The following is a 57135-nucleotide window of genomic DNA, read 5'->3' as shown; positions in this document are numbered from 1 at the left end:
CAACCCCGTAGACCGCCTTCTGACAGAGCTCCGATCGCAGTCCTCCGAACTGGAACGCTTGCATGCCATCTACGCGGAACTGGAAACCAGGAACGGCCTCCTGCACAACGAGGTCCTGCGCCTGAAGCGAGCCCAGCGAACGAACGTCCAAGACCTCGCCCGTGTGGCAGCCGTTTTGCTACAAATTTCGCGCGCTAAAGGTATTGCCCTCGACCCAGTGACACTCGACATTCTGCGACGGCGCGGCTGGCTCCCATCGAGAAACCGCACGGGAACGCGGCCATGACTATGTCGATCGCCAGGCTCTCCGTACGATCAGGGCTCAAATACCTGATCAAGTCCACGATGCTGGACGACTTCTCCCCTACTCCCCCTGACACCATCAGCTATTACATGAAGACCGGAACACCACAGGGTCGGTGGCTGGGCAGCGGACTACGCGGCATTGCCCGCACATCAGGAGACAAAGTCACTGAATCCGATGCACGTTCGATTTTCCAAAATGCGACCCACCCCGACAGCGAGGAACCGCTGGGAAGGCCCCACGGGCAGCCGCCGATCAGCCCAGAGGCCAGCAATCAGAAAGCGACGAAGCATGCCGTCGCCGGCTTCGACCTCACCTTCAGCGTCCCGAAGTCCGTTTCCGCGCTCTGGGCACTCAGTCCTCGGCACCTCCAGGAGCAGATCATGCAGATCCACCACGAAGCCGTCGAAGCAACGCTGGGGTGGATGGAAGAGCATGTCATCAACCCGAGGACCGGCCGAAACGGAGTGGCACACGTCGGCACCAGAGGAGTGATCGCCGCAGCCTTCGACCATTGGGAGTCCCGCGCCGGCGACCCTCAGCTTCACACCCACGTTGTCGTCGCGAACCGGGTCCAGCGGATCACGGACGGCGCCTGGGTCACCTTGGATTCTCGATCCCTATACAAAGCCGTCGTCGCCGCCAGCGAACACTACAACGGGCTTCTTTTTGACGCCCTGCACACTGCCCTCGGCACGAACACCGACATTCGAGCCCCAGCGCAAAACACTCATAACCCAAGCCAGCAACTCACTGGCATATCTGAAGCCCTTGTCCGCGAGTTCTCCAACCGCTCTAGGCTCATCGATATCGAGACTGATCGCCTGGTCAAACAGTGGACTAGCGAGCACGGAGCTCGCCCGACCGCTACCACCACAGTGAAGCTGCGCCAACAGGCCACCCTCTCGACTCGCACTCCCAAGAATGCCGCGCCGTCACCTTTACGGCAGCTGTCCGCGCAGTGGTGCGCCAGAGCAATGGCTAAGGGTTTTGAGCCCGAATCCGTCGTGGCTTCCACCATTAGGCGCTCCCGCTCACGTCCGCTCAGCATTGGCGACTTCGCCCCGGACTGGATGGCCGCCGTCGGGCTTGTCACCCGGCAGCGTGTAGCAGCCAAGCGCTCAACCTGGAACCGTTGGAACCTGATCGCCGAAGGTGAGCGTGTGTGCGCTGAGATCCGTTGCGCCTCCCCCGCTGACCGCAACGCGCTGATCGATGCCGTGGCCACCGCGGCAGAGCGTCAGTCCGCGCCGCTCAACCAATATCGGTACGGCGTCCCCGCGGATGCCGCTGATGATCTTCGATTCGACGGGCGCAGCGTCTTCGACTATCACGGGTCGCGCCTCTACACGGATGAGTCGACGCTCGCCTACGAGGACGAAATCCTTGCGGCGAAGAACGACGACGGCGGCCCGGCCGTGCCGGTCAATCTCGCCTTCCAGACTCTCACCGTCGAAGGATCACCCCTGCACGATGACCAGCTGACGGCCGCGGCGGATGTCCTGCTGAGCTGCAGCCGGCTCGACGCCATCGTCGGTCCCGCAGTGACCGGTAAGACGACGACCCTTGGCGCGGTCAAAGCAGGATGGGAATCGGGATATGGGGTGGGCAGCGTTGTCGGTCTGGCGCCGGCTGCTGCGAGCGCCGAGGTTCTCGGCTCGGAGCTGCGCATGGTTACCGAGAACGTCACTAAGTGGCTGCATGAATCCGTGGGGTCTGGTGCAGCCGAGCGTACTGATCGATTCTTCCAGGCGGACGATCGACTGCTGAGAGCATCCGTTGCCCGCAGCCCAATCGTCAGTCGACTTCAACAAGAGGTCGCCCGGCTGGCGGCCGAGCAGTCAGTTTGGCAGTTTCATCCCAATCAGCTGGTGATAGTAGATGAGGCCTCCATGGTCTCAACATTTCAGCTGGCAGCCCTGGTCCACCAGACGACGGCAACCGGCGCCAAAATCCTTTTGGTTGGCGATCCGGCCCAGCTCGATTCCATCGATGCCGGCGGTGTGCTTGGTTGGCTTGATCGACAAGGGAAAGCCGCACGCTTGAGCACAATCTGGCGCTTCAAGCATCCGTGGGAACGGTCAGCATCCCTTGGGCTGCGTGAAGGATGCCCGTCTGTGCTCACAGAGTATGAAAACCACGGTCGCATCAGACATGGCCACTACTCGGACATAGGGCCGCAGTGGCCTAGCCGAGCAATGGACGAAGAATGCCGAGCCACAGTTGCAGCTGGGTCGCCGAACAGCCCCTGTCCTTATGAGGTTTTCCGAGTGAACACAGTTCGCAGGTGGCGACATTTCAACCGTGGTTCGTACCGCGCTGTTGCGGCCGCGCGTACCTCTCGATTTGCGAGAAGTTGAAGAGATGCACAGCGAGGGGTTCCAAAGTTGAGAACGCAGCACCTCTTCCGCCCTTCGAAGACCGTTTTTCGTCGTTGTTTCGTGCTTTGATGAAGCGGTGAAGCTAGTGGAAGTAGGCCGCCCAAGAACGTCCGCTGACGGGTGCCGCCGATACCTGTCATACGCCGTTACCTTCGACACGCGGGCCCGAGTGCTCACTGACGAGATCGATCCTGAATGGGAAACCGACGTTATCGCACTCCATGAGGAAAACCGGCGGAACGTTCGAATGGGACTCATTCATCAGTTTGGGAATGAGCACCATGAGCAAAAAATCACTGACTACAGCGCACTGGGGGCGGCGCCTTGGTCTGTGGTAGATCGACACAACCTGTTCATGCAGCAGATTAGAGACTCATTCGCTTTCGGGGCCTACTATCCAGCTTTAGTGGGTGCCTGCGCTTTGGGCGAACGAATCCTGAACGAACTAGTGATCCGCTTGCGAAGTGCGTACGGATCTCATCCTGCGACAGCAGATGTTGCCACCCAGGGGTCCTTCTCCAATTGGAGTTTGTGCATTGGAGCGCTGTTTAAGTGGGGCGTCCTAGACGATCCACTAGCCACGCAGTTCAACGACCTCCGGAAGCTCCGGAACAGGAGCGTTCATTACGGCACACATCTCACCGACTCGAACGGCCGCCTCGATGCACTGCACGCGGTACTGCTAATTCAGCAAACCGTAGAGGCTCTCTTCAAGCCTCATGGTGGGCCTCCGCGGTTCATACCCGGAACAACGGGCCATACGTTCTACAGCTTGAGGGCGGAGAGCGACCCTTTCACGAGCGAGTTCATGTTACCGGCATCAATTCTGGTCAGTCCGAATTTTGAGATGACGTACAACGCGGAAAGAGGCCAGTTCGATGTATTCGACGATGACACCTATCACGAGGAGTTCCCGGAACTGACCGACGAGGAGTTCGCCGATCACCGTAGACTTCCACGACGGAGCATGCATGGCCGTCTTGGAGAGGGGACATAACCGTGGGATCAGGACCACTGCAGACTAGTTATTTGCAAACAAGATTCTGGTCCGAGCCAAATTTTTGTCCACATATCCTTTGATGATGGACTTTACCTCTATCCACCGTGCCGTTGGTGCCGCACCCGCACCTCTGACAGATGACCTTCTAGACAGCGCTGTGGCGGCGGGAGCAGGCGAGACACATGATCTCGACTGGAAATCTCAGCTGCCGCAGATGAAGGCTCTGCCGCAAAGCGAATTCCCAAAAGATGTGGCTGCTATGGCAAACAACGGCGGGGGGCTCATCGTTTATGGTGTGACCGAGGTACAGAAGGCCGCGACAGGTCGTGTTGACGTAGGTGAGCTCCATGAGGGTTACGAAAGAGCGCTCCGTAGCGCGGCCATCACTGCAATAACACCACCCGTGTTCGGGCTCAAGATTCATCGGCTGGGAACGGAGTCCGCGCAAAACCGTGCGGTCATCGTGGAAATTGGCCCAAGCGTTGACGGGCCCCATCTCATCTACAAGAACGAACTCTTTGGCGCACCTATCCGCAATGACGCCGACACGGTTTGGATGAAGGAGCGACAGATCGAGGCTATGTACCGGGCTCGTTTCGACGAAAGAAAGCATGCCGCAGACGCCTTGAGCGCTATGTTCAGTGAAACTTCGGCGGGACGGAGCACTTTTGAAAGGGCATGGCTGATTGGAGTCGCACGGCCCCGCGTCCCACGGTTGCTAGGCCGCATGGACCGCGACGATGCCCGCCACATCCTTAAGAAGGCTGTGCCGCTCGCCTTAAGCTATGCGACCAGCTCCGGAATTCACCCTTTGGAAAATGTGGATGCCCTAAACCCCAGACCTGGACTTCGCCGCTGGGTGGCAGTGAACGCGGCCACCGGCGAACGGCAGTTGTGGAAAGAGGCCTGGACTGGAATTCTCCACGACGGATCCGTAACCCTGGCGGCCGCTGTTGGGGGGCACCGGATGACCAGAGATGAATACTTCGAAGGTCACCAGATTGAAGGGCGCGCCATCGAGTGCGCCATTGCCGATCTTATGGCCCTCTTGAGGAAGACCGCGGAAGCAACAGGAAATGATGAATATGAGGTCCAGGTAGGAATCGAATGGTCCGGAGGAGAGCCTTTGCAAATCCTCACAGTGGACGGCCACGGCCTAGTCTATGAAGGCGTGTCTACTCCGCTTCACCGTTTCGCGCCCGTGGAGGTTTCGATTGCTGCGCGCGGATCGGATAAGGACTTCCACCGGCATACGTATGAACTCGCCCGCGATTGCGTCAACCAAGGTGGCCTCTCGAACCTGCAACTGATCCAGAACCCCATGTCGACTAATCATGCTGAGTAGCCTCGGTTTCCCGTCATTTCAGTGACTAGCGCTATTTTCAACATGGCCTCTGTGGTTCAGGGTTTCGTCACATCGAGTGATTCCGTTCCGCCTTGCGCCGACGATAGCATTTGTCTGGCTGCGCAGCCGGAACAAATGACGTTGCTCAGCCTGGGAAAACATACCGCGAAACTGAACCGTCGCATCAAGCAGTGGGCCTTACCGACGCCTCTGCATTACCCAATAGCAGTTCCAATTCATTAAGGACAGCTTTGACGTCGACAGATGTGAGTCCATCGATGAAGAAAATCTTGTTTCCGATCTTGTTGAGCGACGTTCCCAGAATGACACCGCGAGTTCGATCAGCGATCCAGAATCGATCGTGGAATTCTCCGGAGTGTGTAGTAGTGATGTTTAGGTTTGGCACTGCTCCCCTGAGCGCTGCAGTAACTTCACCTTGCACAACAGATGCGCTGACCCTCTGGTCAATCACGAAATGTAGCGACGATCCTTCCTCAAGTATCGGCGCAATGATTCTCCTTACCGACTCCGCGTAGGTCTTGGCGTCCTTCGTTCTGAGCGATGTGAAAATGTACGGGTCCGTGATGATCAACTCCCCAGCCGGTGCCAAACGACACAGTCGTTGAATGACGAAATCTTCGGCACGCGGCGTCGGCGCCACCGGAGAGACATCCTCGTAGATTTGGACGCGTCGAAGGAATGCGCCGGGGCCTTCCTCACGCAGTTCTTGCTGAACTTCCAGGAGTGTGTACCCCAAATCCAGGGTCATCAGTCGATAGCCGAGCTCTCCAGCCCGTTCGGATAGACGGAGGGCATCGTCATGTAGAGGTTCTGGGTCAAAGCGAAACGCATTTAGCGAACCGGTGTATCGGTACTCGAAGTCTTCCATGAGTACAGCATCTCCCACTGGGCCCCAAGAACACCGGATCACGAGACTCTATACATGGACGTCGATTCAAGCGCTCCCCTGACAAGACCGTCCTTGTGTCCACGCAGCTCGTCATGTTCCAGCGAATTCTTACGGCAATGAACAGTCGCGAATAACCAACGACGAGGTTTGACATGGATTTGGAATTTTTCGAACCCGCAGAAGCTGCGACCCTCATGCGGTGCAGCGAAGGGTGGCTGCGTGACGGCGCTGCTGCGGGACGCTTTCCTCATGCATGCTGGGGCAAGGGCAAGATAGTCTTCACGTCTGAGCACATTGCGGAGATAGCAAGGCTCAGCGAGATACTGCCCGGCACCCACCAGGTGTCCAACGCCCGGGAGAGCAACAACACCAGTACCCGGCTGATCGGCACCAGGGCCCGCAATCGGATGGCGTCCTAACTACAGCCAGGAAGCAACAGCCTCACCGCATGAAAGCGGACACCGAGCGCTCCGTGGCATCCGCCCCAGCCTGCAAGGCTTCCGGCATGAGGTGCCCATAGACACCCTCTGTGGTGCGGGTTGAGGCATGCCCCAGCCGACGCGAGATCGTAAACATGGGGACACCGTCCTGAATCAACCACGAGGCATGGGTGTGCCGAAGATCGTGAATCCGTGGATTCTTCCGCAGGCCGCGATCCTGGGCCGCCTTGACCGCCGGAATCCAGTAGTGGTGCCAGTACAGCTTGTGCACGATCCGTTCACCCTTTGGCGTTGTGAACAGCAGGTCGCCACCAAGGCGGCCGGCCACCAACGGTATGAGCAAGTCCACCAGTGCAGGATTCAACCCGATGGTCCTCTTGCCCGCACCGGTCTTCGTCGGGCCGATGTAGAACTGGTTCTGCCCATCCCGCTTCCACGCCTTGTTAATGCGGGCCGTCGCCGGCTTGCCCAGGAGATCAATGTCCGCGACGGTCAGTGCCGTGGCTTCCCCAAAGCGCGTCCCAGTCATGACCAGGAAGTTGGTGAAATCGCGGTACCGCTCCCCCATCCCGTCCATAATCAGTCCGAACTCCGCATGGGTGAGGAACATCATTTCATCCTCGGCCTTCTCGACGCTCGGCAGTTGCACTCCGCGGCAAGGATTGCGCGTGATGTACCCGAGCATCTCCGCGGTGTTCATCGACGCAGAGATCAGGCCGTGCACATTCTTGATCGTCTTGGGCGACCGCCCCTTGGCCATCATCGACTTCACCCAGTAGGCGATCATCCGGTAGTCGAGCTTGTCGACTGGGACGTGACCGATGACCTTCTGCACGTGGAGGTCCAGCATGGTCTGATACGTCTTGACCGTCCCGCTCGAGGGCCGGATCAGGAGGTCGATGTACTCCTGAATGACTTCCCCAACCGTGGGTATCTTCGCCCTATTGTCCAGAAGTGCCTGCTGGGCGATCTCAAAGGATTGACCGTTCGCATCGAGCAACCGCTTGAGCGTTTCAGCCTCATGCGCGGAGTCGACAGTAATGCCMTGTTGCTTCCGGATCTTGGGGTCGCGCCAGACCACCATGAAGGACGAAGAGCCGTCCCTTTTGACGCGTTTCCGGATACTAGCCACATAAAAATGCTAGTTCCGCGTCAACAGATTTGGGGGTTTTGTCAACAGTCAGGGGCCATATAGGCCCCTGACCTGCGACATTACAGTGCCCGAGGTGGGACTCGAACCCACACACCTTTCGATACCGCATTTTGAGTGCGGCGCGTCTGCCAATTCCGCCACTCGGGCCCGGAATACTGGGAGTTCAGCTGCTCTCATTCCTGTGAGCAACGCGATCCTTTCCCAGCACGCGAAACTACTCTACATGCAGATAGGCTGATTCAAAGAACCGGACGCGCTGATGCAACAAAACCTGCCATCAAAGAGTCCACACTAAGATGGACATGAACCCGCCGAACCTTTTCAAGGAGATCCCGTGACCGAACAGACGGAGTCCACGTCTACAGCCCAGCCGGCCCGACGCGTTGTCGTAGCCGAGGATGAAACCCTCATCCGCTTGGACATTATCGAGATCCTGAAGGGCGAAGGGTATGACGTCGTAGGCGAGGCGGACAACGGCGAGAAGGCCGTGCAGCTGGCTGAGGAACTCAAGCCCGACCTTGTCCTCATGGATGTGAAGATGCCCGTCATGGATGGCATCTCGGCAGCCGAGAAGATCGTCAAGGCCCGCATTGCTCCCGTCGTCCTGCTGACCGCGTTCAGCCAGAAGGAATTGGTGGAGCGCGCCCGCGACGCCGGTGCCATGGCTTACGTCGTCAAGCCGTTCTCCCCCGCGGACCTGATCCCGGCCATTGAGATCGCCCTCTCGCGCCACGAGGAAATCAAGGCCCTGGAAAACGAGGTGTCCGACCTCCAGGAGCAGTTCGCCACGCGCAAGCTTGTAGAGCGCGCCAAGAGCCTCCTGACCACCAAGATGGGCCTGACGGAACCGGAAGCTTTCCGTTGGATCCAGAAGACCTCCATGGACCGCCGCCTCAGCATGCGTGAGGTTGCCGAGACCATCATCAACCAGGTCAACTAACTAAACGCAACGCACGACGCCGGCCGCGTACCTCGCATGGGGTGCGCGGCCGCCGTCGTACTCACCACGAATTAAGAAACCCAAGACAAAACACAGCCGGCCCCCCCAAAAGGCGGGGCCGGCTGTGTCAAAGCTGAGGCTTAGTTCTTGGCCTTGGACTTCTTTTCGGGCCAAGGACCAACAGGTTCCTTACGCGAACCGTCGTCGGTCTTGGAGGTGTCGGCGAGGTCGCCTACCTTGTGGACCTTCAGCGAGTTCGTGGAACCGGCCTGTCCTGGAGGGGAACCGGCTGCGATGACAACCAGGTCGCCTTCGTCCACGAGATCCATTTCCAACAGGCTCTTGTCCACCTGTGCGGTCATCTCGTCGGTGTGGCCCACGGAGGGAACCAGTACCGGCTGGATGCCCCAGGTGAGGGCCAGCTGGTTCCAGACGTGCTCCACCGGCGTGAACGCGAAGACCGGCTTGACCGGGCGGAGGCGCGAAAGGCGGCGTGCCGAGTCACCGGACTGGGTGAAAGTACAGATGTACTTTGCATCCAGCTGGTCGGCGATTTCGACGGCGGCACGGGTGATGGCGCCACCGCGGGTCTTGGGCTTGGTACCCAGCGGGGGTACGCGCTCAAGACCGTGGACTTCGGTGGACTCGATGATCCGTGCCATGACCTTGACGGTCTCGATGGGGTACTGGCCCACGGAGGTTTCGCCGGAGAGCATGACTGCGTCGGCGCCGTCGAGGACTGCGTTGGCGCAGTCGGAGGCTTCGGCGCGGGTCGGGCGCGGGTTGTCGATCATGGATTCGAGGACCTGGGTGGCCACGATGACCGGCTTGGCCCAGCGGCGTGCCAGTTCGATGGCACGCTTCTGGACGATCGGCACCTCTTCGAGCGGAAGTTCGACGCCGAGGTCGCCACGGGCAACCATGATCGCGTCGAACGCGTCGATGATTTCGTGGAGCTGCTCCACGGCCTGCGGCTTTTCGATCTTGGCGATTACCGGCACGCGACGGCCTTCTTCGTCCATGATCTCGTGGACGCGCTTGATGTCGGAGGCATCACGCACGAACGAGAGGGCGATCAGGTCAGCACCGCGCTTGAGGGCCCAGCGGAGGTCGTCCTCGTCCTTTTCGCTCAACGCGGGAACGTTGACGGCAACACCGGGAAGGTTGATGCCCTTGTTGTTGGACACCTTGCCGCCGACGGTGACCGTGGCGACAACCTTGACGTCGTCAACTTCGATGGCGCGCAGCGCCACCTTGCCGTCGTCGATCAACAGTGCGTCGCCGACGTTGACGTCCTCGGTGAGGCTCTTGAGCGTGGTGGAGCAGATGTCCTTGGTGCCGGGAACGTCTTCAGTGGTGATGGTGAAGGTGTCGCCGACAGCCAGCTCGTGCGGGCCGTCAACAAAACGTCCAAGGCGGATCTTGGGTCCCTGGAGGTCGGCCATGATGGCCACGGGCTTGCCCAACTGGGCCGCAGCCTTGCGGACGTTCTCGTAGGTGTTGTCGTGCACGGAGTAGTCGCCGTGGCTCATGTTCATGCGAGCAACGTCGACGCCGGCCTCCAGCACCGCGAGGGTGTTGTCGAAGCTGGAGATAGCCGGGCCGAAAGTTGCCACAATTTTCGCGCGTCTCATATACCTACCCTAAGTAGTTCATGCTGATTGAGTAAAAGATCAGTTCCTGCCGGCGCTATAAGACCGCTATCGCCCGGTCGGTGGGGGCGACCGGTGCCGGGAGAATGGTGCTTCCCATCAGGAACCTGTCCACTGCGGCCGCGCACGCACGGCCTTCCGCAATGGCCCACACAATCAGTGACTGGCCACGTCCGGCATCGCCGGCAACAAACACTCCCTCGGTATTTGTCATGTAGTAGCCGTCGCGGGCTACGTTGCCCCGACCGTCGAATTCTGCGCTGACCTGCTCGGTGATACCTGCCGGCTCAGCGCCGGTAAAGCCGAGGCTCAGGAACACCAGGTCAGCCGGAATAATCCGCTCCGTGCCTGCCTTGGGCAGTCGCTTGCCGTCCACGAACTCAGTTTCGGCAACCTTGACGCCGGTGAGCTTGCCATTTTCACCAACGAACTCAACGGTGGACGCAAGGTACGTACGCTCGCCGCCTTCTTCGTGGGCGCTGGCCATCTCGAACAAGGTGGGGAACGTCGGCCACGGCTGGTGGGCTGCGCGTTCCGACGGCGGCTGCTTGCCGATCGCCAGCGTCGTCACCGACGCTGCCTGGTGGCGGTGGGCGGTTCCGATGCAGTCAGCACCGGTATCGCCACCACCGAGGATGACAACGTGCTTGCCGCGGGCGTCGATGTGGTTCTCCGGGGTCTCCCCCGCCACTACGCGGTTAGCTGGCACGAGGTAATCCATGGCGAAGTGCACGCCTTCAAGGTCGCGGCCCGGGATCGGCAGGTCGCGCGGGACGGTAGCCCCGGTGGCGACAACGACGGCGTCGTAACGGCGGCGCAGCTGCTCCCAGGTGACATCCGTTCCGACGGCGACGCCGGTCCGGAAGCGTGTGCCTTCGGCCTTCATCTGCTCGAGGCGGCGGTCGACCTGTTCCTTTTCCATTTTGAAGTCGGGGATGCCGTACCGGAGCAGGCCACCGATCTTGTCGTCGCGTTCGTACACGGCAACGGTGTGGCCAACACGCGTCAGCTGCTGCGCCACGGCCAGGCCGGCGGGGCCGGAACCAACGACGGCGACCGTCTTGCCGGTGAGGCGCGTCGGCGGAAGGGGCTGGACCCAGTCGTTGTCGAACGCCTGGTCGATGATGGAAACCTCAACCTGCTTGATGGTCACGGCAGGCTGGTTGATGCCCAGCACACAGGACGCTTCACAGGGTGCAGGACACAGCCGGCCGGTGAACTCCGGGAAGTTGTTCGTGGCGTGAAGGCGCTCAATCGCTTCCTCACCCTTGTCCCGCCAAACGAGGTCGTTCCATTCCGGAATCAGGTTGCCCAGCGGGCAGCCCTGGTGGCAGAAGGGAACACCGCAGTCCATGCAGCGCCCGGCCTGGCTCTTCAGGACGCCCTTCTCCTGGGCTTCGTACACTTCTTTCCAGTCCATGATGCGGACGGGAACGGGACGGCGTGGCTGCGTCTCGCGCTGCCGGACTTTCAGAAATCCGCGTGGATCAGCCACCGGTTACCTCCAGGATTCGAGACCATACTTCTTCGCCATCAGGGTCCAGGCCCTCTTCGATGGCGTCGAGACGGGTTTGCAGGACTGCGGCGTAATCGCGCGGCAGTACTTTGGTGATGCGGGCGGCAGTGTCGTCGAAGTTTTCGAGCAGACGGCCGGCCAGGACGGATTCGGTTTCCTCAACGTGCTTGGTGAGCAGGCCGTGGACAATGTCACGATCCTCAGCGTCGAGCTCCAGGAGCTGGAGTTCACCCGTATCCAGGGCAAGCTTGTTGACGCGCTCAGGCTGCAGGTCCAGCACGTAGGCGGTACCACCGGACATGCCGGCGCCGAAGTTGCGGCCGGTACGGCCGATGATCAGCGTCTGGCCACCGGTCATGTATTCACAACCGTGGTCGCCAATGCCTTCGACGACGGCGGTGGCACCGGAGTTGCGGACCAGGAACCGTTCGCCGACCTGGCCACGCAGGAACATCTCGCCGCTGGTCGCACCGTAGCCGATGACGTTGCCGGCGATGACGTTGCGTTCCGCCTGGAAGACGTTGGTACGGTCCGGGCGGACAATGATGCGCCCACCGGAAAGTCCCTTGCCCACGTAGTCGTTGGAGTCTCCGAACATGCGCAGCGTGATGCCGGCAGGCAGGAAAGCACCCAGTGACTGGCCGGCGGTGCCATTGAGCGTGATGTCGATGGTGTCCGTCGCCAGTACATCGGTACCGAACGTCTTGGTCACCACGTGGCCGAGCATCGTGCCCACGGAACGGTCCGTGTTGATGACGTCCAAGGTGATCTTGACAGGCATGCGGTCGCTGAGTGCTTCCTGGGCCATGGTGATCAGGCGCTGGTCGAAGTGCTTGTCCAGCTCGTGGTTCTGGCCGGTCATGTTGCGCAGCGGCACGTCGTCGTCGAACTCGAGACCGTGCAGGATCGGATCCAGGTCCAGGCCTTCGGCCTTCCAGTGGTCGATGGCCTCGCGGGTGTCCAGCATCTCGGCGTGGCCAATGGCCTCTTCGAGGCTGCGGAAGCCAAGCCCGGCAAGGATTTCACGGACTTCTTCAGCGAGGAACTCAAAGAAGTTGACCACGAACTCGGGCTTGCCATTGAACCGGGACCGAAGTTCAGGGTTCTGCGTGGCAACACCCACCGGGCAGGTGTCCAGGTGGCAGACACGCATCATGATGCAGCCGGAAACCACCAGCGGAGCAGTCGCGAAACCATACTCCTCGCCACCCAGCAGGGCAGCAATGACGACGTCGCGGCCGGTCTTGAGCTGACCGTCCACCTGAACCACCACGCGGTCGCGGAGGCCGTTAAGCATGAGGGTCTGCTGGGTCTCGGCCAGTCCGAGTTCCCACGGCACGCCCGCGTGCTTAAGCGAGTTAAGCGGCGAGGCGCCGGTACCGCCGTCGTGACCTGAAACAAGCACGACGTCGGCCTTGGCCTTCGTGACGCCGGACGCCACAGTACCGATCCCGACTTCCGAAACCAGCTTCACGTGCACCCGGGCCGAAGGGTTGGCGCGCTTGGCATCGTAGATGAGCTGCGCGAGGTCTTCGATCGAGTAGATGTCGTGGTGCGGGGGCGGGGAAATCAGCCCGACGCCGGGAGTGGAGTGACGGGTCCGGGCTACCCAGGGGTAGACCTTCTGCGCCATCAACTGGCCGCCTTCGCCGGGCTTGGCGCCCTGTGCCATCTTGATCTGGATGTCGTCGGCGTTGGTGAGGTAGAGGCTGGTGACACCGAAACGGCCTGAAGCGATCTGCTTGATGGCAGAACGGCGTTCCGGATCCAGCAGGCGGTCCACGTCCTCGCCGCCTTCGCCCGTGTTGGACTTGGCACCCAGACGGTTCATGGCGATGGCCAGTGTCTCGTGCGCTTCCTTGGAGATGGAGCCGTAGCTCATCGCACCAGTGGAGAAACGCTTCACGATGCTGGAAACGGACTCCACTTCTTCCAGCGGCACAGGCGGACGGACGCCGTCCTTGAACTTGAGGAGCCCACGCAGGGTCATCAGGTTCTCGGATTGGTCGTCAACGCCCTTGGTGTAGGACTTGAAGATGTCGTAGCGGCGTTCGCGGGTAGCGTGCTGCAGGCGGAACACTGTCTCCGGGTTGAAGAGGTGCGGTTCGCCGTCGCGGCGCCACTGGTACTCGCCACCGCCGAGCAGCGGCTGGTGCGGGTGCTCGATGCCACCTTCGGGGTACGCCATCTGGTGGCGTGCCGAAACCTCCGCGGCGATGACATCCAGGCCAACGCCACCGAGCTGGGAGTGTGTGCCGGAGAAGAATTCGTCCACGAGTTCCTGGGACAAGCCCAGCGCTTCGAAGGTCTGGGCACCCGTGTAGGAAGCCACGGTGGAGATGCCCATCTTGGACATGATCTTCAGGACACCCTTGCCCAGGCCCTTGATGAGGTTGTAGACGCCGTCTTCCGGGGTCACGCCCGTCACGTCACCGTTGGAGATCAGCTGTTCCACCGATTCCATGGCCAGGTACGGGTTGACAGCGGAGGCACCGTAACCGATGAGCACGGCAACGTGGTGCGTCTCGCGGACGTCACCGGCTTCGACCACCAGGGCGGTCTTGGTGCGGTTGGCGCTGCGAAGCAGGTGGTGGTGGACCGCGCTGACCAGCAGGAGCRAGGGAATCGGTGCCCACTGGGCGTTCGAGTCGCGGTCGGACAGCACCACGTACTGGACGCCACGGTTGATCGCGCCGGATACCTGCTCGCAGATCTCCGTAAGGCGGGCACGGAGTGCCGCTTCCCCACCCTCGGGGCGGTAAAGGCCACGGACCTTCATGGCGATGCGGTCGCCGTCGGGGCTTTCAATGTTCGCGATCTTGGCGAGCTGGTCGTTATTGATCACGGGGAACGGCAGCGAGATCTGCGGTTGGCGGACTTGCTTGCCGTCCAGGAGGTTGCCGTTGGGACCGATGGCGCACTTCAGGGAAGTCACCAATTCTTCGCGGATGGCATCCAGCGGCGGGTTGGTGACCTGGGCGAAGGACTGCACAAAGTAGTCGAACAGCAGACGCGGACGCTTTGACAGCACAGCTACCGGAGTGTCCGAACCCATGGCGCCCAGGGGCTCGGCACCGGTGCGGGCCATCGGTCCAAGCAGGATCTTCAACTCTTCAGTGGTGTAGCCGAAGGTACGCTGGCGGATGTTCACCGATGCTGCCGTGTGGAGCACGTGCTCACGCTCGGGAAGCTCGTTGATGTCGATCAGGTTGTCCTTGAGCCACTCGGCCCAGGGGTTGGCAGCAGCTACCTCGGCCTTGACCTCGGCGTCGTCAATGATGCGGCCGGCTTCGGTGTCCACCAGGAACATCTTGCCGGGAGCAACGCGACCCTTCTTGACCACGTTGGAGGGCTCGACCTCGATAACGCCAACTTCGGAGGCGAAGATGATCAGGCCGTCTTCGGTGATCCAGTAGCGTCCCGGGCGCAGGCCGTTGCGGTCCAGCGTGGCGCCAACGAGGCTTCCGTCGGTGAAGGACACGGCAGCGGGACCATCCCACGGCTCCATGAGGAGGGAGTGGTACTCGTAGAAGGCACGGCGTGCCGGATCCATGGTGGCGTGGTTCTCCCACGCCTCCGGGATCATCATCATGATGGAGTGCGTGATGGGGCGCCCTGAGAGCCACAGCAGCTCGGCCACCTCATCGAAGGAGGCGGAGTCAGATGCACCCGGGGTGCAGATCGGGTACAGCTCTTCCGGGACCGAACCCAGCAAGGGGCTGGCCAGCTGCGACTGGCGGGCACGCATCCAGTTCCGGTTGCCCTTGACCGTGTTGATCTCACCGTTGTGCGCGATAGTGCGGAACGGCTGTGCCAGCGGCCAGGACGGGAACGTGTTGGTGGAGAAGCGCGAGTGGACAATGGCCAGCTTGGTCTTGAAGCGCTTGTCCGAAAGATCGGGGTAGAACGGCTCCAGCTGGGCCGTGGTCAGCATGCCCTTGTACACGATGGTGCGCGAGGACAGCGAGGGGAAGTACACGCCAAACTTGTTCTGGGCGCGCTTGCGGATCCGCCAGGCGCGGGAGTCCAGCTCGTTGTGCTCAAGCTGCTCACCGTTGGCAGAGGCGAAGAACGGCTGGGAGAAGTAGGGCATGCATGCCCGTGCCATGGCTCCCACGAGGTCAGCGACCACAGGAACCTCACGCCAGCCAAGGACTGTAAGGCCTTCGTCGGCGGCAAGTGCCTCGATGCCGGCTTTCGCTGTCGCAGCTTCGCGGGCTTCAGCCGGAAGGAACGCGGTACCCACCACGTACTGTCCGGGTGCCGGCAGTTCAAATTCGGTGACGGCGCGGAAGAACTCGTCGGGGACCTGCATCAGCAGGCCCGCTCCGTCGCCGGTTCCTTCGTCGGCGCCCACGGCGCCGCGGTGTTCGAGATTGCGGAGGGCGGTCAGTGCCGCTTCCACGATGTCGTATCCCGGTTCCCCGCGGAGCGTGGCAATGATAGCCAGGCCGCAGGCGTCCTTCTCCTTATCAGGGTTGTAAAGACCCTGGGCCTCCGGGAGCGCAGCAAAACGCTTGAACGGAGACATGGCACCCTGCGGTTCGATATTTTCGGACCAACCGGGGTTATGAAGATGGGTCATGGGAGACGTCCTTCCTCGAGATCGTGCGTATGGAAGGGACAACGTTGGCCCCACCTTGCCTGCCCTGTGACGGGCACAACAAAGCGCTAGTTATTGGAATTGTAGGCCAGTCGATCCAGCGCAACGAACAGTTACGCAGACCTCTGGCCCCGGCTTGACCAGTGAACATCGGTATGCTGCGATCCGGTTTCCGGGGTGCCACGACGCTGTGGACTGGGCCCTACGAGCGGTGACTCTGTTGCCCCTTTACCTTCGGCGACTACTTGGTGTCGTCAGCCCCAGGCGAGGATCCGGATGTTTTCCTGGCGGCGGTGGCATCAGATGAGGGCTCCGTTGTGGACGTGGTGTCCTGGACGGTCTTCACTGATGCATCCCGCGGCCCGTCGACGTTGCCCGGATCACTTTGGTTATCTGGGAGATTATCACGCGAACCACTATCCGAGACAGGTGCGTCCACATCATGACTGGTGACGCTCGTCACCGTCGCGGGGTCCTTGATGGCCTCTTTTTTCGGCTCGCGCCCTGGCAGATAAGGAGTGTCCGGCACCGGTCGGCCGCGCCGGGCGAGCAGCAGGAAGATAACCAAGGCCGCGATGAAGACAAAGATGCTGGTCCACACATTGAGACGGGTCGTGATTCCGAAGAGGGTGATCTGCTCGGCGTCGTCGATTCGGAGCGCTTCGATCCATACGCGGCCCAGTGTGTAGTACATGGCGTAGAGCCAGAACAGCCGGCCCCAGCGGAAGGCGAATTTCTTGTCCAGCACCAGGAGGAGCGCTACGCCGGCGAGGTTCCACAGCATCTCGTAGAGGAACGTCGGGTGGAAGAGGGTTCCGGCGGCCATGTCGGGCGGGAAGTTCGCGTTGGAAGGATCGATCTCCAGGCCCCACGGCAAAGTGGTGGGCGCGCCGAAAAGTTCCTGGTTGAACCAGTTCCCCAGTCGTCCGATGGCCTGCGCAAGAAGCAGGCCAGGAGCAGCGGCGTCCAGGAAGGACGTCAGCCGGACACCGGCACGACGGCATCCGATGCATGCGCCCACGACGCCGAGGACCACCGCGCCCCAAATGCCCAGCCCGCCGCGCTGGATCTGGGGAATCAGCGAGAGGTCGCCGGTGCCGTCGAAGCCCGGGCCAAAGTAGGCATCGGGCGAAGAGAAGACGTGGTACAGGCGACCGCCGATAATTCCGAATGGAATCGCCCAAATGGCGATGTCCCACAGGCTGCCTTCGGGCGCGCCGCGTTGCTTCCACCGGGCAGACGTCAGCCAAAGGCCAACAATGATGCCCGCCAGGATGCACAAGGCGTAGGCGTGGATACGCAACGTCCCCCACGGCAGCGGAATGTCGAAACCGGACCATGATGGGCTCGGGATACTCAAGGGGACCATTGCCGCTGCGTGGAGGACCGTCTGCATGCGCTTCGCTGTTTCCTTTTCTAGGCTTCTGCAGCTGCGCGGCCCAAGCCGGCGCTGAGGTTCTTGGTGAGTTGCCCGACGGCGTCCACCCCGCCATCGCGGAGGGCTGCCACCAGGGCGGTGCCTACAATGACACCGTCGGCATAGGCAGCAATTTCACGGACATGGTCGGGACTGGAGACACCCAGGCCTACGCATACCCGATCCGCACCGGCTGCGTGGGCACGGGCCACCACCTCTTCGGCAGCGCTGCTGACGGAGGTGCGGGCTCCGGTGACACCCATGATCGAAACAGCGTAGACAAAACCGCGGCTGGCCTTGACCGTCATGTCCAGACGTTCAGGAGTGGACGACGGGGCCACGAGGAACACCCTGTCCAAGCCGTACCTGTCCGAGGCCTCGAACCATTCTGCAGCCTCATCGGGAACGAGGTCGGGAGTAATGAGACCTGCTCCCCCGGCTTCTGCCAGACGGCGCGAGAACTCGTCCACGCCCATGCGCATGACCGGGTTCCAGTACGTCATCACCAGGACGGCAGCATCCGTAACTGCGGTAATCCCTGCAACGACTTCGAAGACGTCGGCTACGCGGAAACCGTTCGAAATCGCTTCGGTAGTGGCCGCCTGGATGACAGGACCGTCCATCACGGGATCGGAGTACGGGATTCCGATCTCAATGAGATCGGCGCCGTTCCGGGCAAGCGCGATGCCGGCCTCGATGCTTTCCTTGACCGTGGGGTAGCCGGCGGGCAGGTAACCCACCAAAGCGGCGCGGCCTTCGGCCCTGGCCTTGTCAATGGCCGCAGCGGACTTGCTGGCTGTTGATTCGTTCATCAGTTCTGGTCCTCGTTGTCATCCGCGGATGCTTCAGAGGCTCGCTCTGAAGGGCCCTTGGGCTTACGGGTGGACAGGGTGGTCCCCTTGACGTGCCCCTCGTCATCCAACATGTTGAACCATGCGGCGGCGGTTTCCACGTCCTTGTCGCCTCGCCCGGACAAGTTCACGATGATAGTGACTTCCGAGGGGTCTTCCTTGCCTTCCGTGAGGCGGTGGCCGATCTTGATGGCACCGGCCAGGGCATGCGAGGACTCGATGGCGGGGATGATGCCCTCTGTCCGGCAGAGCAGGCTGAAGGCGTCCATGGCTTCGGTGTCCGTGACGGCCTCGTAGGTGACCCGGCCGATGTCGGCGAGGTATGAGTGCTCGGGGCCAACGCTGGGGTAATCAAGACCGGCAGAGATGGAATGCGACTCGATGGTCTGGCCGTCTTCGTCCTGCATGAGGTAGGAACGGGCGCCGTGCAGCACACCCGGGCGGCCAAGGGAGATGGCCGCAGCGTGACGGCCGGTTTCCACACCCTCGCCACCGGCTTCAAAGCCGTAGATCTTCACGGAAGCATCATCGAGGAATGCGTGGAACAAGCCGATGGCGTTGGAACCGCCACCGATGCACGCACAGATGGCATCAGGAAGCTTGCCCGTCTGTTCCAGGATCTGGCTGCGCGCCTCTTCGCCGATGACCTCGTGGAAGTAGCGGACCATGGCCGGGAACGGGTGCGCTCCGGCGGCAGTACCCAGGAGGTAGTGCGTGTCCTCGACGTTGGAGACCCAATCGCGGAGGGCGTCGTTGATGGCGTCCTTGAGTGTCTGCGAACCGTTGGTCACGGGCACGACTGTGGCACCAAGAAGCTGCATGCGGGCGACGTTGAGTGCCTGGCGGCGGCAGTCTTCGGCACCCATGTAGACCACGCACTCAAGTCCCAGCAGCGCCGCAGCCGTGGCACTTGCGACGCCGTGCTGTCCGGCTCCGGTTTCGGCAATGACGCGGGTCTTGCCCATCCGCTTCGCCAGGAGCGCCTGGCCCAGGACGTTGTTGATCTTGTGGGAACCGGTGTGGTTGAGGTCCTCACGCTTGAGGAAGATGCGGGCGCCACCGGCATGCGCCGAGAAGCGCTTGGCCTCGGTCAACAGCGAAGGCCTGCCCGAGTAGTTCTTGTTGAGGTCCTTCAGCTCGGCGATGAAATCGGGATCGGCCTTGGCTTTTTCGAAGGTGTCCTGGACTTCATCCAAGGCGGCAATGAGAGACTCCGGCATCCAGCGTCCGCCGTAGCTGCCGAAGTAGGGTCCCGATGCGTTGCGCAGCGAAGGGCCACCTTGCAGGAATGCGTCTGCCGCATTCTCTTCTGAGCCGGCTGTTGGCGCGTCGACCATCAGTCTCACCGTCCTATTCCAGTTAGTTCTTTGGGTAGTTCCACGTGCCACAAGGCAGCCACGGGCTGGTGCCCGGGCTGCCTCATGACTGCTCGCCGTAATTCAGTAACTGCCTCAGTTCCTGACGGCGATGGCGGCAGCTCCTGCTGCCTTGAATTCGGTAATTCGTTCACGCGGGGTTGAATCGCTGACCAGCGCTTCGCCCACCAGGATGGCATTGGCGCCATTGGCTGCGTAATGCGCGACGTCGTCGGCACCCCTGACGCCAGACTCCGCGACCACGACTGCCCCGGCCGGAATCAAACCGGCCAGCGAACCGAAAACCGAGCGGTCGACATCGAGCGTCTTCAAATTGCGCACGTTGATGCCGATGATCCTGGCGCCGGCCGCAACCGCCCGCTCGATCTCCTCTTCGGTATGGGTCTCCACGAGCACGCTCATGCCCAGTTCATGGCTCAAGGCACTGAACCGGACGAGTTCGGCGTCGGTCAGCGCTGCGACGATGAGCAGGATGAGGTCGGCACCGTGGGCACGGGCTTCCCAGATCTGGTACTCGTCAACTGTGAAGTCCTTGCGGAGCAACGGCGTTTCGACGGCGGCACGCACGGCATCGAGGTCGGCCAGCGAGCCGCCGAAGCGGCGCTGTTCGGTCAGCACGCTGATGACGGAGGCGCCGCCGTCCGCGTACTGCACTGCGAGCGATGCGGGGTCTGCGATGGAAGCGAGGTCGCCCTTCGACGGACTGCGGCGCTTGATCTCTGCGATGACTTTGAGGTCGTTGCGGTCGGATGCGGGTCCGCCCAGGGCTCCCCAGGCATCCCGTGCAGGTGCAACACCGGCGACGCGGTCCTTTAGCTCCTCGAGGGACACTTGAGCCCGGCGGCCCTCCATGTCCTCCTTGACGCCAACGATGATGTCATCAAGAACGGTCACGATTAGTGGCCGTTGTTCTGCAGCTTGCTGCCGCCCACTCCGTAGCCCGCCTTGCGCATAACCAGGCCAACAATCAGGCCGATAACCATGACAACCAGGCCGCCGACGAAGATCGGGGTGCTGGCGATGACGAAAGCGATGGAGGAAATCAAGGCACCAACCAGCATGACAATCACGCAGGTCCAGGCAGCCGGGCTGTTTCCGTGACCGATGGCGTCAGCGTGGCTGGCCATGGTGGATTCAGTTTGGTTTGCGGACACTGTGGTTTTGCTCATGTGAAATCTCCTCAGGATGAATACTGCTTACATTCTGCCATTTATTGACGTCAGCCGGGGACATGGACCGACGTCCGGGGCAACGGTGGCGGCAAAGTCGCAACGAAGCTGCGCGAAACCCGCTCCCGGCTGCCTACGTAGGGTCCTCGCCGCGCGACAGGCTGTCCCAGCTGTCGATCTCATCCACCGGTTCGCCGTCATTCCTGACGGCATTGGTGTCGTACTTGGTGCGGGTCTTCCAGTAACGCCCGGCCACCGGCAAGCCCACCGCAACCACTGCCAGCAGGACCCCGGCAACTATGGCTACTACGGGGAAGGCCGTCGCAGCGACACTCGCCTGTCCACCCGCAAGGCCCGTCGCAGCTGCAATGGCACCCTGCGCTGCGCCGAGCGGATCGGTCAGCACGGTAGTGGCCGCCAGGATGATCCCTACCGCGGACAAAGCAATGATGACCGCAATAATCCAGCGCGCCACCTTGCCTGCAATGGATGCCGCCAGGCCACCGGCCAGGGCCACCAGGGCCAGAGCCGTGACTGCGGTAGCAGCCTTGTTTCCGGGAACCTGGAGGTTGCTGCTGGATACACCGGAGGGGTCAAGCTGCACTTCAATCCAGGTCTGGGTGGTGGTTCCGAAGACAGCGAGGGCCAGCACGACCGCGGCGAGCACCAGTGTGGATTTACGGGCCCAGCGCGGTGAAGTCCTGGCGGGAAGTGCGGATGCGGCGGCGCTCACGAGGCAGGCGTCCCGTCGTCGGGAACTTCGGCCCGGCCGGCGTCCACCGCAATGTTCTGCAATGAGCCTGCGGTGTGCACGGCGCGAAGCGGCGCAGCTGCCTTGTTTACCGTTTCAAGCGCTTCCGAAGGCTTGTGCGAATCGGCCACGATCCCACCGCCGGCCTGCACATAGGCGCGGCCCTCACGGAGCAGTGCCGAACGGATGGCAATAGCCATGTCCATGTCACCGGCGAAGTCCAGGTAGCCCACCACGCCACCGTAGATGCCGCGGCGGTGCGGTTCGAGTTCATCGAGGAGCCGCAGCGCACGGGGCTTCGGGGCGCCGGACAACGTACCTGCCGGGAAGGTTGCCCTGAGGACGTCGTATGCCTTGGCGTGGGGAGCAAGCTGCCCCACCACAGTTGAAACGAGGTGCATGATGTGGCTGAAGCGCTCCACTTCCATGAACTGGGTGACATCGACTGTCCCGGCCACGCACACTTTGGAAAGGTCGTTACGGGACAAGTCCACCAGCATCAGGTGTTCCGCGCGTTCCTTCTGGTCCGCGAGCAACTCTGTGGCCAGGGCTTTGTCGGCCTCTACAGTCTTCCCACGGGGACGTGAACCGGCGATGGGGTGCGTGATGACTTCCTCACCGGTCACTGTCACCAACGCTTCCGGCGAGGACCCTACAATCGAGTACTCGCGGCCGTCTGCATCTTCGAGGCTGAAGAGGTACATGTAGGGGCTGGGGTTGGTGTTGCGCAGCACGCGGTAGACATCCAGGGGATCTGCGGCGCATTCCATCTCGAAGCGGCGCGAAATCACCACCTGGAACACTTCGCCGTCAACAATCGCTTCCTTGCCACGGTCGATGGCTTCCAGGTACTTCGCTTCCTCCCAGCGTTCCTGCACGCTTGAGGCAAAGTCCAGGGCTGCCGTGTCCAAAACGGAAACAGGCTGGGGAACGGGCGTGCTGATCTGGTCCAGGAGCGCTTGCACTCGGGCCACGGCATCGTGCCAGGCATCATCCATGCGTTCGCTGCTGCCGTCGAAGTTGATGGCATTGGCGATCAACAGAACAGTGCCGTCGACGTTGTCATGAACCGCCATGTCGGTGACCAGGTTCAGCGCCATCTCCGGCAACTGCAGGTCGTCCTCTGGTGGGGACGTCAGGCGTTCCCAGTGGCGCACGGATTCCCAGCCAAGGAAGCCGACCAGGCCGGAGGTGAAGGGCGGAAGGCCCTCGAAACGATCGGTCTGCAGTGCGGCAATCGTGTCGCGGATGGCCTCCACCGGGTTCCCGGAAACTGGCACGCCGACGGGCGGCTCACCGATCCAGTGTGCCTGGCCGTCCTTGGTGGTCAGGGTTGCGCGGGACTTTGAACCGATGAACGAATAACGCGACCAGGCCCCGCCTACTGCTGCTGATTCCAGGAGGAAGGTGCCAGGCTGTCCCTTGGCGAGCTTCCGGTAAAGGCCAATGGGGGTTTCTGCATCGGCCAGGACTTTGAGCCGCACGGGGATGACACGGCTGTGGACGGCGAGTTCCCGGAACTCTTCCAGGCCCGGGCTGATGATTCCAAGGTCCTGCATGGCTATTGTTCTCCGCCTTTTGGTATGAGGTGGTGCGTCAGTGGTAAGTGCTGGGTGCCTTAGTCGCGGTGGCCCGTTACGACTGTAAAGTCGCGACCGTCGAAGCAGGTCCGGGTTCCGGTGTGGCAGGCTGCGCCGATCTGGTCCACGCGGATCAGGAGGGCGTCGCCGTCGCAATCAAGGGCGACGGACTTCACGAACTGTACGTGTCCGGAAGTGTCGCCCTTACGCCAGTATTCCTGGCGGGAGCGGGAGTAGAACGTGACGCGCCCGGTGGTCATGGTGCGGTGCAGTGCCTCGTCATCCATCCACCCGAGCATGAGGACCTCGTTGGTGTCGTGCTGCTGCACAATAGCAGCAACCAGGCCGGCGGAATCGCGCTTGAGAGCGTCCGCGATCTCCTGCGGCAACGGACCCGCGGGGTCGCTGGAAAGCTCCACGGCGGGAGAGGGGCTGGGGGCGGACTGCTCTGACATCAGATCAAGTCTAGTGCCTTTGACGGGACTGGCGGTCCTGCGGCGGTTCCACTGCGCAAGAGCGCTCCGATCGTGCTAGTTTCACAAGTGATGCATTTCGTCGATCCCTCCCGAGAAGTACTGGCCGAAACCCTGCTGGCGGCCGGGCCTGACTCCCCCACGCTCTGCGAAGGCTGGCGGACCCGTGACCTTGCCGCGCATTTGTACTTGCGGGAGCGGAAAATCGCTGTCGGTCTTGGCCTGTTGATTCCCAGTCTTGGCAAGGCATCGGAAAAAGCCACCTCCAAGCTGGCCTCCCAGCTTAAGACCACGGACGCTTACGCGGACCTCGTCAAGACGTTCCGCTCCGGGCCTCCGGCTTTCTCTCCTTTGAAGATCAAGGCGCTGGACGAGACCTCCAACCTCATCGAGTACTTCGTGCACACCGAGGACATCCGCCGCGCTGGCGACAGGTGGGCGCCGAGGGCACTGGACGAGGCCTATTCGGATGCACTCTGGAATGACCTCATCAAGCGTGCAGCGTTCCTGTACCGCGGCGTGGACCTCGGCATCGTCCTTGTCAGGCCCACGGGGCCGCGGCATGTGGCCAAGCGCGCACCCGTATCCGTCGCCATCGTTGGCGAGCCGGGCGAGCTTCTCATGCACGCCCACGGCCGCACCAACCAGGCCCTGGTCACCTTCGAAGGCCAGCCGGACGCCGTCGCGCTCTTGCAGTCAGCGGACATCGGCCTTTAACCAAGCAACGCGGGGTCGCTGATGGCCCATCCCGCAAGGGATGATGGCCATCAGCGACCCCGCGTTTGCGTTGCCTAGCGGACTTCGAAGCCGGCCTCGCGGATCGCGGCCTTGACCTGAGCGATCATGTCATCCGGACCGAAGTGGAACACCGAGGCGGCCAGCACAGCGTCAGCCCCAGCCTGCACAGCGGGCGGGAAGTGCTCCGGGGCACCGGCACCGCCCGAGGCGATAATCGGGATATTCACGGCTGCCCGAACCAAACGGATCAGCTCAAGGTCGAAGCCGTCCTTGGTGCCGTCGGCGTCAATGGAGTTGAGCAGGATCTCCCCCACTCCCCTGTCCGCGGCTTCCTTCGCCCAGGCAATGGCATCGATTCCGGTACCGGTCCGGCCGCCGTGCGTGGTGACTTCAAACCCGGACGACGTCGGGGCGTCGCCTTCCCGGGTCCGGCGCGCGTCGACGGAGAGCACCAGGACCTGGGAGCCGAAGTGGCGGGTAATTTCATCGATGACATCGGGCCTGGCAACGGCGGCTGTGTTGATGGACGCCTTGTCCGCACCAAAGCGCAGGAGCTTGTCCACCTCGGCCACCCCGCGGACGCCACCACCCACGGTGAGGGGAATGAACACTTCCTCTGCGGTGCGACGGACGACGTCGAACGTTGTTTCGCGGTTCCCTGACGACGCCGTGACGTCCAGGAACGTCAGTTCGTCTGCCCCGCCGTTGTCGTACCGGTGGGCGAGTTCCACAGGGTCTCCGGCGTCGCGAAGGCCTTCAAAGTTGACACCCTTGACGACGCGGCCGGCGTCCACGTCCAGGCATGGAATGACGCGTACGGCTACAGCCATGTGCTGCTCCTCAGTTCTGCTGGGCTCTAGTCGGTCAGTGTGGGTCAGATCCGGCAGGCGTGGATGCTGCTGACCAGGATGGCGCGCGCGCCGAGGTCGTAAAGCTCATCCATGATGCGGTTGGTTTCCTTCTTGGGGACCATGGACCGCACGGCTACCCACTCGGAATCGCGAAGCGGCGAGACCGTGGGCGATTCAAGTCCGGGAGTCAGCGCCGCGGCGTCTTCCACGAGGTCCTTGCGGATGTCGTAGTCCATGAGCACGTACTGGCGCGCAACCAGAACGCCTTGAAGGCGGCGGATGAGGATGTCGATTTCCTTCGCGGTCCCGTTGGCTGCGCCAGCGGAGCCCGTACGACGGATCAGGACGGCTTCGGACTTCAGGATGGGGTCGCCGAAGATCTCCATGCCGGCGGCCTTGAGGGTATTGCCGGTTTCCACGACATCGGCAATAGCGTCGGCCACGCCCAAGCGGACGGATGATTCCACGGCCCCATCGAGACGGACCACTGTGGCGTTGACGCCGCGTTCAGCGAGGTAGTCACGCAGGAGGCCGTCATAGCTTGTGGCCAGCCGCTTGCCTTCAAGCTGCTCGACGCCGGTGAAGTCACCAACAGGGCCGGCGAAACGGAAAGTCGAAGGCGCGAAGCCCAATGGGAGCAACTCTTCGGCTTCCACCTTCGCGTCAAGCAGGAGGTCCCTGCCGGTGATGCCGACGTCCAGGGTTCCCTGGCCTACATAGACGGCGATGTCACGGGGACGGAGGAAGAAGAACTCAATGTCGTTGTCAGGATCAACCATGACCAGTTCGCGGGAGTCGCGGCGCTGGCGGTAGCCGGCCTCGGAGAGCATTGCCGAGGCGGCTTCGGACAGGGATCCCTTGTTGGGGACTGCTACACGGAGCATTGGGAGAGACTTTCTTTTTGGAATGGAGGTTTCAGGCACATCGGCCACGCGGCTGACTCCGCTTGCAAAGCGTGCGGAGGGGCGTGGCTAGAGATGCTTGTAAACGTCTTCCAGGCTGAGGCCCTTGGCGAGCATGAGGACCTGCAGGTGGTACAGCAGCTGGGAGATTTCCTCAGCAGCGGCCTCGTCCGATTCGTACTCCGCGGCCATCCAGACTTCGGCGGCCTCTTCGACCACCTTCTTGCCGATGCCGTGGATTCCGGAGTCCAGCTCGGCTACCGTGCGCGAGCCTGCCGGACGGGTCGCTGCTTTCTCACTCAGTTCTGCGAACAGCGTCTCGAAATTCTTCACGCCCTCCAGACTACTTGCTCCGGGCCCGGCGCCGCTTGTTGGGGCGCTGCATGACGAAGGGGATGTGAGTGAACACACACTCACATCCCCTCCGTTCGCGCTGGAATCAGCTGTATTGCTTGAGCGTCACAGCGGTTGCCAGGGCAGCGGTGACCGCCTCGTGGCCCTTGTCCTCCTGGGAACCCGGGAGGCCGGCCCGGTCAAGGCCCTGTTGTTCCGTATCGCAGGTGAGTACGCCGAAGCCGACCGGCACACCGGTGCGGACGCTGACATCGGTGAGTCCCGACGTCGCGGCCTGGCAAACGTAGTCAAAGTGCGGGGTTCCGCCACGGATAACAACGCCCAGGGCCACGACGGCGTCAAAGTGCGGTGCCAGCCGGGCGGCTGCAACCGGCAATTCAAAACTGCCTGGAACCCGCACCAGGGTGGGTTCGGCGATGCCTGCTTCCTTCGCGGCACGCAGAGCACCGTCCACCAGGCCGTCCATGATCTGGGTGTGCCAGCTCGCGGCCACGATGGCGAGCTTGAGCTGCGAGGTTTCTTCAGGGTTGAGGGTAGTGAGGTCGATTGTGGGCGCGCCGTGTCCGCTCATGGTGTGCTGGGGATCCGTTCAGTCTTGGTTGCTGTTTGAGGTTTGGGGTGAAGCTGTCTTCTTGCCGTTGCTGACCGGCTCGACGTCGAGCGTCAGCCGGTGGTCCATACGGTCCTTCTTGGTTTGCAGGTACCGAAGGTTCTGCTCCCGGGACGGCACCTCCGTAGGCACCATCTCCACGACAGTCACCCCGGCTTTGTCCAGGCGGTGCTGTTTGTCCGGGTTGTTGCTCAACAGCCGGACTTCGTTGAGACCCATTTCGGCAAGGATCTGACCCGCTGCACTGTAGGAACGGGCATCGACCGGCAGGCCCAGTTGCTCGTTGGCCTCGACAGTGTCAAAACCGGCTTCCTGCAGGGCGTAGGCCTTGATCTTGTTGGCGAGTCCGATGCCGCGCCCTTCCTGTCCACGCAGGTAGAGCAGCGTGCCGCCTTCCCTGTGGATGAGCTCCAGGGCGAAGGCAAGCTGTTCACCGCAATCGCAGCGGTAGGAACCGAACACATCTCCGGTCAGGCATTCAGAGTGCAGCCTGACCAAGGGTGCCTGGCCGCCCTTGGGCGGATTGGGCGAGCTGACCGCGAGATGTTCGACCCCCGTGACATGATCCGTCCACGCCTGCGCCACAAATTCACCAAAGGCCGTCGGCAACTGGACGATCGGTCCCCCGCTTACGGGGTGCGGACCGGGCTCCGTGTGCTCACTGCTGCGTGTTGTCGATGCGGTCATCGCTTCTCCTCGTCTACCCGTGAAATCTGCGCCGCCCGGGACTCCGTCGCCTCAACATACGACACCAGGTCCTCGATGGAGATGAGGGGGCATCCATGTTCAGCGGCGAACCCGCGCAGGCTGTCCAAGCGCATCATTTCACCGTCGTCATGTACCAACTCTGCGATCACACCCACCGGGGCGAGCCCGGCCAGGCGACACAGGTCCACGGCAGCTTCCGTGTGTCCCGGACGTTCTCGCACTCCCCCCTTAACGGCCCGAAGCGGAAAAATATGCCCGGGGCGGGTGAGTGACGCCGGAGTGCTGCTCGGGTCTGCCAGGATCCGGGCCGTCAAGGCCCGGTCCGTGGCAGAAATACCCGTGCTGACTCCTACCGCAGCGTCACAGGAAACAGTATAGGCAGTACCCTTAGCATCTTCGTTGATTTCGACCATCGGGGGCAGAATCAGCGCGTCGGCCCGCTGGCCTTCCAACGGAACACAGATGACGCCGGAGGAATATCGGATGGTCCAACCCATCAGGGCCGGGGTGGCATGTTCAGCGGCAAAAATGATGTCGCCTTCGTTTTCCCTGTCCTCGTTGTCCACCACAATGACGGCCCGCCCGGCCGCCATGGCTGCGATGGCGGATTCCACGGAGTCCAGGCCCGGACGCTGCGACGTCGCCGGTTGCGGGGTCGTGGGGGCGCTCATCGGGTGCCCTCCTGCCGCGGAGCGAACGACAGAAGCCGTTCGGTGTATTTTGCCAGGACATCCACTTCCAGGTTGACGTGCCCGCCAACCGGTTTCGCTCCCAGGCCCGTCTCCTCCAGCGTGGTGGGGATGAGGCCGACTTCGAACCACGCGTCCTTTTCGGAAGCCGCGCTGACGGCGGTCACCGTGAGCGATACCCCGTCGACGGCGATGGAACCTTTTTCGGCGATGTAGCGTGCCAGCGGGGCGGGGACGCCGAACCGCAAGCGGTCCCAGTTACCCAGCGCTTCGCGCTCGAGCAGCTCCCCCACGCCGTCAACATGGCCTTGCACGACGTGGCCATCCAGCCGTCCGCCGGCAGGAACACAGCGTTCCAGGTTCACGGTGTCTCCGGCAGCCAATTCCCCGATGGTGGTGCGCTTCAGGGTCTCGCCCATGACATCGACGCTGAAGTCCTGTCCATCAATGCGGGTGGCCGTGAGGCAGACACCATTGACGGCAATGGAGCCGCCCAACGGCAGGTCACCGGCAGTGGTGGGTGCCTTCAAGCGCAGCGTTGCGCTGGCATCGCCGTCATGCTCGATACCCAGGACAGTGCCTTGTTCTGCAACGATTCCGGTAAACATCAGTGTCCTCCTGTGACATATTCCGCGGCGTCACTGCGTGAAACCATATTCTTCTGCGGAATCGAATTCTTAGTGGTGTTGGCAGCACGTCCGGCCGGACGGAGATGGAGCCGCAGGTCGTTGCCGAGGGTCCGTACCGGACCCCCTGATGCCTCGTCCCACGCCCAGTGCTGGGCCTCGGCGAGCGTGCCGATACCCAAGTCGTTCAGCGCCGGAGTGCCGGACCCCAGCAGGGTCGGCGCCAGGTAGACAATCAACTCGTCCACCAACTCCGCCGCAAGGAAGGTACTCAGAATGCTCGAACCCCCTTCGACCATCACATGCCGGACACCCTCTTCGAAGAGCATGCCCAGGGCCTCTGCTGGATCCCGGGTTGGCAGATGCCTGAAGCGGCCGTCGGTTCCCCGTACCGCTGCCCCCTCCGGGACATCCCGCAGGCCCATGACTGCCCGGACGGGCTGGCGTTGGGAAAGTTCACCGTCAGGAGTGCGCGCCGTCAGCCGGGGGTTGTCGATGAGCACGGTTCCGGTCCCTACGAGGATCGCATCGATCAGGCGCCGCAACGCGTGGTTGTCTGCCAGCGACTCTGCGCTGGAGATCCACTGGCTGGTGCCGTCAACCGCAGCGATCCGGCTGTCCAGGGTCTGTGCAATATGCAAGGTGACGAAGGGGCGTTTGGCGGCAACGGCGTCGAACCATTCCCGGTTCAAGTCCAGGGATTCGTCGTAGCCGAGCCCGGACGTGACATCGATTCCTGCCGCGCGCAGCGTCTTGGCACCGCCGGCGGCGGGGTCGTGCGGATCGTCGACGGCGTAGATCACCTTTGCGATGCCGGCTGCAATGATCGCCTGGGCACAGGGACCTGTCCGGCCTACATGGTTGCAAGGCTCGAGGGTGACCACCATGGTGGTGCCCTTGGTGTCGATTCCCTGGCGCCGGGCTTCGGAGATGGCGTCGGCCTCCGCATGGGCCGTTCCGGCACCGCGATGGTAGCCGGTGGCAAGTTGCTCGCCTTCCGCGCCTAGGATCACTGCACCAACCAGCGGATTCGCTCCTCGCGGGCCAGCCAGGGCGGCGGTGAGAGCTGCGTCCATGGCGGCCTTTTCAGTAGCCGAAAACTCAACGGCCTGCACGCTCATCGCATGGCTCCTGCGGGCGCCGGAAGTGGTTGAACAGCGCCACGCTCACGCTTTTCGGCCCGCCACCACACGAAGAATCCGGTCAGGGTAAAGAACCCGTAGAACAGGTACATCACAGCACTGGCGTAATAGCCGGCACTGAACAGCAGAGGCACGCCCACGATGTCCACGGCAACCCAGATCAACCAGAATTCAGTCCATCCCCGGGCCATGCCGTAAGTGGCCAGGAGTGAGCCCATGAAGGTCCAGGCATCTGCCCACACAGGCGGGTAGGAGCCGAGGGCGTCAAACAGCGGCGTAAGGGCCGCAGTACCGGCGACCATCGCGCCGATCAGAACCAGGCGCACCTTGTTACCGGCCCAGCCGGGGACCACGGCCCGGCCCTGGGTGCTCGACTGCCGGCCTTGACGCCACCGGTACCAGCCATAAAGTGCAACGGCGATGAACATCACCTGCCGGCCGGCCTGTCCCCAGAGGGTTGCGGGCGCAGCAGCACCGAATACGTTGCCGAGGAACACGGTGAGCAAAAGGATGTTGCCGATGATTCCTACCGGCCAAGCCCAGACTTTCCGGCGCATTCCGCCGAGGGCGCTGAGTAACCCAAAGATGTTTCCAAGCACTTCGCGTAAGACAAGAGCAGATCCTCCAACGGGGATCTGTGCTTCGAAGAGCCATCGCAGAAAATCCATGCCGTTCCTTCCCAGTAAGCCGCGATGACTCCGGGGGTGTACGACAGCGCAATGCCGGGCGTCACTGAAGGAACGCCCACGGCATGACTGTACGTGCTTCTCCCATCCAGACTTTAACTGTCGGTACCGGAATTCCACCGGTTCAACCGTCCGCCACCTCTATCCGGATTGCTCAGGACATCGGTGGCTCGCGGGTCGCGGACTATAACCGCCGGTTCGGACTTGCACCGACCCCGGAGCACGTATGTGTGTTGTTATTGTGCCATAACCAGAGCGATGACCAGGCTATTCCCGGCCATCTTCGTAATATCCGGTGACGGCGTAAAGGCCTAGGCCGCCGTCGCGGCCTGGCCTGCTGCACGCAGCCGATCGATCGCCGCAGCCGGGTCCTCGTGACCGTAGACAGCCGAGCCCGCAACAAAGACGTTGGCGCCGGCCTCAGCAGCCCGGACGATGGTCTCCTCCGTAATGCCGCCGTCCACCTGGATCGCTACAGCAATGCCCGAACCCTCGATGGCAGCACGGGCGCGGCGGATCTTGGGCAGGGTGATGTCAAGGAACGACTGCCCGCCGAAGCCGGGCTCCACCGTCATGATCAACAGCATGTCCAACTCACTGAGCATGTCCAGGTAGGGCTCTACCGGTGTCGCAGGCCGTAAAGCCATGCCTGCTTTGGATCCCCGTTCCCGCAGTTCACGGGCCAGTTTCACCGGGGCCATGGCGGCCTCGGCGTGGAACGTCACGGACGCGACGCCGGCGTCTGCGTAGGCAGGCGCCCAGCGGTCGACGTCGGAAATCATCAGATGCGCGTCCAGCGGAACGGGGCTTACGGCCTGAATCCGCTGTACCACCGGCAATCCGAGCGTCAGGTTGGGCACGAAGTGGTTGTCCATGACGTCGACGTGGACGGCGTCGGCGTTGCTGATCCTCTGCAACTCCGCCTCAAGGTTGACGAAGTCCGCGGACAAGATGCTCGGGTTGATACAGCACTGAGACAAGGCAGCCCCTTCGGGTCGGTATGGGTCATGGTACGGCTGCAGCGAAAGGAATGGTTCCGCCGCAGCCAGGGATGTAGCGGCTACGGCTTCTTTCGGATAATGGCCATGAACATGGCATCCGTCTGGTGGATGTGCGGCCACAGCTGGGCAGTGAGCKCATGTCCCGCACCCAGATTTCCGGTCAGGCTGACATGGTCGAGTGCCTGCCCGGAGTCGAGCAATTCGAGGTCGTCCCGCTTGTTGAGTACGTCGCCAACCACTGCGGTGGTCTCAGCAGGGTGGGGAGAACACGTCACGTAGGCCACGACGCCGCCGGGTTTGACGGCGTCGATCGCCGATTTCAGGAGATCCCGCTGCAGCGGACCGAGATCGCCGATGTCCTTGGGCGAGCGACGCCAACGTGACTCCGGCCTCCTGCGCAGGGCGCCAAGGCCGCTGCACGGAACATCCACCAGGACACGATCAAAAGCTTCTGGCTGCTCGGCGCCGACTTCGCGCCCGTCGCCCGTGCGCACACTCCAGGATTCCGTGGGCACAGCGGACAGCGCCTGTTGGACAAGCTTGGCCCGGTGTGGTGCCGGCTCGTTTGCCAGGAGGGTAGCTCCGTCGCGATAGGCAAGGGCGGCCAGCAGCGCCGCCTTGCCACCGGGACCTGCGCAAAGATCCAGCCATTTCTCGCCATGGGCGGCACGCTCCCCGAGCTCTACGCCGGCCAACGCACGTGCAACAAGCTGAGATCCCACGTCCTGGACACGCGTGGTGCCACGCCGCACTGATTCGAAGCGGCCAAGGTCCCCGCCTGCGGAGAGCGCCGAGCCTTCTACGAGTTCACCGGGAGTGGCTCCGTTGTCAAAGGCCTCATCCAAGTCACCCAGACCCGGTAGAGCCACCAGGTTGACCACCGGCGCCGCGTTGTCGGCTTCCAGGAGGTCGTCAATCTCGGCCTTGGGCCTGCCGTGGTTCACCAGTGACTGCCGCAGCGCGCGGACGATCCACTCAGGGTGTGCATGGCGGAGGGCAGCGATCTTGGTCTCGTCGGTTTCCTGGTCCAGCAGGATATCCAACCACTCGTCCATGCTGTGGGCAGTGACCTTGCGGAGTACCGCGTTGATCAGGGCCGATGGACCGGCGCCAATGACTGCACGGGCCAAACCTACTGTTTGGTCCAACGCGGCATGGGCAGGAACCCGCATCGACAGTAGCTGGTGCGCACCGATCCGCAGGGCATCCAGGATCGCGGGGTCCAGCTGCTCCAGGGGCCGGTCAACACAACGGGCCAGAATGGCGTCATAGGTACCCTGGCCACGCAGTGCCCCGTAGCTCAGCTCGGTGGCGAACCCGGCATCTCGACGGTCCAGGCGGTGCTCCCGGATTCTCGCGGGGAGGACCAGGTTGGCGTAGGCGTCCTCCGAGGCGACAGCCCGGAGTACCTCGAATGCGACCAAGCGCGCAGGGTCGGCCCGGCGGGTACGCTGCGACGGCGCATTGTTGGTGAATCCGCGCTGGGGTCCCCTGTTCCGCTCCCTGCCTTGGGCGTTGCGTTGGCTACCGCCCTTGGCCCCGCGGTTGCCCTGCCCGCCGCCGTCCCGGCTCCCGCTGTTGTTGGGGCCTCGACGGCCGGACTCACTCATTCGAATACCACTCTCTCAGGTGCTGCCAAGCCGCGGGCCCAATCGGCCGGCGACATCATTTTCTTGCCGGCCGGTTGAATCCGGCCAAGCTCTACGGCGTGGGAACCGGTGCCCACGAGTACGGATTTGCCATCCACCCGGATGGTTCCGGGCGCGAGATCGTCGATCCCGGGCCTCAACGTCACAGGTTCCAGTTTGACCCGCTGGCCTTCCAATGTTGTCCATGCTCCCGGTTCCGGGGTCACTCCCCTGGAACGGCGGTTCAGTGCCAGCGCCGGCTGCCGCCAGTCCAGGCGCCCGTCATCCAATGTCAGCTTGGGAGCCAATGACACCTCTCCTGACTGCGGTTGCGGAGCAGCCTGTCCGGCGTCGATGGCGGAGAGCGTCTGGCTCAGCAGCACGGCTCCGCTGATGGACAACCGCTCAAGGAGATCGCCGGCAGTATCTTCCGGCCGGACAGTTTCCGTGAGGGTTCCAAGCACGGGCCCGGTATCGAGGCCCTCTTCGAGCTGGAACGTTGCGGCGCCAGTGACGTCGTCTCCGGCAATGATGGAACGCTGTACAGGAGCAGCACCGCGCCAAGCCGGCAACAAAGAGAAGTGCAGATTGACCCAGCCATGCGTGGGGACGCCCAGGGCAGCGCGCGGAACAATCCCGCCGTAGGCAACGATGGCGGCCACATCAGGCGCATAACCCGCGATGCGGGCCGTGGTATCGGCGTCAACCTTGGCCGCGCGAATGACCTCGATGCCCAATTCCCCGGCGCGGGCCGCTACTGGGGAGGGAGTCATGACGCGTTTGCGGCCCAGTGGAGCGTCCGGGCGGGTCAGGACGGCAACGACGTCGAAACCGGCCTTAACCAAAGCGTCCAGCGACGGTACAGCTACGGCCGGCGTCCCCGCGAAGAGTACCCTCACTCGGGAACCCCGAAACTGCCCCCACCGAAGCTTGAACCCACACTGTTAGCACGCTTCGACGTCGTCTTTTCGGTTATGGCGTGGTAGTTGGCGTTTCTGATGGCGCGAAGGGCAGCCTTGCGGTCCTCCCCTTCCAGCCTGTCTGTGTACAGCACGCCGTCAAGGTGATCGGTCTCGTGCTGGAAACAGCGTGCCAGCATGCCTTCGGCCTCCACCGACACCGGGTTGCCGTTCAGGTCCACGCCAGTTGCCCGGGTGGCCCTGTAGCGGCGCACGGGGAATCCAAGGCCGGGAATCGAGAGGCAACCCTCTACCTCGTCAGGCTGGAAGTCTTCGCTGTTTTCCAGGACCGGATTAATGATGTGGCCCTCCACTCCGCCGATGCGGTAAGTGAAGACGCGCTGGCTGACGCCGACCTGCGGAGCGGCCAGGCCTGCGCCCTCAACGTCCTCCATGGTTTCTGTCATGTCAGCTACCAGCTTGGCGAGCTCCGGACCGAAGTCGGTGACGGGGTCGGCCACGGTGCGCAGCACCGGATCCCCGATGATTCGGATACTCAAAATTGCCATGCTCTGCCTGTCCTCACGATCGTCGAACCCGGCCCTCGCGTTGCGGAGCCTAAGCCAGTTTAGTTGAGGTCATGGCACCGCCGCTGTTGGCCGGCGCGGCACCGGCCGCAGTAAACACCGGTGGCGCAACCGGCAGCAGGGCTTGTCCGGCAGCAGTGACATCCGCCGACATCTCCCACACCCGCCGAAGGGCACAGAACTTCCACCAGTGGTGCTTGAGAATCTCCGGGTTTGCCCGCATGGGCCTCACCTCGGTTTCTCCGATGGCAACAGCCAGCAACATGGGATTGTCCCCGTACCTCCAGGGTTCCCACTCACCCGAAACGGGGTCCACCAGGCTTTCTTCGGCTTTCATCCCGGCCGTAAGCTGCATGACCACTTTGTCGTCAAGGGATTTAACCGTTCCGTCACGGGTGGTGCCCTTGGTTTTGTAGTCAATGAGACAAATACGTCCATTGATTTTGGCCACCAGGTCCAGCGTCCCCGCATAGCCCACTGTCTTGTTCCACACCGTAATTTCGGGCGCCAGCGGCTCCACCCGGTACAACTCCCACCATTCATCGAAGCGGGCCGCAAACGCCTGCTCACCGTTGGCTGCAAGTTCGTCCCTGCATTCCTGCATGCGGTGCGGGCGTCCCAGGGCCCGCAAAGCTACCTGCTCGCAGTATGTGTGGACGCGATCACCACGCGCCGCAGCCGCGTCCCGGTATACCTCGGCTGCCTTGGATGCCTTATTGACTGCTTGCCGCACTTTTGCCGGACTTCCGAGGATCGCCGGGAGCTCAGGATCCGCCGCCAGGCTGCTCGCCCCCATGTAGCTGAACCAACCGTCCAGTGCATGGGCCTGTTGGCCGATCACCGTCGTGATGGATGGCACGGAGAATTGCTCTGTGGTGGAGCGGGYATACATCCGGCCGTAGTCAGTAGCGTGGGCAAGCAGTGGAGCAGTCATATAAAGACTTTGTCATAGAGGACCGACAGAATTCTCCGGCGGGAAGATCCTGAGGAGCTGCTCCGGAGAGAGCCGGGCAAGCTTGCCGGCAAGGACGGGCGCGCTCCGGGCCAGCTCCTCAAACGGCGGGCGGGGTTGCTCCGCGGTGCGAAGCTGTTCAGCATCCTCAGGTTCCTGCATGCTAAGTATGTGCTGAAGCAAGGCAATTCATGATGCTGTCGATGAGATCCTTATGCCAAGCATGTGCCCGCTGGAGGCGACGCCTGATTCATCAGTTCAAAATCTTTTTGCGCAATCGTGAAACCCTTTGTGATCTTGCGGACACTACAGGTTATGGGGAACTTGGAATCTCACGATGCCGGATTATGGACGCGGAGTCTGACTGGTGACGGTGCAGCATTCGGCGTACTGTTCGATCGGCACCGTGACAGGGTCTTCCGGCACGCATACCGCCTCTGCGGCAATCGCTATACATCCGAGACCAGGAAACCCGGTCACGAGTTCCGGCAGCTACCAGGAATTTGTGGAAAGGCCCAGAAACCCAAAAGGCCCCCGGATCTCCGGGGGCCTTCTTTTGGTGGGCGATACTGGGTTCGAACCAGTGACCTCTTCGGTGTGAACGAAGCGCGCTACCACTGCGCCAATCGCCCGGGTGCATAGAAAACACTAACGGACCCGGGCCGGATTGCAAAACGAGCGGAAGGCTGCCGAAGGACGTTGAACTACAGCTGTGGAATTACAGCAGTGAAACTCGCCCGAATCCGCGTCAGTACAAGGAACCAAGGCCCGCCGCACCCGGATCCAAGCTACCGATTTGGAGAATGCAGGAACCTCCTATAGAGTTTTTACTCGTCGGAAAGCGACGGAATGCCTACAGGGTTGCCCGTCGGAACCGCACTGCGGACGTAGCTCAGCTGGTAGAGCACCACCTTGCCAAGGTGGATGTCGCGAGTTCGAATCTCGTCGTCCGCTCGCAAGGCACTGTCAAGGCAAGTATTCCCCGGAATCCTGCTTACACGGTGGGTTGGCCGAGAGGCGAGGCAGCGGCCTGCAAAGCCGTATACACGGGTTCGAATCCCGTACCCACCTCGGTGAAAACCATGTCTTCCGGCTTTTGCTGGATGCATGGGCGATTGGCGCAGCGGTAGCGCGCTTCCCTGACACGGAAGAGGTCACTGGTTCGATCCCAGTATCGCCCACCAGAACAAGGCAACTTGTTTGTTGTTGAAAGCCGGACCCAGTCTGGCAGGCAACATGTGCGGACGTAGCTCAGCTGGTAGAGCACCACCTTGCCAAGGTGGATGTCGCGAGTTCGAATCTCGTCGTCCGCTCTCCTCATTGCAGGACCCGGTAACGGGCGATTGGCGCAGCGGTAGCGCGCTTCCCTGACACGGAAGAGGTCACTGGTTCGATCCCAGTATCGCCCACCAGAACAAGGCAACTTGTTTGTTGTTGAAAGCCAGACCCAGTCTGGCAGGCAACATGTGCGGACGTAGCTCAGCTGGTAGAGCACCACCTTGCCAAGGTGGATGTCGCGAGTTCGAATCTCGTCGTCCGCTCCACGAAAAGCAGCTCCCAGGAGCTGCTTTTTTTATGCCCTCATTTACCTGCGACCTAATTCATCATGAGAAGTAACCGATACCCCTCGGAAGAAGTCGCTTTATCTAATGTGATTCCGCTCRCATAATGTACTGCGAGCTCATCACCGTTCCACGCCTACCGGCAGGAGTACCCCCATGAATGTAAAGACGGCTTCACAGTCCGTCCTGAGGCGCAAGCCCATCGACGATATCGAGGAAGAAAGCAAGCACAGCGGGCTTTTTAAAAGTCTTGGCCTGTGGCAACTGACCGCCATCGGCGTCGGCGGAATTATCGGCGTCGGCATTTTCTCGCTGGCAGGCCTGGTAGCCCACGGCAGCGACAGCACCCCGGGCGTGGGCCCAGCCGTCCTGTTTTCCTTCCTGATCGCCGGACTCGCCTCCGGGGCGGCTGCATTGTCCTATGCCGAATTTGCCGGCATGATCCCCCGCGCCGGATCGGCCTACACCTACGGCTACGTTGCGCTGGGCGAAATCATCGGCTGGTTCATCGGCTGGGACTTGCTGCTTGAATACATCGCCATCGTGGCGGTGGTAGCCATCGGCATTTCCGGCTACTTCGACGCCTTCCTCTCCGGCATTGGCATCCACATGCCAACCTGGATGACGTCCACTGCCGATGAAGGCAAGGGCGGCATCATCAATCTTCCCGCCATCCTCGTCTGCCTTCTGGTGACCTGGATCCTGAGCCGTGGAACCAAGGCGTTCGGCCGATTCGAACTGGTGGCCGTGGCCATCAAGGTCATCCTGATCCTGTTCATCATCGGGCTCGGCATCTTCTACGTGAACACCGAGAACTACAACCCGTTCATGCCCAGCGGTTTCGGCCCCGTTGTGGCTGGTGCCGCGACCGTCTTCTTCGCGGTCTTTGGTTACGACGCCATGAGTACTGCAGCGGAGGAAGCCAAGGACGGCAAGAAGCACATGCCCAAGGCCATCATCCTGTCGCTGATCATCGCCATGCTGCTCTATGTTGCCGCCACGCTCGTCCTTACAGGAATGCAGAACTACAAGGACATCAACCCGACCGCCGGCTTCGCCTCGGCGTTCACCGGCGTCGGCCTCCCGGTCATTGCCACCATCATTTCGGTGTTCGCGGTGCTGTCCATCCTGACCGTGATGCTGACGTTCCTCCTGGGTGTCACCCGCGTTTGGTTCTCCATGAGCCGCGACGGGCTGCTGCCCGGCTGGTTTGCCAAGACTGACCGCCACGGCACCCCGCAGCGTGTCACGTGGATCGCAGGCATCGCCTCGGCCTTCCTGGCTGGTGTCTTCCCGATCAAGGAAGTTGCGGACCTGACCAACATCGGCATCCTGGCAGCCTTCGTCGTGGTCTGTGTTTCGGTGATCGTCTTCCGGTACACCAAGCCGAACGCAGCGCGTACCTTCCGTCTGCCGCTCATGCCCCTTGTTCCCGCCTTCGGCGTGCTGGCATCGGCGTTCCTGATGTTCCAGCTCCACTGGGAAACCTGGGTACGGTTCGGCGTCTGGCTCATCATCGGCCTGGTGATCTATTTCGCCTACGGCCGCAAGCATTCCCTGATGAACCCGGACAGCCCGCGGCACAAGGTCGCCAACGAACCGTTGGCCTAGTTATCCACAGGCCGCGTTTGAGCCCTTGGCACCTCAGGGAACTGGTGTTAGGGTCGGACGCGGAGGAGCGAACTGGCTCCGCGATGGAAGGGAGGTGCCCGTGGGTTTAATTGACGACCTGAAGGGCAAGGCTCAGGGTCTCATTCAAGGCAACGAAGAAGCCATCAAGAATGGCATCGAAAAGGCCGGAGATTTTGTGGACGAAAAGACGGGCGGCAAATACGCCGGTCACGTCGACAAGGTCCAGAACGCCGCTTCCGACTTCGTGGCCAAGAACGACGGTCAGCCTGAGCAGGCTCCCGTCACGGATGAGCCGAAGCAGCCGTAGCTGCCTGAGCCGCCGTACCAGATACGTCAAGGGGGCACCGGTCCCGCCGAGAGGCGCCACCGGTGCCCTTGGCGTTTAACCGGTGCTGTTGGCGTTTGCAACGGCCGCCAACAGGTCAGGTATTTTGGAGCTTATGCCTTCAGCCTCCCCGACAACCACCAACAGCCGTGCCACCCGGGACGCTTTGGGACCGCCGATCACTGCAGGCATCGTCACAGCCTTGGTCGGGTTCACTTCATCATTCGCTGTCGTCCTTGCTGGACTCAGGGCAGTAGGCGCAGATCAAGGACAAGCCTCCAGCGGATTGCTGGCCCTGACCCTGACTTTTGGCCTGGGCATCCTCTGGCTGTCCTGGCGGAGCAGGATGCCGGTGACCCTCGCGTGGTCAACTCCCGGTGCGGCGCTCCTTGCGACCGCAGGAACGGTCGACGGCGGGTGGCCGGCGGCCGTGGGTGCCTTCCTGTTGGTCGGGGTGCTGATCGTCCTCACGGGGTTGGTTCCGTTGCTCGGGAGGTTGATGGCAAAGATTCCCACGGCCTTGGCCCAGGCCATGCTCGCAGGTGTCCTTCTCTCCTTGTGCCTTGCACCCTTCAAGTCGCTGGGTACGGCACCGGCGTTGATCGCCCCGGTGCTGTTGTGCTGGATCGTGCTGATGAAATTCGCGCCGCGCTGGTCCGTTCCTGCATCGCTGCTGGTGGCACTGGCGGTGAGTGGGATCCACATCATGTCCTCGGGCGTACAGATCCCGGCTGAGAGCCTCCTCCCGCGGCTGGAATGGACAACGCCGGTGTTCTCCGTGGAGGCTGCCATCGGCTTGGCGCTGCCGTTGTTCGTGGTCACCATGGCGTCGCAAAACATTCCCGGCGTAGCTGTCTTGAAGTCCTTTGGATACACCACCCCGTGGCGGCCGTCCATGCTGGTGACCGGAGCCGGAACCATTGCCAGCGCACCGTTCGGCGGCCATGCGATCAACCTGGCAGCGCTGAGCGCCGCGCTTGCCGCCGGGGAGGAAGCAGGCAAGGATCACGGCCGGCGCTGGATCGCCGCCTTCGTCTCCGGTTTGGCGTATCTGGTCCTCGCGGCGGCGTCGGCAGCGCTCGTTACGGTTGTCGCGGCAGCGCCCCCGGGACTCCTTGAGGCCGTCGCGGGCCTCGCGTTGCTGGGTACTTTGGCAGCCTCGATCTCGTCTGCGCTGGCAGTGGCTGAGGAGAGGATACCGGCCTGCATCACTTTCCTGCTGGCAGCTTCAGGAATTGCTTTCGCCGGTGTCGGCGCAGCGTTCTGGGCCTTGGCAGGCGGAATCGTTATCCGCTGGGTGTTGAAGGACCGCGGAACCGGAAAAGCGGTCTGATTCAGGCAGGTTCGTGATTTTGTGCTTCGCGGGCCAGGGCGGTCAGGCGCGAAACGGCGCGGAAGTACTTCTTCATGTATCCGCCCGTCATCATCTCTTCGGTGAAGAGCTGATCGAAGGGAACGCCACTGGCCAGAATGGGCACATCTTTGTCATAGAGCCGGTCGGCCAGCACCACGAAACGGAGCGCGACGGCCTGTTCCGTAATGGTTTCGACGTCGCTCCACACCACGGCCTCCACGCCGGAAATGAGTTGACGGTACCGGCTGGGGTGCACCGCAGCCAGATGGTTGACCAAGGTGCGGAAATCATCCACCGCCACGGTCTTCCCGTCGAACTCAGTCCGCATCCGGTGCTTGAGTTCTTCGGTCTTGAGCGGTGCCGGCGCGGCGGGAAGGCCACGGTGGCGGAAGTCCTCGCCGTCGATCCTGACGACGTCGAATTGGTCCGCGAGTACCTGGATTTCCCGCTGGAAGTCGACGGCGGCGAAGCGGCCTTCGCCCAGTGAACCAGGCAGGGTGTTCGACGTGGCAGCAAGCTTCACACCGGCGTCGGCGAGTTCCCGCATGAGGCGGGACATCAGCACCGTGTCTCCGGGATCATCGAGTTCGAATTCGTCGATGCACACCAGTTTGTAGTTGCTCAGCGCTTCCACGGTCTTGCGGAACGACAACGCCCCCACCAGGTTGGTGTATTCCACGAACGTTCCAAACGCCTTGGGGCCTGGAGACCTGTGCCAAAGGGACGCCAGGAGGTGGGTCTTACCCACACCGAATCCGCCATCGAGGTAGATCCCGGCCCTCGTGGCCGGTGCCTTCTTGGCGAAAAGCTTTTTGAAGAGTCCAGCGTCATTGCCGTTGCCTACGCCATCGGCAAATGCCGAGAGGAGTTTCACCGCGTTGGCCTGGCTTGGCTGGGAAGGATCGGGCCTGTAACTGTCGAACGACACCTCTCCGAACCGGGGAGACGGGTAGAAACCCTTGAGGAGTTCCTCCACGGAAACTGCCGGCGTGCGGGCAGCCAGTTGTTCGATCTTTACCACGGTGGTCCGTTCCTTCGGCATTGGGTCCCCAGCAAGAATACCGGCAACGGACGCCACGGTAACTGACACGTGACCAAGCCCATGTTTCACCGTATGACCACCGGGAAGCAATCCGCGCAGCCCGTGGTTAGTGTTGAAGCAGGCCGGGTCCGCACCTGCACCACCTTCCACGGCCTGGCTCCGTCCGTTGTCAGTGAAAGGCCATCATGTCCTACCCCGTTGAACAAAACGAAAAGTTTGCCTCTTACGCGAACCCTGAACGCCTCGTTTCCACCGACTGGCTCGCGGCAGCAATTGCTGACGGCGCTGTAGCCGACGGCAAGTTGGTGCTGGTCGAGTCCGACGAGGACGTCCTGCTGTACGAAACCGGGCACATCCCGGGAGCAGTCAAGATCGACTGGCACACCGACCTGAACGATGAAGTCACCCGGGACTACGTCGACGGGGCAGCCTTCGCTGCCCTCGCCGCTTCCAAGGGCATCTCGCGCGACAGCACTGTGGTGATCTACGGCGATAAGTCCAACTGGTGGGCTGCCTACGCCCTATGGGTCTTCACGTTGTTCGGTCACCAGGATGTCCGCCTCCTTGATGGCGGACGCGACAAATGGATCGCCGAGGGCCGCGAGCTGACCACTGAGGTCTCCCGGCCTGCTGCGGGCGAATACCCCGAGGTCGAGCGTGACGACGCTCCCATCCGCGCCTTCAAGGAAGACGTCCTGGCACACCTGGGCAACCCCCTCATTGATGTCCGCTCCCCCGAGGAATACACCGGCCAGCGCACCCACATGCCTGCCTACCCCGAAGAGGGCGCCTTGCGTGGCGGCCACATTCCCACGGCCGCCTCAATTCCGTGGGCCCGGGCTGCAGCGGAAGACGGCACCTACCGCAGCCGCGAAGAACTTGAGGCCCTCTACCTGGGCGAGGCGGGGCTGAAGCCGGGCGACGATGTCGTGGCGTACTGCCGCATCGGCGAGCGGTCCAGCCACACCTGGTTCGCCCTGAAGTACCTCCTGGGCTTCGACACAGTGCGCAACTACGACGGCTCGTGGACCGAGTGGGGCAACGCAGTGCGGGTTCCCATCGTCAAGGGAGCCGAACGGGGTACAGTTCCCTCCGCATTGGTCCACAGCTAGTACCGCGCTCTCAGCACCTTTGTGCGTAAGCTGGAAGAGATGAGTACGAACACCTTGCCCACCGCCCTGGCGGAAATTGTTGACGACTTCCAGGCGTTGACGGAACCTGACCGCCTCCAGCTCTTGCTGGAGTTCTCCAGAGGCCTGCCTGAGCTGCCGGAGCGTCTGAAGGACCACCCGGAACTGCTGGAGCAGGTCGTGGAATGCCAGTCCCCGCTGTTCCTGACGATTGAGTCAGAGAAGAACGCCGACGGCGAGCGTTCATACCGTCTCTTCTTCAAAGCGCCGCCGGAAGCACCGACTACCCGGGGTTTCGCAGGGGTGCTGCATGAGGGGCTGGACGGACTGACTGCCAAGGAGATCCTTGCGGTGCCTGACGACATGCCCGAGCTCCTGGGCCTGACCCGCGCCATCACGCCCTTGCGGATGCGGGGAATGACGGCGATGCTCGGCCGCATCAAGCGGAAGGTTGCGGCCGCAAGCCGTTTGGAACACTGAAAGGCAACGCCACTCGGTATGGCAAGGAAAATGGCTTCACAGGGAACGCCGGCAACAGCAGCACTCGCTGCGGCCGGCGTTCCCTTCGTCCTGCACCCCTACGCGCATGATCCCGCTGCAAGCAGCTACGGGCTGGAAGCGGCGGAGGTCCTGGGCATTGATCCCGACCGTGTCTTCAAGACGCTAATGGTGGAGGTGGAAGGCAAGTTGGCCGTTGCCATTGTCCCCGTGTCCGGGAACCTGGACCTGAAGGCCGCAGCTGCGGCCCTCGGGTCCAAGAAAGCGGCGATGGCAGATCCCAAAGCTGCTGAACGCCGCACTGGCTACGTCCTGGGCGGTATATCACCGCTGGGGCAACGCCAGCCCTCCCCCACGGTCCTGGACGAATCAGCCTTGGCTTTTGACACCATCCTGGTCTCCGGTGGCCGTCGGGGCCTGGATATAGAGCTTGCTCCTGCGGACCTGCTCCGGCTCACCAACGGCGTCACCGGGCCGATCGGCACGGGAAGCAACTGACCCTCAGGCTGCGGGCCCCGCGGCAGCAGCACCGCCGGCTTCGCCCGATTGGCCCGGGTTCCTCCGGGGTGCGAGTTGGGCTTGGAGCCAGGAGCGCACCAGCCGCTCCCAACGCTCCGGATCGACGTTCCATTCCTTGGTGTGGCGGGCACCGTGGAACGGCTCGAATGTCACCATCTCGGGGTTCTTTTCGGCGAGACTGGCCGAGGGCCCGAAAGGAACGTAGTCGTCGTCCACACTGTGGATCAGCAACGTTGGAGTGCGCAACTCAACGGCGCGGCTGTCCCAGTCCATTGCTTTGAGGTCCACGGGTGCTGCGAGCCCCGTCAGCCTGCGTCCCAGGGGATGGCCCAGCATCAGTTGCCCGTAACGCCCCACGGTATAGGGGATCCTGTTCATTTCGGCGTGGTGGGCCATGACGTCCACCCAGTTGATCACCGGAGCATCCAAAACCAAGGCCCTGATGACTTGCCGGTATTTGGAAAGGTCCGCAGTCTGCAGGCTGATCGCACCGCCCATGGACCAACCGAAAAGCACCACTTCACGTGCGCCGTTCTCCAAGGCGTATTCGATCGCTGACTCCACATCACGCCATTCCGTGGAGCCCAGACCGTAGCGGCCGTCCAGGGCGGAAGGTGCCAGTCCGTCGTTCCGGTAGGAGATAAGCAAGCTGTCCAGGCCAAGGTCCCGGGCGGTGCGGACTGCCCGGAGACCTTCGAGCCGGGTGGCTCCCCGGCCATGGACCATGATCGCCCAGACCGGCGCCGGCGACGAGGCATCGGCACGGATCAACCACGCAGGCGCCTTCCCGCCGTCGACGTCGATCTCAACATCTTCGGCCGCAAGGCCGATCGCGGACGGATCGGGGTAGGTAGCGCCGCTCCACCACGCCCGGCGTGCTTCCGAAAGATCGCCGCTGTAGACCTCCTCGACTTCCCGGAGGACGGTCTGTTCGGCGGGCAGGTAGGAGACGATCCGGCCTATCCTGGCGTGTCCCTTTCCACCTGAGAAGAACAGGCTGAAGACGCCGTCGATGGTCGAGTCGGGCGTGGCAGCCAGGATGACCTGCAGGCCGTTGTCTCCCCGGATGACGGCCAGGACTTCCTGGTCCTCGTGCCGTGCGGCGGGCGTGATGACCCGGCGGGCAAAGTAGACGGCCAGCGCAGAGGAACCGGCGCCGACAAGTCCCGCGATGGTGGCGCCGGCAAGAAAACCTCCAATGGCCCACTTGGTGCGGGGGGACAGTTTTTTCTCAGCAGCGTCGCTCGCTGGCCTTGTCATTGATGCCATGGTTCCATTTTGCCGTGAGTCGGCGTGGGCTGGCGCAGGCTGGGCCCGCGCGGCGAAGGTTGGGCCGAATCGGGCGCGGAAACCCTGCGGACGCCGTTCCCCGGGACTACGCTGTAGCCATGAGTGATCCCATAGTCATCTTGACTGAAGAGCCCCTTGGCCCCGACGACCGCGTGAACATCGCCAAACTGATCGACGGCGGGGACGCGCCGTTGGTAGTGCTGGTTCCTGCCAATACTGAGCGCCACCTTTTGGTCGATTTCCTCGAGAACCTTTCGTTGCTTGATGTGGCGAAGGCGTTCCGGGAACTTACTGCCCAGTCACCGGATCCAGCGGCTGAGCGTGCGGAAGCCGCGGTGACGTTGTCGACTTCCCTGGCAGCGCTGGAAGGCCTGGGTGGCGGTGTTACCGGCGAAATCGTCGACGGCGGTGCTGTCGACGGCTTGGTGGCCAAGGTCCGGGAGGTGGACGCGGCGCAGGCAGTGGTCATTACCCGGCCCCATGCCATCTCTGACACGCTCCACACGGATTGGGCCAACAAGGCCCAGGACCAGTTGGGGCTTCCGGTGCTCCACTTGTACGCGGGTTCGGGATTTATCGGCGACTCGTGAGCGTTGCATAAGACATGAACACTCCTGAAAACATCAGCAAGACACCTTCTGTGCCCTTGGAGAAGAGCGATGCCCAGTGGCGCGAGGAGTTGACCCCTGAGGAATACCGCGTGCTGCGCCAGGCCGGCACTGAGCGTCCTTATACGGGCGAGTACTGGGACACGCACACCGAGGGTGTCTACCAGTGCCGGGCCTGCGGCAGCGAGTTGTTCACCAGCAAGGAGAAGTTTGACTCGCACTGCGGGTGGCCGTCCTTCTGGGCGCCGTTGGCCGAAGGTACTGTCAGGTACCTCCATGACCGCACCATGGGCATGGACCGGGTGGAAGTACGGTGTGCCAACTGTGATTCGCACCTGGGACACGTTTTCGAGGGCGAGGGTTATGGCACGCCGACGGACCAGCGGTTCTGCATCAACTCCATATCGCTCCGTCTGGTTGACCCGGAAGAGCGGTAAGCGGCTCTGTGTCCCCCGAACTGGATCTAAAGGTCCAAGTTCGGGGGCTATGAGCAAGAGTTTCTTATGCTCAGTCCATTCTTGAATTAGCGATGCTATTCGCTTGCTACGCTCGGCCCAGAAGCAATAACAACTTCGGAAAGGGCCGAGCACCATGACCACCACCGCTATCGCCACCCTCCCGCGTGTCACCGCCGACAACGCTGAATGGGTAGCCCTCAAAGCCGCTGCCACGTCCCTCCAGGGGTACCAGGAGCAGGACGGATCCATCGCCGATCCCTCTGTCCACGATGAGGCGGCAAGGCTCGTAGCCACCATCACCAAGTCCATCACGGCCCTCGCCCCCAGCTTCGATCACGACGCCCAGTACCTGGCGCTGCTCGTGGAGGACTTCAAGCGTTGGGCCGGCAACGGCTTCGGCGTCCCGGACTTCCTGGATTCCCTCCAGGCTTTCCAACCACAGAAGCAGCGCATCGACGGCCTCCAGCATCTGGTGGTCTTCCCCATGTACACGCAGAACGGCAGCACCAACCGCTTGGTCGAGGCTGTACTCATCGAGGTTATCTGGCCGGAATTCATTGGCGGCCTGGAGGCCGGGGAGTACTCCAACAAGCTCTTCGTCCCCATCCGGTTCGTTGACTTCACCCCCGGCTATGACACCAACTCCGCAGTGCTCTTCCCGGAGACCGTGGCGGTGCGCGAGACACCCACGTTCACGTGGGGAGCCATCTTCGCCGACCGCGAGGCCGCCCGCTTCCGCCGGGTGCTCAAGGCTGCCGCGGAAACAACCTCTCTGGAACTGCCCGAGGACGCGGCCCAGCTGATCGAGGACCAGGAGCTCACCCAGCGAACGTTCGTCATGTGGGACCTGATCCACGACCGCACCCACATGCGCGGCGACCTTCCGTTTGATCCGTTCATGATCAAGCAGCGGATGCCCTTCTTCCTCTACTCCCTCGAAGAACTGCGCTGCGACCTGACCGCCTTCCGCGAATCCGTCCTGATCGAAAAGGACGAGAACGCCGACCCCGATGCCCGCAAGCACGCAAAGCTTGTCCAGTACGCAGTCATCTTCGACCGGATCTTCCGCTTCGCCATCACCGGCAACCGCGTCCGCAACTACGACGGCCTAGGCGGGCAGCTCCTGTTCGCCTGGATGCACCAGCACCACGTACTCCACTGGACCGACAGCAAGCTCTCCATCGACTGGGATGACGCAGCAGCTGTCGTGGTTGAACTCGGCGCCAAAATCGAGGAACTATACTGGCGTTCCATTGATCGTCCCAAGGCTGCCCACTGGCTGGCCGCCTATGAGCTGATCTCAAGCACCGTCACCCCGCACCCGGCTTCGGTCTGGGCAAAGGGCCCGGACGCCCTGCCCTTGGACGGTGCCCCCCGCGGGCTGACCGACCAGGTCCTGGACGATGAGTTCCCCCTGTCCATGTTCTACGAAGCCTTGGAGAAGAAGATGCGTCCCGTCATCGAATCCACCACCGGCATCACGGGCGCCACGGCGGCCTGATGTCCCCACTGACAGTTTTGGTAACGGGCGGTAGCGGCGCTTCGGGCGTCGCTGCCGCCCGGGCCTTGTCCACCGCCGGCCACCGGGTCCTGACTGTTGGTTCGGACCAGACCCGGATCGAGGCGGCCGCGCGGGAGGCCGGCGGCGCTGTGACTCCCCTCGTGTGCGATCTCGGCGACCTGGAATCCGTTCGTGGGCTGGCTTCGATGATCGAGGACCGCGGCTTTGGGGGCGTCGACGGAGTAATCCACCTCGTCGGTGGTTGGCGCGGGGCCAAGGGCATCGAAGACCAGACGGATGCTGATTGGGAGGCGCTGGAACACAGCGCGATTACCACGCTGCGGAACGTGACCAGGGTGTTCTACAGCCAACTCGAAGCGTCGCCGCATGGCCGGTTCGCCATGGTGTCGTCAACCGCGGTATCCAGCCCAACCGCGGCCGCAGCCAGTTACGCTGCTGCGAAGGCCGCTGCAGAAGCTTGGACGCTTGCGGTGGCTGATGGCTTCCGGCGCGCCCAGTCCGTCGACACGGACACCAGTGGACAGCACAGTGCCGCCGTGGTGTTCGTGGTCAAGGCGCTCGTGGACGAAACCATGAGGCGCGCACATCCCGAACGGCGGTTCCCCGGACATACCGACGTCGAAGAACTGGCCGCTGCCGCCGTCGGCCTTTTCGATCAACCTGCCTCCATCCTGAACGGCCAGCGGATCCTGCTGGCCAAATAGACTTGAAAGCGTGAATGAACAAGTGACGAGCACAACAGAGGCAATGCCCAGCACGGGCCACATTTCCGAGGGCAGCCGGCTGCACGACCCCACGGTCAGGGGTTTTGCTTCCGACAACTACTCAGGCGTGCACCCGGAGATCCTTGCGGCCTTGGCGGCCGCCAACGGTGGACACCAGGTTTCCTATGGCGAGGACGTGTACACGGCCCGGCTGCAGGCCGTCCTGGAGCAGCAGTTCGGCGAAGGCATCGAGACCTTCCCGGTTTTCAACGGCACCGGCGCCAATGTCCTGTCGCTGCAGTCGCTGCTGCCGCGCTGGGGGGCCGTCATCTGCGCCTCCACCGCACACATCAACATGGACGAGAACGGGGCCCCGGAACGTATCGGCGGGATCAAGCTCCTGCAGGTCCCCACTGAGGACGGAAAACTCACACCGGAGCTCATCGATCGTGAAGCCTGGGGCTGGGGCGACGAGCACCGTGCACAACCCCTGGTTGTTTCCATTACGCAGACAACGGAACTCGGCACCTGCTACACGCCGGAAGAAGTTCGCGCCATTGCCGACCACGCCCACTCCAAGGGCATGAAGCTGCACATGGACGGCGCGCGGCTGGCAAACGCCGCTGCCCACCTGGACGTTCCCTTGCGTGCATTTACCCGCGACGCCGGCGTGGACATCCTCTCATTCGGAGGGACGAAGAACGGCCTGCTCTTCGGCGAAGTGGTGGTGGCCCTCAACCCTGAAGCCGCCGACGGCCTGAAGTTCCTGCGGAAGATGAACATGCAGCTGGCTTCGAAGATGCGCTTCATCTCCGCCCAGTTCATCGCACTCCTGGAGGACGGGCTGTGGCTGCGGTCCGCCGCTCACGCCAACGCCATGGCCACCCGCCTGCGGAGTGCCGTTGAAGGGATCGACGGCGTCGAGCCCACCCAGGCGACGCAGTCCAACGGCGTCTTCGCCATCCTCCCGGAAGGCGCTGCCGACCGCCTGCGGAAGTCCTTCGCGTTCTACGATTGGGATGCCGCCCGGCGCGAGGTCCGCTGGATGTGCTCGTTCGACACCACCGAAGAAGACATCGACACCTTCGTTGCGGCGATCAAGCAGGAACTGGCGTAACGCTGATACGCCTGCCGTCCGGGGCGGCGAGCCTGCACAGGTTCGCCGCCCCGGACGCATAATCTGCGAGTGTGAACGCCCTCGCACAAGTTCCCCAGGACTTTCTCTTCGCCTTGGGAACGCTACGAAAAGCCCAGTGCCGCAGCGAGTTGCGGCTTGATGAGATCCCCGCCCCCGCACGTTTGGCCCCTTATGCAGTGGCCTTGGGCGCTGAAGTCTTCAGCCCCACCGCCGCCACCCGCCAGGTTCCCGTGCATGGACCGGCAGCCAAGGCCTTTGCCAAGAGCCAGGCCGGCAGCCCCTCCAGCGAAGACGAGGACGAACTGGCCACAGGCCGCTTCATCCTGCTCTACGATCCGGACGGATCGGCCGTGTGGGAGGGCGAATTCAGGATCGTCACGTATATCCGGGCCCAAATGGATGCGGAAATGGGCAACGACTCCATGCTCGGTTCCGTGGCCTGGACGTGGCTCGTCGAAGCCCTGGAACACCGTTCAGCCCCTTACCGGGCTGCCGGCGGCACTGCTACCCGGATCCTTTCCGAAAGCTTCGGCACCCTGGCTGAGCGGCCCGACACCATCGACATAGAACTCCGGGCCTCCTGGACGCCTGACGGCGCGGATGTCCAATCACATCTGGAAGCCTGGTCCGACATGGTGTGCACTTTCGCCGGACTGCCTCCACTGCCACCCGGGGTCACCGGCCTGCCCAACAGGAGGCGCAATTGACGGCCACCCGCGCCGTAACCGCTGCGCTGGCGAAGGCAAAAGCGCCCCGTTACGCGACAAATCGGTAAGCTTAAGCCACCATGACCCCTGAAAACCTGGAAAACACCACAGCCGGCGATCCGGTTGCTGATCCCACCACCCACATCAAGGTTGACGGCTTTGACAGCCACGTCCCTGAAGTCATTGATCTCGACACCCCACGCGAGGGCGTACCCCTGGTCATCGACACACCTGCCGGACTTGAACGATGCGCAGCCGCAATAGCAGCCGGCACCGGACCTGCCGGCGTCGATGCCGAGCGGGCTTCCGGTTTCCGCTACGGCCAGCGTGCCTTCCTGGTGCAGATCCGTCGCGAAGGAGCCGGGACCTGGCTCATCGACCCCGAACCGTTCGACAACCTGGACATCGTCAACGACGCCCTGCGCGGGGTGGAATGGATCCTTCACGCCGCCACCCAGGACCTGCCTTGCCTGTCCGAGCTCGGCATGTGGCCGGACAAGCTGTTCGATACTGAACTCGCGGCGCGGCTCGCAGGGCTCCCCCGCGTCGGCCTGGCGGCTGTTATCGAACAACTGCTCGGTTTCGGTCTCGCCAAAGAACACTCTGCCGCTGACTGGTCGACTCGGCCACTGCCCGAACCCTGGTTGCGGTACGCAGCGCTCGACGTCGAAGTCCTCGCCGAGCTGCGCGAAGAACTTATTGAACTCCTGGAGGCCGACGGCAAGCTGGAGTACGCCGAACAGGAATTCGCCGGCATCCTCGCCGCAGGTGTCCCGGCACCCAGGGTCGAACCATGGCGTAAGACCTCCGGTCTCCATCAGATCCGTGACCGCCGCCAGCTGGCAGCCGTCCGGGAACTGTGGCAGGAACGCGACCAGCTGGCCCGCAAGCGCGACGTCGCACCTGGCCGGCTCATCCCTGATTCAGCCCTGGTGGCCGCCGCCAAGGCCATGCCAACCACAGTCCCACAGCTTCTGGCCACAAAGGGGTTCCACGGCAGGTCAGCGCAACGGGAAGCTCCCCGATGGCTGCGCTGCATCACGAACGCCAGATCCATGACGGACCTTCCTCCGCTGCATCTGCCCACAAATGCCCCGCCGCCTCCCCGGGTCTGGGCAGACCGGGACCCGGAGGCAGCAGCGCGGCTGGCCACGGCAAGGCCGGCCCTCCAAGCCAAGGCTGACGAACTCAACTTGCCCGTGGAGAACCTGCTGACTCCGGACTACCTCAGGCGCATAGCCTGGCGGCCACCAACGGACGTATCGCTGGAGACCGTTTCGCAGGAACTTCGGACGCTTGGCGCAAGGGAGTGGCAAATCGCCATCGCCGCCCCCATCCTGACCGAGGCCTGCTTAAACCCGAGCCCGCTGCCAACCAAGGAATCCAAGGCCAACGAAGCACAGCAGTCCAAGGACTCCTAGTGGTCACCGCCGTCGCAATGGCCCGTTGCCCGAACGTACGTTCGTGGCGGCGGGCCATTTGCGTGCCGGATGCGGCGGGCAGAAGCCCATGGCCTTGCACGCTAAGTTACCCATGAGTAACATTGCAGTAATGCCAACCGGACCCCGCCCCGCGGGACACGGTGCCATGTCTCAACGAGGAGTAAATACATGAGTCCATCACGCACTGCCCAGCGTAACGTCCGGGACGTCGTCTTCGTGGACGGTGTCCGCACGCCTTTTGGCAAAGCCGGCGAAAAGGGTATCTACGCCGGGACCCGCGCCGATGACCTGGTAGTGAAATGCATCCGCGAACTCATGAGGCGAAACCCCTCGCTTCCCGCGGAGCGCGTCGATGAAGTAGCCATCGCCGCCACCACCCAGACCGGAGATCAAGGCCTGACCATCGGCCGCACAGCGGCCCTCCTGGCCGGCCTCCCCCGTTCCGTTCCCGGCTTCGCCATCGACCGCATGTGCGCAGGTGCCATGACCGCGGTAACGACGACGGCGAGCGGCATCGGCTTTGGCGCCTACGACGTCGTCATCGCAGGCGGCGTGGAACACATGGGCAACCACCCCATGGGCGCGGGCGCGGATCCCAACCCGCGTTTCATGTCCGAGCGACTGGTTGACCCTGCAGCCCTGAACATGGGCAACACCGCCGAAAACCTGCACGACCGCTTCCCGGCGATCACCAAGGACCGGACGGACGCTTACGCAGCAGCTTCGCAGGCCAAGCTGGCCGCCGCCTACAGCAATGATCAGATCCAGCAAGACCTCGTGCCCGTCGCCACCATGAAACCCGGTCAGGGATGGGCGCTGCACACCACGGACGAACCGCCGCGTCCAGGCACCACCGTTGAGGACCTGGCTGAACTGCGCACTCCGTTCCGCGCACACGGCCGCGTCACTGCGGGAAATGCCGCAGGGTTGAACGACGGGGCCACGGCCGCCGTCCTGGCCTCAGCGGAAGCCGCCGAGGAACTCGGGCTTTCCGTCAAAATGCGCCTCGTATCCTACGCTTTCGCCGGCGTCGAGCCCGAAGTCATGGGCATCGGCCCTGTCCCAGCCACCGAGAAGGCACTGAAGAACGCCGGGCTGGGCATCGAGGACATCGGCCTGTTCGAAATCAACGAGGCATTCGCCGTCCAGGTACTGAGCTTCCTGGACCACTTCGGGATTGCCGATGACGACCCGCGCGTCAACCGCTATGGCGGGGCGATCGCCGTCGGACATCCGCTGGCTTCCTCAGGCGTCAGGCTGATGAACCAGCTCGCGCGCCAGTTCGAAGAGGACCCGTCCGTCCGCTACGGCATCACCACCATGTGCATCGGCCTGGGAATGGGCGCAACGGTGATCTGGGAGAACCCCCACCACGCCGACTACGCATCGTCCACCCCTGAGCCGGTCACGACCGCAACCACCGCCCCCACTGAAGGAGCCGCCGCATGAGCGCCGCAGAATTCCAGAAGCTCGCCGCACTGTTCCCCGACGAGGTCGTCACACACTCCTACGTCCAGGACATCCAGCTCCCCGGCGGAGTGGGGACCTTTGCCCTCATCACCCTGGATAACGGTTTGGACCATTCCAAGCCCACCACGCTGGGACCCAACACGCTGGTTGAGCTCGGCCGCGTCCTTGACGGTCTCAAAGAACGGGCCTCGCGGGGCGAAATTGTGGGTGTCGGTGTCACAGGCAAGCCGTATTTCCTGGTTGCCGGCGCCGACCTCTCGGCCGTGAAAACCCTCAAGGAGCGCGAACACGGTCTCTGGATGGCCCAGCTCGGGCACGCCGTCTACGCAACCTTGGCCGATCTCGGCGTCCCGAGTTTCACGTTCATCAACGGCCTGGCCCTCGGCGGTGGCCTGGAGATCGCCCTCCAGTCCACGTACAGAACCGTCTCCACGGGTGCCGGCGCGCTGGCGCTTCCGGAAGCCTTCATCGGCCTGGTCCCGGGATGGGGCGGCGTCTACATCCTCCCGCGCCTGGTCGGTCCGGAGAATGCGGTCAAGGTGATGATCGAGAACCCGCTGAGCAACAACAGGACGCTCACCGGGCCGCAGGCCTACGAGCTGGGGATAGCCGACGCTATCTTTGAGCCCGCCGACTTCGTGGAACAGTCCCTGGCCTGGGCTGCACGCGTCATCTCAGGTGAAGAGGCGCCGGAGCGCAAGAACGCCGTGGACGCAGCCGATGAAGCGGTGGCCGCCCGCTGGGCCGCTGCGGTCGCGGCAGGACGTGCCTTCGTTGAGGCCAAAACCTCCAACGCCTCGCCCGCGCCGGCCAAAGTCCTGGACGTGATGGAAGCCAACCGGACCATGACACAGCAGGAGTCGGCAGAGCTCGAATGCGAAACCCTCGCCGGACTCATGCAGACGGACGAGTTCCGCTCCACTGTGTATGCCTTCCTCGACCTGGTTCAGAAGCGTTCCAAACGTCCCGCGGGTGCCCCGGACCGCAAGTTGGCACGTCCTGTCACCAAGATCGGCGTCGTGGGTGCGGGCCTCATGGCCAGCCAGTTAGCATTGCTGTTCGCGCGGCAGCTGAAGGTCCCCGTGGTCATGACGGACATCGACCAGGCGCGCGTGGACAAGGGAGTAGCGTACGTCCACTCCGAGGTGGACAAAATGCTGGCGAAGAAGCGGATCAAGCCTGACGCCGCGAACAGGACCAAAGCCCTGGTCACAGGCTCCGTCTCCAAGGAAGCCTTTGCCGACGCCGATTTCGTGATTGAAGCCGTCTTCGAAGAACTGCATATCAAGAAGCAGGTCTTCGCAGAGGTGGAAGAAATTGTCTCCCCGGAGTGCATTTTGGCGACCAATACATCGTCGCTGTCCGTGACCGCCATGGCCGAAGACCTGAAGCACCCGGAGCGCCTGGTCGGCTTCCACTTCTTCAACCCGGTGGCCGTCATGCCCCTTCTTGAGATCGTGAAGGCACCGAAGACCGACGACGCTGTCCTCGCTACAGCCTTCGAACTGGCCAAGGGACTAAAGAAGACCGCAGTGCTGGTCAAGGACGCGGCCGCCTTTGTTGTGAACCGCATCCTGCTTCGCCTCATGGGCGAGGTCATCGCAGCGTTCGACGAGGGAACCCCGGCAGAGGTTGCCGATACCGCACTGCGTCCGATGGGCTTGCCCATGTCCCCGTTCACCCTCAGCGCCATGGTGGGGCTTCCGGTGGCCCAGCACGTCCAGGAATCCTTGCACACGGCATTCGGGGACCGCTTCCCGGTTTCGCAGAACCTGCAAAAACTGATCGACAACGGCGTGAAGTCCTTGTGGGTCCCGGGATCCGATGGGAAACCGGTCATTCCCGCTGAGACGCTGGCCATCATGTCGTTCGGCAACACCCCCTCCACCGGGGAAGAAGTGCTTCGCCGCACTCAGGATGCCCTGGCCGAAGAAATCGGGCTCATGCTCGAAGAGGGCGTCGTGGCCGGCCCCGAGGACATCGACCTGTGCGTCATCATGGGTGCGGGATGGCCAATGTTCCTGGGCGGCATCACCCCTTACCTGGACCGGGTGGGTGCCTCCGAGCGGGTCAACGGCAAGCGCTTCCTGGCGCCTGGCGTAGCTTCCGCACCGGCCTAATCCAAAGAGTGGAACAGGCCAAACAGTAGAACAGGCCAAACAGTAGAACAGGCCGGCCCCGGAGCAGTTGCTCCGGGGCCGGCCAGTTCTGTATCGGATCAGAAGAGCGCCACCTTGGGCGACTTCGGGAAGATGTCGTCCAGCTCGTCACGGTCTTCCTGGGTTGGTACCCAGCAGACCGCTTCAGCATTCTCGCGGACCTGTTCGGGCCGCGTCGCACCGGCGATAACGCTGCTGACTCCGGGTTGGGCAGCGAGCCAGGAGAAAGCCAACTGCAACTCGCTGATGCCGCGCTCCTTGGCGAACTGGCCGAAGCGGCCCAGCTGCTCCCAGTCGGCGTCGTGCACCAGGTTGGTCCGCGTATGGCTCAGCCTGGAGCCCTCCGGCGCCTTGCCCGCCGAATACTTTCCCGTGAGCAGCCCGTTGGCGAGGGGGAAGTACGGCAACACGCCCAGGGAGAACGCCTGTGCCGCGGGCAGGACCTCGAGCTCGGCGCGGCGGTCCAGCAGGTTGTAGTGGTTCTGCGTGGAAATGAAGCGGACACCACCTGATTCGCGTCCCACATACTCGGCCTGCGCTATTTGCCAGCCGGCAAAGTTGGAATGCCCGATGTAACGAACTTTGCCGCTGGAGACCAGGTCATCCAGGGCAGCCAGGGTTTCCTCAATCGGCGTCCGGGGATCCGGCGTGTGGAACTGGTAAAGGTCGATCCAGTCAGTGTCCAGCCGGCGCAGGGAGGCTTCGACGGCCTTGACGATGTACCGCCGCGAACCACGGGCATCGAAGTCATTGCCGTTCACCCCGCGCATGTCCATGCCGAACTTAGTGCCGATCACGACATCGTCCCGGCGGCCCTTCAGAGCCTTTCCCAGCATGGTTTCGCTGAGCCCCGGCTCGCGTCCGTAGACATCGGCGACGTCGAAGAACGTCACCCCTGCTTCAACGGCGGCGTGGACAACTGCGTCAGTGCCTTCCTGGGACTCCGTGGGCGTATTGGCACGCCCCAGGTTGTTGCAGCCCAGCCCTACAGCTGAGACGGTCAGTCCGGAATGGCCAAGGCGTCGGTATTCAGTCATGAATTCACCCTATCCCGCTCCCACGGGAAGATAGTCACCCCGGGCAACAAAACCCTAGCCGCCGGCAGTACCGTAGGTGATTCCCGATTCCTCCATGGCATCCTCAAGCTGGGCGATGGCCACTGGACCCATGCCGTGGAGCTTGGAAACCTGGCCCTCACCGTACTCGGCCAGCTGCTCCAATGTTTCTATGCCCTGATGGGCCAGTGCGCGCTTGGCCGGTGCTGCCAGGCCCTTGGGCAAAGGTGTATGTCCGGGCCAGTTGCTCTTGGACGACATGGGGTTCCCTCCTCGTGCATTGGGT

53 protein-coding genes, 8 tRNA genes and 1 riboswitch are annotated in these 57135 nt (G+C 62.7%); of the genes, 27 read left to right on the top strand and 34 right to left on the bottom strand.

Annotated features, from left to right (window positions below):
* Window positions 1–282 precede the first annotated feature (282 nt).
* The 3 genes from mobF (at window position 283) to AB4Y81_RS14225 (ending at window position 5030) form a co-directional block, all read left to right on the top strand.
* A complete protein-coding gene (gene mobF / locus AB4Y81_RS14235) occupies window positions 283–2664 on the top strand; it encodes a MobF family relaxase (protein WP_441996125.1) in 2382 nt (793 codons plus the stop codon).
* A gap of 190 nt (window positions 2665–2854) precedes the next feature.
* Window positions 2855–3682 carry a hypothetical protein gene (locus tag AB4Y81_RS14230; protein ID WP_441996124.1) on the top strand — a complete coding sequence of 276 codons (828 nt, stop codon included), beginning with the start codon at window positions 2855–2857 and terminating at the stop codon, window positions 3680–3682.
* 85 nt (window positions 3683–3767) lie between these two features.
* Window positions 3768–5030, top strand: coding sequence for an AlbA family DNA-binding domain-containing protein (locus AB4Y81_RS14225; protein WP_441996123.1), 1263 nt, complete (start codon window positions 3768–3770; stop codon window positions 5028–5030).
* 184 nt (window positions 5031–5214) lie between these two features.
* Here AB4Y81_RS14225 and AB4Y81_RS14220 read toward each other — a convergent pair whose 3' ends face one another.
* Window positions 5215–5919 carry a hypothetical protein gene (locus AB4Y81_RS14220; RefSeq protein ID WP_441996122.1) on the bottom strand — a complete coding sequence of 235 codons (705 nt, stop codon included), beginning with the start codon at window positions 5917–5919 and terminating at the stop codon, window positions 5215–5217.
* Between the two features lie 173 nt (window positions 5920–6092).
* On the opposite strand from AB4Y81_RS14220, the gene AB4Y81_RS14215 reads away from it, so the two are divergent.
* The gene (locus tag AB4Y81_RS14215) at window positions 6093–6359 is read left to right on the top strand and encodes a hypothetical protein (protein WP_441996121.1); all 267 of its coding nucleotides are present in this window, start codon (window positions 6093–6095) and stop codon (window positions 6357–6359) included.
* A gap of 22 nt (window positions 6360–6381) precedes the next feature.
* On the opposite strand, the gene AB4Y81_RS14210 is transcribed toward AB4Y81_RS14215, so the two are convergent.
* Together AB4Y81_RS14210 and AB4Y81_RS14205 are read right to left on the bottom strand one after the other, a co-directional pair.
* Window positions 6382–7512: a tyrosine-type recombinase/integrase gene (locus tag AB4Y81_RS14210; RefSeq protein WP_441996120.1), complete on the bottom strand. Its 1131-nt coding sequence runs from the start codon at window positions 7510–7512 to the stop codon at window positions 6382–6384.
* A gap of 86 nt (window positions 7513–7598) precedes the next feature.
* A tRNA-Leu gene (locus AB4Y81_RS14205) sits at window positions 7599–7680 on the bottom strand.
* 187 nt (window positions 7681–7867) lie between these two features.
* On the opposite strand from AB4Y81_RS14205, the gene AB4Y81_RS14200 reads away from it, so the two are divergent.
* On the top strand, window positions 7868–8473 hold the full coding sequence (locus tag AB4Y81_RS14200; protein ID WP_011774540.1) for an ANTAR domain-containing response regulator: 606 nt from the start codon (window positions 7868–7870) through the stop codon (window positions 8471–8473).
* Window positions 8474–8613: 140 nt separating this feature from the next.
* Here AB4Y81_RS14200 and pyk read toward each other — a convergent pair whose 3' ends face one another.
* From pyk to hisI, 11 genes are all read right to left on the bottom strand, one after another.
* Window positions 8614–10107: a pyruvate kinase gene (gene pyk / locus AB4Y81_RS14195; protein WP_035733916.1), complete on the bottom strand. Its 1494-nt coding sequence runs from the start codon at window positions 10105–10107 to the stop codon at window positions 8614–8616.
* 55 nt (window positions 10108–10162) lie between these two features.
* The gene (locus AB4Y81_RS14190; RefSeq protein ID WP_079581325.1) at window positions 10163–11620 is read right to left on the bottom strand and encodes a glutamate synthase subunit beta; all 1458 of its coding nucleotides are present in this window, start codon (window positions 11618–11620) and stop codon (window positions 10163–10165) included.
* Entirely contained in the window at window positions 11613–16226 is a 4614-nt protein-coding gene (gltB, locus tag AB4Y81_RS14185; RefSeq protein ID WP_441996119.1) for a glutamate synthase large subunit, read from the bottom strand. Before gltB ends, AB4Y81_RS14190 begins: the two co-directional genes overlap by 8 nt.
* Before the next feature lie 259 nt (window positions 16227–16485).
* Window positions 16486–17640: a prolipoprotein diacylglyceryl transferase gene (lgt, locus tag AB4Y81_RS14180; protein ID WP_441996118.1), complete on the bottom strand. Its 1155-nt coding sequence runs from the start codon at window positions 17638–17640 to the stop codon at window positions 16486–16488.
* A 20-nt stretch (window positions 17641–17660) separates the two neighbouring features.
* Window positions 17661–18473, bottom strand: coding sequence for a tryptophan synthase subunit alpha (gene trpA, locus AB4Y81_RS14175; protein ID WP_018778628.1), 813 nt, complete (start codon window positions 18471–18473; stop codon window positions 17661–17663).
* Window positions 18473–19849, bottom strand: a complete 1377-nt coding sequence (trpB, locus tag AB4Y81_RS14170) for a tryptophan synthase subunit beta (RefSeq protein WP_039240824.1) — start codon at window positions 19847–19849, stop codon at window positions 18473–18475. The genes trpA and trpB overlap by 1 nt, the downstream gene beginning before the upstream one ends.
* Window positions 19850–19963: 114 nt before the next feature.
* Window positions 19964–20782, bottom strand: coding sequence for an indole-3-glycerol phosphate synthase TrpC (gene trpC, locus AB4Y81_RS14165; protein ID WP_441996117.1), 819 nt, complete (start codon window positions 20780–20782; stop codon window positions 19964–19966).
* A gap of 2 nt (window positions 20783–20784) precedes the next feature.
* Window positions 20785–21057 (bottom strand): HGxxPAAW family protein, encoded by a 273-nt coding sequence (locus tag AB4Y81_RS14160; protein ID WP_018778631.1) that lies wholly within the window; start codon window positions 21055–21057, stop codon window positions 20785–20787.
* Window positions 21058–21190: 133 nt separating this feature from the next.
* Window positions 21191–21790 carry a Trp biosynthesis-associated membrane protein gene (locus AB4Y81_RS14155; protein WP_064722916.1) on the bottom strand — a complete coding sequence of 200 codons (600 nt, stop codon included), beginning with the start codon at window positions 21788–21790 and terminating at the stop codon, window positions 21191–21193.
* Window positions 21787–23367, bottom strand: a complete 1581-nt coding sequence (locus AB4Y81_RS14150; RefSeq protein WP_441996116.1) for an anthranilate synthase component I — start codon at window positions 23365–23367, stop codon at window positions 21787–21789. Before AB4Y81_RS14150 ends, AB4Y81_RS14155 begins: the two co-directional genes overlap by 4 nt.
* Before the next feature lie 59 nt (window positions 23368–23426).
* Window positions 23427–23843 carry a phosphoribosyl-AMP cyclohydrolase gene (gene hisI, locus AB4Y81_RS14145; RefSeq protein WP_018778634.1) on the bottom strand — a complete coding sequence of 139 codons (417 nt, stop codon included), beginning with the start codon at window positions 23841–23843 and terminating at the stop codon, window positions 23427–23429.
* Between the two features lie 90 nt (window positions 23844–23933).
* Between hisI and AB4Y81_RS14140 the strand changes: the two genes are divergently transcribed.
* The gene (locus tag AB4Y81_RS14140; protein ID WP_018778635.1) at window positions 23934–24578 is read left to right on the top strand and encodes a TIGR03085 family metal-binding protein; all 645 of its coding nucleotides are present in this window, start codon (window positions 23934–23936) and stop codon (window positions 24576–24578) included.
* A 74-nt stretch (window positions 24579–24652) separates the two neighbouring features.
* On the opposite strand, the gene hisF is transcribed toward AB4Y81_RS14140, so the two are convergent.
* The 16 genes from hisF to AB4Y81_RS14060 form a co-directional block, all read right to left on the bottom strand.
* Window positions 24653–25429 (bottom strand): imidazole glycerol phosphate synthase subunit HisF, encoded by a 777-nt coding sequence (gene hisF, locus AB4Y81_RS14135; RefSeq protein ID WP_018778636.1) that lies wholly within the window; start codon window positions 25427–25429, stop codon window positions 24653–24655.
* 44 nt (window positions 25430–25473) lie between these two features.
* Window positions 25474–26334, bottom strand: a complete 861-nt coding sequence (hisG, locus tag AB4Y81_RS14130) for an ATP phosphoribosyltransferase (RefSeq protein ID WP_018778637.1) — start codon at window positions 26332–26334, stop codon at window positions 25474–25476.
* 87 nt (window positions 26335–26421) lie between these two features.
* Window positions 26422–26685 (bottom strand): phosphoribosyl-ATP diphosphatase, encoded by a 264-nt coding sequence (locus AB4Y81_RS14125; protein WP_018778638.1) that lies wholly within the window; start codon window positions 26683–26685, stop codon window positions 26422–26424.
* A gap of 106 nt (window positions 26686–26791) precedes the next feature.
* Window positions 26792–27277: a 6,7-dimethyl-8-ribityllumazine synthase gene (gene ribH, locus AB4Y81_RS14120; RefSeq protein ID WP_018778639.1), complete on the bottom strand. Its 486-nt coding sequence runs from the start codon at window positions 27275–27277 to the stop codon at window positions 26792–26794.
* An 18-nt stretch (window positions 27278–27295) separates the two neighbouring features.
* Entirely contained in the window at window positions 27296–28003 is a 708-nt protein-coding gene (gene ribA / locus AB4Y81_RS14115; protein ID WP_039240819.1) for a GTP cyclohydrolase II, read from the bottom strand.
* Window positions 28000–28695: a 3,4-dihydroxy-2-butanone-4-phosphate synthase gene (ribB, locus tag AB4Y81_RS14110; RefSeq protein WP_079581330.1), complete on the bottom strand. Its 696-nt coding sequence runs from the start codon at window positions 28693–28695 to the stop codon at window positions 28000–28002. The genes ribA and ribB overlap by 4 nt, the downstream gene beginning before the upstream one ends.
* Window positions 28692–29321 carry a riboflavin synthase gene (locus AB4Y81_RS14105; RefSeq protein ID WP_441996115.1) on the bottom strand — a complete coding sequence of 210 codons (630 nt, stop codon included), beginning with the start codon at window positions 29319–29321 and terminating at the stop codon, window positions 28692–28694. The genes ribB and AB4Y81_RS14105 overlap by 4 nt, the downstream gene beginning before the upstream one ends.
* Complete coding sequence (ribD, locus tag AB4Y81_RS14100) at window positions 29321–30460, bottom strand: bifunctional diaminohydroxyphosphoribosylaminopyrimidine deaminase/5-amino-6-(5-phosphoribosylamino)uracil reductase RibD (protein ID WP_441996114.1); 1140 nt, start codon at window positions 30458–30460, stop codon at window positions 29321–29323. Before ribD ends, AB4Y81_RS14105 begins: the two co-directional genes overlap by 1 nt.
* Complete coding sequence (gene pnuC / locus AB4Y81_RS14095) at window positions 30457–31149, bottom strand: nicotinamide riboside transporter PnuC (RefSeq protein WP_441996113.1); 693 nt, start codon at window positions 31147–31149, stop codon at window positions 30457–30459. The genes ribD and pnuC overlap by 4 nt, the downstream gene beginning before the upstream one ends.
* An 89-nt stretch (window positions 31150–31238) precedes the next feature.
* Window positions 31239–31395, bottom strand: a riboswitch (FMN riboswitch).
* An 83-nt stretch (window positions 31396–31478) separates the two neighbouring features.
* Window positions 31479–32147 (bottom strand): ribulose-phosphate 3-epimerase, encoded by a 669-nt coding sequence (gene rpe / locus AB4Y81_RS14090; RefSeq protein WP_018778645.1) that lies wholly within the window; start codon window positions 32145–32147, stop codon window positions 31479–31481.
* 80 nt (window positions 32148–32227) lie between these two features.
* On the bottom strand, window positions 32228–33778 hold the full coding sequence (locus AB4Y81_RS14085) for an RsmB/NOP family class I SAM-dependent RNA methyltransferase (RefSeq protein WP_441996112.1): 1551 nt from the start codon (window positions 33776–33778) through the stop codon (window positions 32228–32230).
* Complete coding sequence (gene fmt, locus AB4Y81_RS14080; protein WP_441996111.1) at window positions 33775–34695, bottom strand: methionyl-tRNA formyltransferase; 921 nt, start codon at window positions 34693–34695, stop codon at window positions 33775–33777. Before fmt ends, AB4Y81_RS14085 begins: the two co-directional genes overlap by 4 nt.
* Window positions 34692–35264 (bottom strand): peptide deformylase, encoded by a 573-nt coding sequence (gene def / locus AB4Y81_RS14075; protein ID WP_018778648.1) that lies wholly within the window; start codon window positions 35262–35264, stop codon window positions 34692–34694. The genes fmt and def overlap by 4 nt, the downstream gene beginning before the upstream one ends.
* 49 nt (window positions 35265–35313) lie before the next feature.
* Entirely contained in the window at window positions 35314–36216 is a 903-nt protein-coding gene (locus tag AB4Y81_RS14070; protein ID WP_441996110.1) for a cytochrome, read from the bottom strand.
* A 12-nt stretch (window positions 36217–36228) separates the two neighbouring features.
* Window positions 36229–36396: a hypothetical protein gene (locus tag AB4Y81_RS14065; protein ID WP_179128352.1), complete on the bottom strand. Its 168-nt coding sequence runs from the start codon at window positions 36394–36396 to the stop codon at window positions 36229–36231.
* A gap of 395 nt (window positions 36397–36791) precedes the next feature.
* Window positions 36792–36866, bottom strand: a tRNA-Val gene (locus AB4Y81_RS14060).
* Between the two features lie 249 nt (window positions 36867–37115).
* Here AB4Y81_RS14060 and AB4Y81_RS14055 point away from each other — a divergent pair.
* The 9 genes from AB4Y81_RS14055 to AB4Y81_RS14015 all read left to right on the top strand — a co-directional run bounded on the left by AB4Y81_RS14055 (window position 37116) and on the right by AB4Y81_RS14015 (window position 41086).
* Window positions 37116–37188, top strand: a tRNA-Gly gene (locus AB4Y81_RS14055).
* Between the two features lie 46 nt (window positions 37189–37234).
* Window positions 37235–37305, top strand: a tRNA-Cys gene (locus AB4Y81_RS14050).
* A 38-nt stretch (window positions 37306–37343) separates the two neighbouring features.
* Window positions 37344–37418, top strand: a tRNA-Val gene (locus tag AB4Y81_RS14045).
* Window positions 37419–37474: 56 nt separating this feature from the next.
* Window positions 37475–37547: transfer RNA gene (locus AB4Y81_RS14040), tRNA-Gly, on the top strand.
* 24 nt (window positions 37548–37571) lie between these two features.
* Window positions 37572–37646: transfer RNA gene (locus tag AB4Y81_RS14035), tRNA-Val, on the top strand.
* Between the two features lie 56 nt (window positions 37647–37702).
* Window positions 37703–37778 (top strand) — tRNA-Gly (locus AB4Y81_RS14030).
* Window positions 37779–37952: 174 nt separating this feature from the next.
* Window positions 37953–39407 (top strand): amino acid permease, encoded by a 1455-nt coding sequence (locus tag AB4Y81_RS14025; RefSeq protein ID WP_018778654.1) that lies wholly within the window; start codon window positions 37953–37955, stop codon window positions 39405–39407.
* Window positions 39408–39501: 94 nt separating this feature from the next.
* The gene (locus tag AB4Y81_RS14020) at window positions 39502–39735 is read left to right on the top strand and encodes an antitoxin (RefSeq protein WP_018778655.1); all 234 of its coding nucleotides are present in this window, start codon (window positions 39502–39504) and stop codon (window positions 39733–39735) included.
* A gap of 133 nt (window positions 39736–39868) precedes the next feature.
* Window positions 39869–41086 carry a benzoate/H(+) symporter BenE family transporter gene (locus AB4Y81_RS14015; protein ID WP_441996109.1) on the top strand — a complete coding sequence of 406 codons (1218 nt, stop codon included), beginning with the start codon at window positions 39869–39871 and terminating at the stop codon, window positions 41084–41086.
* Window position 41087: 1 nt separating this feature from the next.
* Here the strand turns inward: AB4Y81_RS14015 and zapE are convergent, their stop codons facing one another.
* A complete protein-coding gene (gene zapE, locus AB4Y81_RS14010) occupies window positions 41088–42128 on the bottom strand; it encodes a cell division protein ZapE (RefSeq protein ID WP_035733964.1) in 1041 nt (346 codons plus the stop codon).
* A 206-nt stretch (window positions 42129–42334) separates the two neighbouring features.
* On the opposite strand from zapE, the gene AB4Y81_RS14005 reads away from it, so the two are divergent.
* From AB4Y81_RS14005 to ybaK, 3 genes are read left to right on the top strand one after another with little or no spacing between them, the layout of a single operon-like run.
* Entirely contained in the window at window positions 42335–43261 is a 927-nt protein-coding gene (locus AB4Y81_RS14005; protein ID WP_018778660.1) for a sulfurtransferase, read from the top strand.
* 39 nt (window positions 43262–43300) lie between these two features.
* Window positions 43301–43759 (top strand): SufE family protein, encoded by a 459-nt coding sequence (locus AB4Y81_RS14000; protein WP_018778661.1) that lies wholly within the window; start codon window positions 43301–43303, stop codon window positions 43757–43759.
* Window positions 43760–43777: 18 nt separating this feature from the next.
* On the top strand, window positions 43778–44275 hold the full coding sequence (ybaK, locus tag AB4Y81_RS13995) for a Cys-tRNA(Pro) deacylase (RefSeq protein ID WP_039240802.1): 498 nt from the start codon (window positions 43778–43780) through the stop codon (window positions 44273–44275).
* A gap of 3 nt (window positions 44276–44278) precedes the next feature.
* Here the strand turns inward: ybaK and AB4Y81_RS13990 are convergent, their stop codons facing one another.
* Complete coding sequence (locus AB4Y81_RS13990) at window positions 44279–45565, bottom strand: alpha/beta hydrolase family protein (protein WP_026267288.1); 1287 nt, start codon at window positions 45563–45565, stop codon at window positions 44279–44281.
* A gap of 119 nt (window positions 45566–45684) precedes the next feature.
* Between AB4Y81_RS13990 and AB4Y81_RS13985 the strand changes: the two genes are divergently transcribed.
* The 9 genes from AB4Y81_RS13985 to AB4Y81_RS13945 all read left to right on the top strand — a co-directional run bounded on the left by AB4Y81_RS13985 (window position 45685) and on the right by AB4Y81_RS13945 (window position 55755).
* On the top strand, window positions 45685–46176 hold the full coding sequence (locus AB4Y81_RS13985) for a hypothetical protein (protein ID WP_018778664.1): 492 nt from the start codon (window positions 45685–45687) through the stop codon (window positions 46174–46176).
* A 14-nt stretch (window positions 46177–46190) separates the two neighbouring features.
* Window positions 46191–46631, top strand: coding sequence for a peptide-methionine (R)-S-oxide reductase MsrB (gene msrB, locus AB4Y81_RS13980; RefSeq protein WP_018778665.1), 441 nt, complete (start codon window positions 46191–46193; stop codon window positions 46629–46631).
* Between the two features lie 154 nt (window positions 46632–46785).
* Complete coding sequence (locus tag AB4Y81_RS13975) at window positions 46786–48153, top strand: DUF6421 family protein (RefSeq protein ID WP_018778666.1); 1368 nt, start codon at window positions 46786–46788, stop codon at window positions 48151–48153.
* On the top strand, window positions 48153–48878 hold the full coding sequence (locus AB4Y81_RS13970) for an SDR family oxidoreductase (RefSeq protein WP_210077258.1): 726 nt from the start codon (window positions 48153–48155) through the stop codon (window positions 48876–48878). The genes AB4Y81_RS13975 and AB4Y81_RS13970 overlap by 1 nt, the downstream gene beginning before the upstream one ends.
* 43 nt (window positions 48879–48921) lie before the next feature.
* Window positions 48922–49995: a threonine aldolase family protein gene (locus AB4Y81_RS13965; RefSeq protein ID WP_018778668.1), complete on the top strand. Its 1074-nt coding sequence runs from the start codon at window positions 48922–48924 to the stop codon at window positions 49993–49995.
* A gap of 71 nt (window positions 49996–50066) precedes the next feature.
* On the top strand, window positions 50067–50723 hold the full coding sequence (locus tag AB4Y81_RS13960) for a DUF3000 domain-containing protein (RefSeq protein WP_026267289.1): 657 nt from the start codon (window positions 50067–50069) through the stop codon (window positions 50721–50723).
* Between the two features lie 80 nt (window positions 50724–50803).
* Window positions 50804–52144: an HRDC domain-containing protein gene (locus tag AB4Y81_RS13955; protein WP_018778670.1), complete on the top strand. Its 1341-nt coding sequence runs from the start codon at window positions 50804–50806 to the stop codon at window positions 52142–52144.
* Between the two features lie 189 nt (window positions 52145–52333).
* A complete protein-coding gene (locus AB4Y81_RS13950; RefSeq protein ID WP_441996108.1) occupies window positions 52334–53614 on the top strand; it encodes a thiolase family protein in 1281 nt (426 codons plus the stop codon).
* Window positions 53611–55755, top strand: coding sequence for a 3-hydroxyacyl-CoA dehydrogenase NAD-binding domain-containing protein (locus AB4Y81_RS13945; protein ID WP_441996107.1), 2145 nt, complete (start codon window positions 53611–53613; stop codon window positions 55753–55755). The genes AB4Y81_RS13950 and AB4Y81_RS13945 overlap by 4 nt, the downstream gene beginning before the upstream one ends.
* Window positions 55756–55853: 98 nt before the next feature.
* Here AB4Y81_RS13945 and AB4Y81_RS13940 read toward each other — a convergent pair whose 3' ends face one another.
* Entirely contained in the window at window positions 55854–56831 is a 978-nt protein-coding gene (locus AB4Y81_RS13940) for an aldo/keto reductase (RefSeq protein ID WP_189075713.1), read from the bottom strand.
* Window positions 56832–56885: 54 nt separating this feature from the next.
* On the bottom strand, window positions 56886–57110 hold the full coding sequence (locus tag AB4Y81_RS13935) for a hypothetical protein (RefSeq protein ID WP_018778674.1): 225 nt from the start codon (window positions 57108–57110) through the stop codon (window positions 56886–56888).
* Window positions 57111–57135: the final 25 nt, after the last annotated feature.

Source organism: Paenarthrobacter sp. TAF1 (genome assembly GCF_052113825.1).
GTDB classification, from domain to species: Bacteria; Actinomycetota; Actinomycetes; order Actinomycetales; family Micrococcaceae; genus Arthrobacter; species Arthrobacter nicotinovorans.
Note: the sequence above shows the minus strand (reverse complement) of the source record. Positions and strands in the feature narration are given on the sequence as shown.

Coding starts and splice junctions, on each gene's coding strand:
- mobF (WP_441996125.1), top strand. CDS start 283: ATGACTATGTCGATCGCCAGGCTCTCCGTACGATCAGGGCTCAAATAC.
- AB4Y81_RS14225 (WP_441996123.1), top strand. CDS start 3,768: ATGGACTTTACCTCTATCCACCGTGCCGTTGGTGCCGCACCCGCACCT.
- AB4Y81_RS14220 (WP_441996122.1), bottom strand. CDS start 5,919: ATGGAAGACTTCGAGTACCGATACACCGGTTCGCTAAATGCGTTTCGC.
- AB4Y81_RS14215 (WP_441996121.1), top strand. CDS start 6,093: ATGGATTTGGAATTTTTCGAACCCGCAGAAGCTGCGACCCTCATGCGG.
- pyk (WP_035733916.1), bottom strand. CDS start 10,107: ATGAGACGCGCGAAAATTGTGGCAACTTTCGGCCCGGCTATCTCCAGC.
- lgt (WP_441996118.1), bottom strand. CDS start 17,640: ATGCAGACGGTCCTCCACGCAGCGGCAATGGTCCCCTTGAGTATCCCG.
- trpA (WP_018778628.1), bottom strand. CDS start 18,473: ATGAACGAATCAACAGCCAGCAAGTCCGCTGCGGCCATTGACAAGGCC.
- trpB (WP_039240824.1), bottom strand. CDS start 19,849: ATGGTCGACGCGCCAACAGCCGGCTCAGAAGAGAATGCGGCAGACGCA.
- AB4Y81_RS14160 (WP_018778631.1), bottom strand. CDS start 21,057: ATGAGCAAAACCACAGTGTCCGCAAACCAAACTGAATCCACCATGGCC.
- AB4Y81_RS14150 (WP_441996116.1), bottom strand. CDS start 23,367: ATGCAGGACCTTGGAATCATCAGCCCGGGCCTGGAAGAGTTCCGGGAA.
- hisI (WP_018778634.1), bottom strand. CDS start 23,843: ATGTCAGAGCAGTCCGCCCCCAGCCCCTCTCCCGCCGTGGAGCTTTCC.
- AB4Y81_RS14140 (WP_018778635.1), top strand. CDS start 23,934: ATGCATTTCGTCGATCCCTCCCGAGAAGTACTGGCCGAAACCCTGCTG.
- hisF (WP_018778636.1), bottom strand. CDS start 25,429: ATGGCTGTAGCCGTACGCGTCATTCCATGCCTGGACGTGGACGCCGGC.
- hisG (WP_018778637.1), bottom strand. CDS start 26,334: ATGCTCCGTGTAGCAGTCCCCAACAAGGGATCCCTGTCCGAAGCCGCC.
- ribH (WP_018778639.1), bottom strand. CDS start 27,277: ATGAGCGGACACGGCGCGCCCACAATCGACCTCACTACCCTCAACCCT.
- ribA (WP_039240819.1), bottom strand. CDS start 28,003: ATGACCGCATCGACAACACGCAGCAGTGAGCACACGGAGCCCGGTCCG.
- ribB (WP_079581330.1), bottom strand. CDS start 28,695: ATGAGCGCCCCCACGACCCCGCAACCGGCGACGTCGCAGCGTCCGGGC.
- AB4Y81_RS14105 (WP_441996115.1), bottom strand. CDS start 29,321: ATGTTTACCGGAATCGTTGCAGAACAAGGCACTGTCCTGGGTATCGAG.
- ribD (WP_441996114.1), bottom strand. CDS start 30,460: ATGAGCGTGCAGGCCGTTGAGTTTTCGGCTACTGAAAAGGCCGCCATG.
- pnuC (WP_441996113.1), bottom strand. CDS start 31,149: ATGGATTTTCTGCGATGGCTCTTCGAAGCACAGATCCCCGTTGGAGGA.
- def (WP_018778648.1), bottom strand. CDS start 35,264: ATGGCAATTTTGAGTATCCGAATCATCGGGGATCCGGTGCTGCGCACC.
- AB4Y81_RS14065 (WP_179128352.1), bottom strand. CDS start 36,396: ATGCAGGAACCTGAGGATGCTGAACAGCTTCGCACCGCGGAGCAACCC.
- AB4Y81_RS14025 (WP_018778654.1), top strand. CDS start 37,953: ATGAATGTAAAGACGGCTTCACAGTCCGTCCTGAGGCGCAAGCCCATC.
- AB4Y81_RS14015 (WP_441996109.1), top strand. CDS start 39,869: ATGCCTTCAGCCTCCCCGACAACCACCAACAGCCGTGCCACCCGGGAC.
- AB4Y81_RS14005 (WP_018778660.1), top strand. CDS start 42,335: ATGTCCTACCCCGTTGAACAAAACGAAAAGTTTGCCTCTTACGCGAAC.
- AB4Y81_RS14000 (WP_018778661.1), top strand. CDS start 43,301: ATGAGTACGAACACCTTGCCCACCGCCCTGGCGGAAATTGTTGACGAC.
- ybaK (WP_039240802.1), top strand. CDS start 43,778: ATGGCAAGGAAAATGGCTTCACAGGGAACGCCGGCAACAGCAGCACTC.
- AB4Y81_RS13990 (WP_026267288.1), bottom strand. CDS start 45,565: ATGGCATCAATGACAAGGCCAGCGAGCGACGCTGCTGAGAAAAAACTG.
- AB4Y81_RS13985 (WP_018778664.1), top strand. CDS start 45,685: ATGAGTGATCCCATAGTCATCTTGACTGAAGAGCCCCTTGGCCCCGAC.
- msrB (WP_018778665.1), top strand. CDS start 46,191: ATGAACACTCCTGAAAACATCAGCAAGACACCTTCTGTGCCCTTGGAG.
- AB4Y81_RS13975 (WP_018778666.1), top strand. CDS start 46,786: ATGACCACCACCGCTATCGCCACCCTCCCGCGTGTCACCGCCGACAAC.
- AB4Y81_RS13970 (WP_210077258.1), top strand. CDS start 48,153: ATGTCCCCACTGACAGTTTTGGTAACGGGCGGTAGCGGCGCTTCGGGC.
- AB4Y81_RS13965 (WP_018778668.1), top strand. CDS start 48,922: ATGCCCAGCACGGGCCACATTTCCGAGGGCAGCCGGCTGCACGACCCC.
- AB4Y81_RS13955 (WP_018778670.1), top strand. CDS start 50,804: ATGACCCCTGAAAACCTGGAAAACACCACAGCCGGCGATCCGGTTGCT.
- AB4Y81_RS13950 (WP_441996108.1), top strand. CDS start 52,334: ATGAGTCCATCACGCACTGCCCAGCGTAACGTCCGGGACGTCGTCTTC.
- AB4Y81_RS13945 (WP_441996107.1), top strand. CDS start 53,611: ATGAGCGCCGCAGAATTCCAGAAGCTCGCCGCACTGTTCCCCGACGAG.
- AB4Y81_RS13940 (WP_189075713.1), bottom strand. CDS start 56,831: ATGACTGAATACCGACGCCTTGGCCATTCCGGACTGACCGTCTCAGCT.
- AB4Y81_RS13935 (WP_018778674.1), bottom strand. CDS start 57,110: ATGTCGTCCAAGAGCAACTGGCCCGGACATACACCTTTGCCCAAGGGC.